This window comes from Oculatella sp. FACHB-28, assembly GCF_014696015.1.
Lineage (GTDB): Bacteria > Cyanobacteriota > Cyanobacteriia > Elainellales > Elainellaceae > JAAUTN01.
In genome coordinates, this window is the sequence record NZ_JACJPJ010000087.1 from 57,672 (window position 1) to 115,342 (window position 57,671).

The 57,671-nt window shown below is 49.8% G+C and carries 53 protein-coding genes (2 of these 53 cut by a window edge); 24 read left to right on the plus strand and 29 right to left on the minus strand.

The window, feature by feature from the left end:
- Window positions 1-430: the start of a cation-translocating P-type ATPase gene (locus tag H6F88_RS21535; protein WP_190644782.1), read on the minus strand. The gene continues 2,399 nt to the left of window position 1, outside the view; the window shows 430 of its 2,829 coding nt (coding positions 1-430); its start codon is at window positions 428-430; the stop codon falls past the left edge of the window.
- 122 nt (window positions 431-552) lie between these two features.
- Complete coding sequence (locus H6F88_RS21540) at window positions 553-909, minus strand: S-layer homology domain-containing protein (protein ID WP_190644783.1); 357 nt, start codon at window positions 907-909, stop codon at window positions 553-555.
- A gap of 373 nt (window positions 910-1,282) precedes the next feature.
- Between H6F88_RS21540 and H6F88_RS21545 the strand changes: the two genes are divergently transcribed.
- Window positions 1,283-2,047: a ferritin-like domain-containing protein gene (locus tag H6F88_RS21545; protein ID WP_190644784.1), complete on the plus strand. Its 765-nt coding sequence runs from the start codon at window positions 1,283-1,285 to the stop codon at window positions 2,045-2,047.
- A gap of 93 nt (window positions 2,048-2,140) precedes the next feature.
- Here the strand turns inward: H6F88_RS21545 and H6F88_RS21550 are convergent, their stop codons facing one another.
- From H6F88_RS21550 to rpaB, 8 genes are all read right to left on the minus strand, one after another.
- Complete coding sequence (locus tag H6F88_RS21550) at window positions 2,141-2,623, minus strand: CYTH domain-containing protein (protein ID WP_190644785.1); 483 nt, start codon at window positions 2,621-2,623, stop codon at window positions 2,141-2,143.
- Window positions 2,624-2,635: 12 nt separating this feature from the next.
- The gene (locus H6F88_RS21555) at window positions 2,636-4,462 is read right to left on the minus strand and encodes an adenylate/guanylate cyclase domain-containing protein (RefSeq protein ID WP_190644786.1); all 1,827 of its coding nucleotides are present in this window, start codon (window positions 4,460-4,462) and stop codon (window positions 2,636-2,638) included.
- 55 nt (window positions 4,463-4,517) lie between these two features.
- Complete coding sequence (locus tag H6F88_RS21560) at window positions 4,518-8,360, minus strand: PAS domain S-box protein (RefSeq protein ID WP_190644787.1); 3,843 nt, start codon at window positions 8,358-8,360, stop codon at window positions 4,518-4,520.
- Complete coding sequence (locus H6F88_RS21565; RefSeq protein ID WP_190644788.1) at window positions 8,357-8,497, minus strand: hypothetical protein; 141 nt, start codon at window positions 8,495-8,497, stop codon at window positions 8,357-8,359. The genes H6F88_RS21560 and H6F88_RS21565 overlap by 4 nt, the downstream gene beginning before the upstream one ends.
- Before the next feature lie 602 nt (window positions 8,498-9,099).
- Window positions 9,100-9,987, minus strand: coding sequence for an ACP S-malonyltransferase (fabD, locus tag H6F88_RS21570; RefSeq protein ID WP_190644789.1), 888 nt, complete (start codon window positions 9,985-9,987; stop codon window positions 9,100-9,102).
- 17 nt (window positions 9,988-10,004) lie between these two features.
- Window positions 10,005-11,006 carry a beta-ketoacyl-ACP synthase 3 gene (locus tag H6F88_RS21575; RefSeq protein WP_190644790.1) on the minus strand — a complete coding sequence of 334 codons (1,002 nt, stop codon included), beginning with the start codon at window positions 11,004-11,006 and terminating at the stop codon, window positions 10,005-10,007.
- A gap of 2 nt (window positions 11,007-11,008) precedes the next feature.
- Window positions 11,009-12,040, minus strand: coding sequence for a phosphate acyltransferase PlsX (gene plsX, locus H6F88_RS21580; RefSeq protein ID WP_190644791.1), 1,032 nt, complete (start codon window positions 12,038-12,040; stop codon window positions 11,009-11,011).
- A 67-nt stretch (window positions 12,041-12,107) separates the two neighbouring features.
- Window positions 12,108-12,839, minus strand: a complete 732-nt coding sequence (gene rpaB, locus H6F88_RS21585; RefSeq protein ID WP_190644792.1) for a response regulator transcription factor RpaB — start codon at window positions 12,837-12,839, stop codon at window positions 12,108-12,110.
- 182 nt (window positions 12,840-13,021) lie between these two features.
- Here rpaB and radA point away from each other — a divergent pair, with 182 nt between their 5' ends.
- Window positions 13,022-14,566, plus strand: coding sequence for a DNA repair protein RadA (gene radA / locus H6F88_RS21590; RefSeq protein WP_190644793.1), 1,545 nt, complete (start codon window positions 13,022-13,024; stop codon window positions 14,564-14,566).
- A gap of 264 nt (window positions 14,567-14,830) precedes the next feature.
- Here the strand turns inward: radA and hisS are convergent, their stop codons facing one another.
- From hisS to H6F88_RS21605, 3 genes are read right to left on the minus strand one after another with little or no spacing between them, the layout of a single operon-like run.
- Entirely contained in the window at window positions 14,831-16,114 is a 1,284-nt protein-coding gene (gene hisS, locus H6F88_RS21595; RefSeq protein ID WP_190644794.1) for a histidine--tRNA ligase, read from the minus strand.
- A gap of 15 nt (window positions 16,115-16,129) precedes the next feature.
- Window positions 16,130-16,447, minus strand: a complete 318-nt coding sequence (locus tag H6F88_RS21600; RefSeq protein WP_242050649.1) for a hypothetical protein — start codon at window positions 16,445-16,447, stop codon at window positions 16,130-16,132.
- An 18-nt stretch (window positions 16,448-16,465) separates the two neighbouring features.
- Window positions 16,466-16,738 carry a helix-turn-helix transcriptional regulator gene (locus H6F88_RS21605; protein ID WP_190644795.1) on the minus strand — a complete coding sequence of 91 codons (273 nt, stop codon included), beginning with the start codon at window positions 16,736-16,738 and terminating at the stop codon, window positions 16,466-16,468.
- A 191-nt stretch (window positions 16,739-16,929) separates the two neighbouring features.
- On the opposite strand from H6F88_RS21605, the gene H6F88_RS21610 reads away from it, so the two are divergent.
- Both H6F88_RS21610 and H6F88_RS21615 read left to right on the plus strand, forming a co-directional pair.
- Window positions 16,930-17,370, plus strand: a complete 441-nt coding sequence (locus H6F88_RS21610; RefSeq protein ID WP_190644796.1) for a DUF4168 domain-containing protein — start codon at window positions 16,930-16,932, stop codon at window positions 17,368-17,370.
- A gap of 90 nt (window positions 17,371-17,460) precedes the next feature.
- Window positions 17,461-18,195, plus strand: a complete 735-nt coding sequence (locus H6F88_RS21615; RefSeq protein WP_190644797.1) for a Uma2 family endonuclease — start codon at window positions 17,461-17,463, stop codon at window positions 18,193-18,195.
- Window positions 18,196-18,393: 198 nt separating this feature from the next.
- On the opposite strand, the gene H6F88_RS21620 is transcribed toward H6F88_RS21615, so the two are convergent.
- On the minus strand, window positions 18,394-19,983 hold the full coding sequence (locus tag H6F88_RS21620) for a B12-binding domain-containing radical SAM protein (protein WP_190644798.1): 1,590 nt from the start codon (window positions 19,981-19,983) through the stop codon (window positions 18,394-18,396).
- Window positions 19,984-20,193: 210 nt separating this feature from the next.
- A complete protein-coding gene (locus H6F88_RS21625; protein ID WP_190644799.1) occupies window positions 20,194-20,379 on the minus strand; it encodes a hypothetical protein in 186 nt (61 codons plus the stop codon).
- A 514-nt stretch (window positions 20,380-20,893) separates the two neighbouring features.
- On the opposite strand from H6F88_RS21625, the gene H6F88_RS21630 reads away from it, so the two are divergent.
- The 3 genes from H6F88_RS21630 (at window position 20,894) to H6F88_RS21640 (ending at window position 22,793) form a co-directional block, all read left to right on the plus strand.
- Window positions 20,894-21,193, plus strand: coding sequence for an RNA-binding protein (locus H6F88_RS21630; protein ID WP_190644800.1), 300 nt, complete (start codon window positions 20,894-20,896; stop codon window positions 21,191-21,193).
- 12 nt (window positions 21,194-21,205) lie between these two features.
- Window positions 21,206-21,574 carry a pentapeptide repeat-containing protein gene (locus tag H6F88_RS21635; protein ID WP_190644801.1) on the plus strand — a complete coding sequence of 123 codons (369 nt, stop codon included), beginning with the start codon at window positions 21,206-21,208 and terminating at the stop codon, window positions 21,572-21,574.
- 286 nt (window positions 21,575-21,860) lie between these two features.
- On the plus strand, window positions 21,861-22,793 hold the full coding sequence (locus tag H6F88_RS21640; protein WP_190644802.1) for an ADP-ribosylglycohydrolase family protein: 933 nt from the start codon (window positions 21,861-21,863) through the stop codon (window positions 22,791-22,793).
- Between the two features lie 32 nt (window positions 22,794-22,825).
- On the opposite strand, the gene H6F88_RS21645 is transcribed toward H6F88_RS21640, so the two are convergent.
- Both H6F88_RS21645 and H6F88_RS21650 read right to left on the minus strand, forming a co-directional pair.
- Window positions 22,826-25,330 (minus strand): HDIG domain-containing metalloprotein, encoded by a 2,505-nt coding sequence (locus H6F88_RS21645; RefSeq protein WP_190644803.1) that lies wholly within the window; start codon window positions 25,328-25,330, stop codon window positions 22,826-22,828.
- A gap of 399 nt (window positions 25,331-25,729) precedes the next feature.
- Complete coding sequence (locus tag H6F88_RS21650) at window positions 25,730-26,890, minus strand: ADP-ribosylglycohydrolase family protein (RefSeq protein WP_190644804.1); 1,161 nt, start codon at window positions 26,888-26,890, stop codon at window positions 25,730-25,732.
- 55 nt (window positions 26,891-26,945) lie between these two features.
- Here H6F88_RS21650 and H6F88_RS21655 point away from each other — a divergent pair, with 55 nt between their 5' ends.
- A complete protein-coding gene (locus H6F88_RS21655; RefSeq protein WP_190644805.1) occupies window positions 26,946-27,842 on the plus strand; it encodes a peptidoglycan-binding domain-containing protein in 897 nt (298 codons plus the stop codon).
- Between the two features lie 418 nt (window positions 27,843-28,260).
- A complete protein-coding gene (locus H6F88_RS21660) occupies window positions 28,261-28,953 on the plus strand; it encodes a hypothetical protein (protein WP_190644806.1) in 693 nt (230 codons plus the stop codon).
- A 138-nt stretch (window positions 28,954-29,091) separates the two neighbouring features.
- Here H6F88_RS21660 and H6F88_RS21665 read toward each other — a convergent pair whose 3' ends face one another.
- Window positions 29,092-29,592, minus strand: coding sequence for a patatin-like phospholipase family protein (locus H6F88_RS21665; RefSeq protein WP_190644807.1), 501 nt, complete (start codon window positions 29,590-29,592; stop codon window positions 29,092-29,094).
- Between the two features lie 300 nt (window positions 29,593-29,892).
- Here H6F88_RS21665 and H6F88_RS21670 point away from each other — a divergent pair, with 300 nt between their 5' ends.
- Window positions 29,893-30,264 (plus strand): hypothetical protein, encoded by a 372-nt coding sequence (locus H6F88_RS21670; RefSeq protein WP_190644808.1) that lies wholly within the window; start codon window positions 29,893-29,895, stop codon window positions 30,262-30,264.
- Window positions 30,265-30,295: 31 nt separating this feature from the next.
- On the opposite strand, the gene hrcA is transcribed toward H6F88_RS21670, so the two are convergent.
- From hrcA to H6F88_RS21685, 3 genes are all read right to left on the minus strand, one after another.
- Window positions 30,296-31,384: a heat-inducible transcriptional repressor HrcA gene (hrcA, locus tag H6F88_RS21675; RefSeq protein ID WP_190644858.1), complete on the minus strand. Its 1,089-nt coding sequence runs from the start codon at window positions 31,382-31,384 to the stop codon at window positions 30,296-30,298.
- Window positions 31,385-31,517: 133 nt separating this feature from the next.
- Window positions 31,518-31,874 carry a rhodanese-like domain-containing protein gene (locus H6F88_RS21680; protein ID WP_190644809.1) on the minus strand — a complete coding sequence of 119 codons (357 nt, stop codon included), beginning with the start codon at window positions 31,872-31,874 and terminating at the stop codon, window positions 31,518-31,520.
- Between the two features lie 68 nt (window positions 31,875-31,942).
- Entirely contained in the window at window positions 31,943-32,941 is a 999-nt protein-coding gene (locus H6F88_RS21685; protein ID WP_190644810.1) for a pentapeptide repeat-containing protein, read from the minus strand.
- A gap of 755 nt (window positions 32,942-33,696) precedes the next feature.
- On the opposite strand from H6F88_RS21685, the gene H6F88_RS21690 reads away from it, so the two are divergent.
- Window positions 33,697-33,894, plus strand: a complete 198-nt coding sequence (locus H6F88_RS21690) for a hypothetical protein (RefSeq protein WP_190644811.1) — start codon at window positions 33,697-33,699, stop codon at window positions 33,892-33,894.
- A 125-nt stretch (window positions 33,895-34,019) separates the two neighbouring features.
- On the opposite strand, the gene H6F88_RS21695 is transcribed toward H6F88_RS21690, so the two are convergent.
- Both H6F88_RS21695 and H6F88_RS21700 read right to left on the minus strand, forming a co-directional pair.
- Window positions 34,020-35,519 (minus strand): glycosyl hydrolase family 57, encoded by a 1,500-nt coding sequence (locus H6F88_RS21695; protein WP_190644812.1) that lies wholly within the window; start codon window positions 35,517-35,519, stop codon window positions 34,020-34,022.
- Window positions 35,520-35,537: 18 nt separating this feature from the next.
- A complete protein-coding gene (locus tag H6F88_RS21700) occupies window positions 35,538-36,515 on the minus strand; it encodes a PfkB family carbohydrate kinase (RefSeq protein WP_190644813.1) in 978 nt (325 codons plus the stop codon).
- 338 nt (window positions 36,516-36,853) lie between these two features.
- Between H6F88_RS21700 and H6F88_RS21705 the strand changes: the two genes are divergently transcribed.
- On the plus strand, window positions 36,854-38,185 hold the full coding sequence (locus tag H6F88_RS21705; RefSeq protein ID WP_190644814.1) for a glycosyltransferase: 1,332 nt from the start codon (window positions 36,854-36,856) through the stop codon (window positions 38,183-38,185).
- On the opposite strand, the gene alr is transcribed toward H6F88_RS21705, so the two are convergent.
- A complete protein-coding gene (gene alr / locus H6F88_RS21710) occupies window positions 38,137-39,402 on the minus strand; it encodes an alanine racemase (RefSeq protein WP_190644815.1) in 1,266 nt (421 codons plus the stop codon). The genes H6F88_RS21705 and alr overlap by 49 nt on opposite strands.
- Window positions 39,403-39,631: 229 nt before the next feature.
- Between alr and H6F88_RS21715 the strand changes: the two genes are divergently transcribed.
- The 3 genes from H6F88_RS21715 to sixA all read left to right on the plus strand — a co-directional run bounded on the left by H6F88_RS21715 (window position 39,632) and on the right by sixA (window position 42,299).
- On the plus strand, window positions 39,632-40,129 hold the full coding sequence (locus H6F88_RS21715) for an HNH endonuclease (protein ID WP_190644816.1): 498 nt from the start codon (window positions 39,632-39,634) through the stop codon (window positions 40,127-40,129).
- Between the two features lie 367 nt (window positions 40,130-40,496).
- Window positions 40,497-41,768, plus strand: a complete 1,272-nt coding sequence (locus H6F88_RS21720; RefSeq protein ID WP_190644817.1) for a bifunctional oligoribonuclease/PAP phosphatase NrnA — start codon at window positions 40,497-40,499, stop codon at window positions 41,766-41,768.
- 21 nt (window positions 41,769-41,789) lie between these two features.
- Window positions 41,790-42,299: a phosphohistidine phosphatase SixA gene (gene sixA, locus H6F88_RS21725; protein WP_347277724.1), complete on the plus strand. Its 510-nt coding sequence runs from the start codon at window positions 41,790-41,792 to the stop codon at window positions 42,297-42,299.
- A 31-nt stretch (window positions 42,300-42,330) separates the two neighbouring features.
- Here sixA and coaBC read toward each other — a convergent pair whose 3' ends face one another.
- Entirely contained in the window at window positions 42,331-43,560 is a 1,230-nt protein-coding gene (gene coaBC / locus H6F88_RS21730; RefSeq protein WP_190644819.1) for a bifunctional phosphopantothenoylcysteine decarboxylase/phosphopantothenate--cysteine ligase CoaBC, read from the minus strand.
- Between the two features lie 169 nt (window positions 43,561-43,729).
- On the opposite strand from coaBC, the gene H6F88_RS21735 reads away from it, so the two are divergent.
- The 3 genes from H6F88_RS21735 (at window position 43,730) to H6F88_RS21745 (ending at window position 45,384) form a co-directional block, all read left to right on the plus strand.
- Window positions 43,730-44,596 (plus strand): Rpn family recombination-promoting nuclease/putative transposase, encoded by an 867-nt coding sequence (locus H6F88_RS21735; protein ID WP_190644820.1) that lies wholly within the window; start codon window positions 43,730-43,732, stop codon window positions 44,594-44,596.
- 112 nt (window positions 44,597-44,708) lie between these two features.
- Window positions 44,709-44,981, plus strand: a complete 273-nt coding sequence (locus H6F88_RS21740) for a 2TM domain-containing protein (protein WP_190644821.1) — start codon at window positions 44,709-44,711, stop codon at window positions 44,979-44,981.
- Window positions 44,982-45,075: 94 nt separating this feature from the next.
- Window positions 45,076-45,384: a DUF3181 family protein gene (locus H6F88_RS21745; protein WP_190644822.1), complete on the plus strand. Its 309-nt coding sequence runs from the start codon at window positions 45,076-45,078 to the stop codon at window positions 45,382-45,384.
- A gap of 61 nt (window positions 45,385-45,445) precedes the next feature.
- Here the strand turns inward: H6F88_RS21745 and recA are convergent, their stop codons facing one another.
- Entirely contained in the window at window positions 45,446-46,522 is a 1,077-nt protein-coding gene (gene recA / locus H6F88_RS21750; RefSeq protein WP_190644823.1) for a recombinase RecA, read from the minus strand.
- Window positions 46,523-47,086: 564 nt separating this feature from the next.
- On the opposite strand from recA, the gene xseA reads away from it, so the two are divergent.
- Both xseA and xseB read left to right on the plus strand, forming a co-directional pair.
- A complete protein-coding gene (xseA, locus tag H6F88_RS21755; protein ID WP_190644824.1) occupies window positions 47,087-48,352 on the plus strand; it encodes an exodeoxyribonuclease VII large subunit in 1,266 nt (421 codons plus the stop codon).
- Window positions 48,349-48,639: an exodeoxyribonuclease VII small subunit gene (gene xseB / locus H6F88_RS21760; protein WP_190644825.1), complete on the plus strand. Its 291-nt coding sequence runs from the start codon at window positions 48,349-48,351 to the stop codon at window positions 48,637-48,639. The genes xseA and xseB overlap by 4 nt, the downstream gene beginning before the upstream one ends.
- Here the strand turns inward: xseB and H6F88_RS21765 are convergent.
- The gene (locus tag H6F88_RS21765) at window positions 48,636-49,877 is read right to left on the minus strand and encodes a DNA double-strand break repair nuclease NurA (RefSeq protein WP_190644826.1); all 1,242 of its coding nucleotides are present in this window, start codon (window positions 49,875-49,877) and stop codon (window positions 48,636-48,638) included. The two genes, xseB and H6F88_RS21765, sit on opposite strands and share 4 nt — an antisense overlap.
- A 167-nt stretch (window positions 49,878-50,044) precedes the next feature.
- Between H6F88_RS21765 and H6F88_RS21770 the strand changes: the two genes are divergently transcribed.
- Window positions 50,045-50,569, plus strand: coding sequence for a dual specificity protein phosphatase family protein (locus tag H6F88_RS21770; RefSeq protein WP_190644827.1), 525 nt, complete (start codon window positions 50,045-50,047; stop codon window positions 50,567-50,569).
- 76 nt (window positions 50,570-50,645) lie between these two features.
- Here the strand turns inward: H6F88_RS21770 and H6F88_RS21775 are convergent, their stop codons facing one another.
- Complete coding sequence (locus H6F88_RS21775) at window positions 50,646-51,191, minus strand: hypothetical protein (RefSeq protein WP_190644828.1); 546 nt, start codon at window positions 51,189-51,191, stop codon at window positions 50,646-50,648.
- A gap of 261 nt (window positions 51,192-51,452) precedes the next feature.
- Window positions 51,453-52,724, minus strand: a complete 1,272-nt coding sequence (locus tag H6F88_RS21780) for a HEAT repeat domain-containing protein (RefSeq protein WP_190644829.1) — start codon at window positions 52,722-52,724, stop codon at window positions 51,453-51,455.
- 1,043 nt (window positions 52,725-53,767) lie between these two features.
- Between H6F88_RS21780 and H6F88_RS21785 the strand changes: the two genes are divergently transcribed.
- The 3 genes from H6F88_RS21785 to ntrB form a co-directional block, all read left to right on the plus strand.
- Window positions 53,768-55,324, plus strand: coding sequence for a ferredoxin--nitrite reductase (locus tag H6F88_RS21785; RefSeq protein WP_190644830.1), 1,557 nt, complete (start codon window positions 53,768-53,770; stop codon window positions 55,322-55,324).
- A gap of 192 nt (window positions 55,325-55,516) precedes the next feature.
- A complete protein-coding gene (locus tag H6F88_RS21790) occupies window positions 55,517-56,824 on the plus strand; it encodes a CmpA/NrtA family ABC transporter substrate-binding protein (protein ID WP_190644831.1) in 1,308 nt (435 codons plus the stop codon).
- 260 nt (window positions 56,825-57,084) lie between these two features.
- Window positions 57,085-57,671: the 5' portion of a nitrate ABC transporter permease gene (gene ntrB, locus H6F88_RS21795; RefSeq protein WP_242050653.1), read on the plus strand. It continues 199 nt past the right edge of the window; only the first 587 of its 786 coding nucleotides appear in the window; its start codon is at window positions 57,085-57,087; the stop codon falls past the right edge of the window.

A 57,671-nucleotide genomic window follows, 5' to 3' on the forward strand; every position in this document is an offset into this window, starting at 1 on the left:
TGTCTCGGATTACCCGAACTTTAGGCGAAGCAAGCTGTTTCAACGCTGCCAAGGCTTTCTCAGCGCGGCTTTCCTGGATATAACCCAACGCTCCATTGAGAATCACAATCGCAAAAATGGAAATCGCGTCTTTGGGAACAGGTGTGACTCCCTCTGCTAATGCGCTGCGAATGTCTATAATGGCTGAGATAATCGCAACTGCGATCAGCATCAGCAGCATGATGTTCTTGAACTGATCGACCAGAATGGCCCAGTTGCTGCGTCCGCCGCGCTCTTCTAGCTCATTTAGACCGTAACGCTGTAGCCGTTCTTGAACTTGCTGAGCGGTTAGACCTGTCTGGCGATCGCTCTGAAGCAACCGCAGCGCTTTCTCAGTTTCAAGATTGTGCCAAACACTGGGAAGCGAATCTGGTGGGGAATCCGAAGCCATAGATGAGTTCATCAACTTTTTACCGTGAAGCAGCAGTAGACTACAGTAGACTACAGTGCCTAAATCCAAGCCGCATTCGTCTAGGAGGATGAGGTTTTGGACTCAGGCTAAGTTTCTAGATTTTACTCAGTCGCATAGCCCGAAACAATGCCACTGTAAAACAAGCGGGTTACAGCCTCGTACGCCCAATGGTCGGTAGACACATCTGCAAAAGCTGGCTCAAACTGCTCAATTGGTGTTTCTAACACCGCACTCAGGGGCAACGGAGCCTGATCGCGGCTAATCGTTGCGCTAGTTGGACTAGTCTGCGCTACCGCAGGAGCAGTGGGGCTAGTAAATCGAGGTTGAGCAGCTTCTATACCCGATTGCCCTGAATCTTTTATGAACTGAGCTTGGGCGGCAATAGGAATGAAGCTAACGCTGGTGGCGATCGCCACTGCCATCCAAAACCGTCCTTGAGCCAAAAATAATTCTTTCATCGCTGTCTTACTGGGAGTACCAATTCAAAACCAATCGAGAGCCAGAGAATGAAATCTGCTAGATCATTTGCCAAATCGGTAGATCGTCAAAGAAGCACATCAGCTTGTAGAGGCAAGTGCAAGCCCGTCACATTGGGTCACATTTCAGCTTCAATGGTAGCGAACAACCATAGCACGAGCTTCAGCATTGCCTGAATGCAGATAGGCTAAGCCAAGACTTCTTATTATTGTGCCTTATAAATTATTGTGCCTTATAGATATTGGCAGGCTCCAGAGGGTGTGAGTGACTGCCTGTCTTATCCTTAGACCTCAACCCCCAAATTTACAAAACTCATTAGGATGAACCATAGACACTCTCCTCTTTGATGGTGCTATGAACTTGTTCACCCAAATTTTTCATCTTGTTGGTTCTGGTGCAGTCGCCTACATCACGGCGCGCAATATGCGGGATTTGCAGACTCGCCCGAACTTGCTAGCAGGTTTTCAACTTGCAGAATCAGGCTCAGTCCCTTTTTTAGAAGCGCTCAGCCAGAGAGCCGCTGCGGAGGGGGATGACTGGTTAGCCGAAAAGCTTAGCCGCCACGCTCAAGACGAGCGCAAACACGGACAGATTTTTGCCCACGCCTTAAAGCAACTCAACAAACAAGTGATTGACTTTAAGCAGGTGCCCCAAACCACAGCAGAAGGTAAACCCGATGAGCGGCGGCGCAGTCCTTTCTTTGATGCTTACTTTGAGGGCTATTCTAGGGAAAATATGAGTCCAGAAAAAATTGACTGGCTTGTATTTTTGGGCAGCACTCATATTTTGGAGCTAGATGCCTGTAAAGATTTTGCGCGAATGGCAAACGCTCTGCCCGACGATCCTCAGAGTGTCAATTTGAAGAAGAGCATTCTCAGCATTGCCCAAGATGAGAAGGGACATGCCGCCTACTTGCTAGAAGCAATGGAGCGTCGTCTGCCTCACAATCAGGTGATAGCCCTGGTAGATGAATGGCGGACTCGCAAAGTTAATGCGCTGCTAGCAATGGTGGGAAATTTGATCCAGCGAAATGGACAGCAGCCTTCTCTCGTACAGGATGGAGTACCCGCTGAAATGTCAGAAGGTGTAGCAGAAGGAAAGGAGTTAGCGGCTGTTTGAAGAGGGGTTAGGGGCTGGGGGCTAGGGGCTAGTGCTTCCTGGTTCCCGAACTGGAGATTAGGAACCAGGAAGCACCAGGAAATAAACCAGTTCCTAGCCCCTAGCCTCTTCCTTCCAATGGCTGAAAGGATTTTTGGCCAACGCGGCGTTGAAATAGCGCGGATCGTGAGAAACTTCTGGTCCAATCCAGGAGGGCAATTCGACGGGCTGATTTTCGTCAGATAGTTCAACTTCTGCCACGATCAGCCCTTGATTTTCTCCGGCAAATTCGTCGATTTCCCAGGTTAAATCACCTTGTCGAAGGACATGTCGGGTTTTCTCGATCAGGGGGCGATCGCACAACGTGTCTAGCATTAGCGTTGCGTCTTCGGTTGGAATTGCGTACTCAAACTCTGGACGCACCAGTCCAACCGCCGTACCCTTGATCGTCAAAAATCCTTTTTCGCCTGCAACCCGCACCCGCACAGTTCGCCGCACGTCTGAGAAGATGTAACCCTGACGGTAGAGCGTTCCAATGGCAGATTTCCGCCATTCGTCTCCAACTACCAGGAATTTTCGTTCGATTTCGGTTGCCATTATTTTCACTTGCTAGCTCTGAGCGCTTTCCCCTTTCTTGCCAAGTAACCAGTAGGTCATCATTTCGCCCCGCCCTTTGATCCGGATACTGCCTCTGGGCTTGAGGATGTATTTCTCTCGTAGGGCGTTGTAAGTTACTTCTGTTACTTGAATTTTATCGGCTACGCCTTCGGACTCCATGCGACTAGCGACGTTAACTGTATCCCCCCAAAGGTCGTAGCTAAATTTTTTGGTGCCAATTACGCCCGCTACGACAGGACCGGTGTTGATACCGATGCGGAGGCAAAAGGAGTCACCTGTATCGCGGTGAAATTGGGCGATCGCCTGCTGCATGGCTAAAGCTAGGTCTGCGATCGCTTCAGCGTGGTCGGGTTTAACCTGAGGCAAGCCACCCACCGCGATGTAAGCATCTCCTACAGTTTTGACTTTTTCCAGGCGATACTGTTCGACGAGCTGATCAAAAGTCGAGAAAATTTGATTCAGTAGTCTCACCAGTTGAACAGGTGGTACCTGGGCTGAATAGGGCGTGAAGTTAACGATATCTGCAAACAAAATGGTGACTTCAGCAAAATTATCAGCAATTACCTGCGCCTGTCCTCGCTTTAGTCGCTCAGCAATTTTTTGGGGCAGAATGTTGAGCAACAACTGTTCTGTGGCTCGACGGGCTTGACGTAATTCTTCTTCGGCTTGTCTGCGCTCAGTAACATCTTTGACGCTGCCTTCGTAGTACAGCAGCGTGTCATTTGCGTCTTTGACCACCCGAGCATCTTCAGAAATCCAGATAACACTGCCATCTTTGCAGTAGACCTGAGACTCAAAATCTGAAACTATGCCGTATTGCTGCATGTAGGCGATGAACTCGGCTCGACGGGTCGGGAGGACGTAAAGCTGACGGCCAATATTGCTGATCTGGGCAACTAGTTCGTCAGGCGATTCGTAGCCGTAGATTTTAGCTAGAGCAGGGTTGGCGCTGAGATAACGCCCATCAGGAGAGGTTTGAAAGATACCATCGATGGCGTTTTCAACGATGCTGCGATATTTGTCCTCGGCGTCCTGGCGATCGCCAATTTCTTGCTGTAGGCGAACGTTTTGCTCTTCTAACCGCTTTTGCAAACTGCGGGTGTTAAGTTGCAGCTCAACGCGAGCTAGCACTTCTTCAATTTGAAAGGGTTTTGTAATGTAATCGACCGCACCAACTTCAAACGCTTTAACCTTATCTAAGGCATCGTCAACGGCGCTGATAAAAATGATTGGAATGTCTTGCAGCAGCGTGTCTGCTTTGATTTGTTCGCAAACTTCGTAGCCGTTGATTCCTGGCATCATAATATCCAGCAAAATCAAGTCGGGCATGATGTTGCGAATTCCAGTCAGGGCAATTGAGCCGCTAATCGCCCCCCGAATGTCATAGCCTTGCTGACTCAACGTAGAAGATAAGAGATGCAAATTTTCGGGTGTATCATCTACGACCAAAATTACTTTTTGGTAGTCTGTTTCTTGCCATTCAAAGCCTAGTAACTCAAAGATTTGTTGCTCTAAGTCCAGCAATTCCTGACGGTGCTTTGACTTTTGCAAACTAAACGTTTGGTGAGATACCGTCAGAGCCTTGAGTTCTAAAACGGCTGTGTTGATTTTTTCAGTTTCCACATAAAGGTCTGCAATTACTGCGTCAAAATCGCTCAAAGCGTTAACGGTAATTGCAGATTCTGGAGCCAGGTTAGACTGGAGCCGATCCAGGTTGCGGCGCAGCAGTCTACGAATGTAGTAAGCGATCGCTGGTGGTAGAGACAGCCTTTCCCCCTCGGACAGATCAACAGCTGATTTAGAATCGGGATTTGACATATAGGCTCCAGCTCTAGTCTTTGTCCGTCCTGGGAAACCATTTTTGTGGCGATCGCTACTCCTGACTCTGAGTAGGTTGAGCTAGCTCAATCAGGGTCGCAAACTGAAAATTATAGACTACCTTCTTCAGTGCGCGGGCAAGTTCTGCATGTTCCGCAGGAATTTGCTTAATCAGCTTTGTGCAAAGGCTAGGGTTGAGTTGAGTCGCGGCGTGCTGTAGCTCCGTGCGCCAGGATAGTGGCATCACCTTCAAATCTGAAGCCTGTAAAGGTCGTTCTGTGGCAGGTGTATCTGTGTTTTGCTGAAGTTCATTAGCTCGTTCAGGGGTTTCAGTATAGGCATAGCGCACGCCTAAACGTTGAGCGATCGCCGTCAACAGTTCATCTGCTCCAATCGGTTTATAGAGGCAATCGTCGCAGCCAGCTTCTAGCATCCGCTGTCGCTGTTCATCAAAGGCACTGGCCGTTAGGGCAATAATTGCAGTGTGGGAATGATAATCGGACGATAGTTGTGCTTCTCGCTCCCGTTTTCGGATTTGCTGAGCTGCCTCATAGCCATCCATTACAGGCATTTGCATGTCCATCAGGATCAGATCAGGCAACCAGCTTTGCCAAAGGGCGATCGCCTCTTTGCCATTCCCCGCCTCTCGCACCTCAAACCCCATCTTAGTCAGTAGCTTCACGATAATCATCCGATTCGTAATCTGATCTTCGACGATCAGCACCCGGCGAGTTGGCTGATGCGGCTCCAGGCGGACAGCCCTCCTGGGTGTAGGAGTATTTCCTTGTCGATTGGCAGAAACAACTGAGTCAACTCGAAGCTCAAACTTAAACGTCGAGCCTTGTCCCACAGTGCTGCTAACCGTGATGTCGCCTCCCATCAGTTGCACAAAGCGGCGGCTAATCGACAGCCCTAGACCGGTTCCCTGTTGAGCTTGTTGTCCGGCTTTTGCCTGCACGAAAGCATCAAACACGGTGTCAAGCTCTTCTGCCGAAATTCCCTGTCCGGTATCTTCAATTTCAAAACAAAGCGTTACCTGCCCTGGTGGACTGGTCATCGGTCTGCTTTCGTAGTCCCTCCCCACAGATTCCTCAATCCTCGTCGCAACGCCAAGCAGAACACTTCCAGTTTGAGTAAACTTAATTGCGTTACTTAGCAGGTTGATGAGAATCTGACGAAGTTTTCCCTCATCTGCTTGAATAAACTGGGGAACCTGAGCAGTGCGATTGAATCGCAATTCCAGTCCCTTAGACTTCGCCTTGAGCCGAAACATTTCCTCCAGGCTATTCAGCAGTTGATAAAGGTCAAAGCAGGTTTGATTGAGCGTGACTCGACCCTCATCAATCTTGGACATTTCCAAAACGTCGTTGATCAGTTCCAGCAAATGCTCACCGCTGTGCAGAATAATGTCTAAATATTCTTGGGCTTCTGGCGCACTGGCAGGAGTTCGCCCTAAAAGCTGAGTGAATCCCAAAATTGCATTAAGGGGCGTTCGCAATTCATGGCTCATGTTTGCCAAAAACTCGCCCTTCGCTTTGTTGGCGGCATCTGCCCGATCTTTGGCTTCTCGCAACTCTGCCGCCTGGTGCTGCACCTGAGCAAATAGTTCTGCTTGTTGAAGGGAAACTCCCATTTGTGCTGCAACGTGAATGACGATGCCTATTTCGGCCTCTTCCCAACGGCGTGGTCCTGAGTTTTGGTTAGCAGAGAGCAGTCCCCACAGTTTGTTGCTCTGCCAAATCGGAACCGTCATGCAGGCTCTAGCTTGCAACCGCTCAAGCAACTCGATGTAGCAAGTACTAAACCCAGCCTGATAGATGTCTTCGACCCAGATTCCCCGATTGCCTCGACTGTAGATACCTCCTTGAGTATTTTGCAGGTGGGTATCTTGGACAAAATTTGTGGGTGGCTCTAGTCGCTTCACCCTGCACTCTTTGCTGCTAGTGAAATTTTGCGTCAGATCAGGCTCAAGTTCCTGTTTTTGAATTAGAGGAATCCAACCGCTTGCAACCGACTCAGAGACAAAGTTGCCGCTCCAGTCCGGGTTAAATCGATAAACGACGACGCGATCGCACTTCAATAGCTGCCGTAGCTCCTGGGTTGTTGCTTTAAAGATCGTCTCTACGTCCAGACTTTGGCGCATCTGCTCAATCACACGGGTGACCGCTCTTTCACGTTCCAGACTGGCTTGGAGCGCTTGCTCTGCCTGTTTGCGATCGGTGCTGTTAATTGAGGTGCCAATGATGCGATGAATCCGAGAGCCATTCCAGATCGGCACCAGGTTGGTAAACCACCACACCTCCTGTCCATTAAAAGGCAAACATTCTTCATAGCCGATGGCTTTGCCCAGATCCACACAGTCCTGATAGTGTCGCCGTACTGCTGTTGCGGACTCTAGTGGAAACACTTGCTCAGGCGTTTTGCCACACAAATCGGTAGACGAAATGCCCGTAAAGCGTTCATGAGAAGGATTCAACCCGGCATAGCAAAATTCGCCATCTTCTAAAACGTCAATCACAAAAATGGACTCTTCAACCCCCTCATAAATGCTGCGGAGGAACTGTTCTTGTTGTTGCAATGTGGCTTCAGTTTGCTTACGGGTGGTCACATCAACAGCAGTACCGAGAATTTGAGTTGGAACCCCATTCTCATCTCGGGTAAAGACGACATCGCGCGATCGCAACCAGCGCCATTCGCCATTGGCACACTTGAGCCGATATTCCCGCTCTACAACCTGACCATCTGCAACCTCTGCCCAAGCATTGACGTATTCCGCTAAAACTTCTTGATCTTCAGGGTGAAATTTATCTAAAAGAAATTGTGAACCTGCTTGCAAAACTTCTTCTGGGTGATAGCCTAACGTTTCATAAATTTGATGATTAACGTAAATGCTTCCCTGCGTTGTCAGGTCAAAAATATATAAAAGCTGTGGTGAATCGTCAGTTACTCGTTCAATAAACCGTTTACTTTGAAACAGTTCTTCTTCGGCTTGTTTGCGATCGGTAATATCGCGCGCAACAATCAAAACAGACTGAATTGAGCCATCTCGTGCAATCTCAGGAACAATGCGAGAAAAATAATAAGCAGTCTTATCCGGCAGCAAGATTTCATACTCCAAGCTTTGTTCTTGCCCAGATTCTAAAACTCGCTGAACTGCATCCTGCCAAAGGGTTGCTAATGGCTCAGGAAACCCTAATTCCTGATTGGTTTTACCAATAAACGCTGAGGCAGGAATTCCTGTTTCTTGCTCCACCTTTGGATTGACATACAAATATCGAACCTGCCGATCAACCCGCATGATTGCGTCTGGTGAATTCTCAACTAGCGCTCTAAATTCTTGCTCTCGTCGGCGCAGTTCAAACTCCATTTGTTGTCGTTCGGAAGCTTCTTGCTCCAAAATCCCAGTTCGTTCCTGAATCCTTTGATCCACCGAAGCATTCAGTTGTTTTAGCTGCTGATTGACTTCCTGTAATGTATGGGTTTGTTTAGACAGTTTTCGGTCTTGCAGATAGCTATGAACTGCGTCCACAACGGCTATCAGATCCTCAGGCTGCCAGCGTTTAGAAATGTAGCGATGCAATCTAGCTTGTCTAAGTGTATTGCCTACTGCCTCTAAGGTTGCTTGCCCAGTTAGTGTGATTTTGAGCATGTTGGGCGATCGCTCATGAATACACCCCAACAATTCATTGCCCTTGATCCCAGGCACCACGTAATCAGCTGAAATTAAGGCGATTTCGGCTTGTTCATCTAACAGTTCCTGGAACAGCTCTAGTACATCTTCACTACCTTCAGCCGTTTCAATAATGCATTCATCTCCTAATGCTTTTTTAAGCTCAATTTTAAGGCTGTCTAATACCGCAGGCTCATCATCAACACAAATAACAACGGGTTTATTCATAGTTTCATTAAACCTGATTTGATGGTTTCAATCAGTTCTTCAGCCTGCCAGGGTTTGTGCAGACAGCGATGCAAATTGGCTTGCTCAGTCGCTCTGGCGATCGCTCGTTTCTTGCTCAATGCGATCGGTGTATTCAACAACAAGCTGCTCCAAAGATTCAGCAATATTTTGCAGTGTGATTAGTCCAGTGACTTGCGGCTGATTACTTGCTGAATCGGAGCACCAGGGGCAAAAATCGGAGGATGACACTGAATCACCTGAGCCAAAGAGATTTGCACCAAAATGTTCAGTGAGGACATAGCTTCTCACTCGGTTGCTATGGTTGGAAGCGATCGCAAAGAAACTCCCTACAGTAATTCAGGAGTTTTTACGGTGCCACTGGCAAGTTTGTGTACGAAGATAGATGTCTAGTACACAAACTAACACACGTTCAAACCACAGACATGATTTGGCGCTCAGTCTACTGAACCCATCGGCTAAGGCTTATAACCTATCTGCTAAGCCTACGCAATCAGTTGGTTGAAATCCGTACAAGCTTTTTTGTGTTGTGTCAACTTAAACAGTCGTCGTAGTAGGTTGGGTGAAGCAAAGCGGAACCCAACAAAGACTAGGTAGACCTTAGGTTTTACCCAATCCACAGCGTGTCTAGTCTCATCTGATGGGTTAGCTTCAATGGCTAAAGTCTTCTGACAGCACAGGTTCTGCGATGCTCCACCCATCCTACGGCTTTAGTTACTACTTAGTTTGCAGCGCTAAGTTCCTCAATCGTGCTGATATTCTGCAGCTTTAATTCAGGGCTAGTCCGCTTAATTAATCCGGTCAGCACTTTGCCTGGGCCAATCTCAATGACCCGCTCCATCCCTTCCTGAGGCAAGCGTAGAGAAATTTCTCGCCAGCGAACTGAGCCAGTCATTTGGCGCACCAGCCGATCCTTCAGTACCTCCCCATCTGTAGCAGGCGTTGGCTCAACATTAGACAAGACAGGTACACGGGCGGTTTGAAAGGCGACGATGTCTAGGACTAACTTAAACTCAGCAGCGGCTTCTGCCATCAGCGGAGAGTGAAACGCACCGCTGACATTGAGCTTAACAGCCCGCTTTGCCTTGACCTGAGAAAGAATCTGTTCTACTGCTTCGGGCGTGCCAGAAATCACGACTTGCCCTGAATTATTGTCGTTTGCTAGCACCACATTTTCAGTTTGCTGGATCTGCTGCTCTAGTTGCTCCCGATCAAAGCCAATCAGCGCAGCCATCATCCCATCTGAAGCGCTATCCATCAGCTCTGCTCGTCGCTTGACTAGACGTAATCCCGTCTCGAAGTCAAACACGCCTGCCACGCAAAGCGCAACGTATTCGCCCAAACTGTGACCTGCAACCAGATCGGGCTGTTGACCCTTTTCGAGCAAAAGCTCCGCCAAAATGCTTTCGATGACGTAGAGGCAGGGCTGAGTGTAAAGCGTTTTCGATACTTTGTCGTCTTCGCTCTGGCAAATCTCAGGGATGGACCAGCCGAGAATTTGCTCAGCCTGATCAATTTTTGCTTGAGCGAGAGACAGATCGAGTAAGTCAGATCCCATGCCGATCGCCTGTGACCCTTGCCCAGGAAACACCCACGCGGTTTTAGTCATATTCATTTGCCCCTACTTCATTTGCCCCAACGAAAAATAGCTGCACCCCAGGTCAGTCCGGCTCCAAAACCAGAGGCGGCAATCACGTCGCCGGGTTGAATTCTGCCATCTCGCACAGCTTCATCCAACGCAATTGGAATCGACGCGGCGGAGGTATTGCCATATTCGCCCATGTTGCTGAGGACTTTCTGACTGGGAATGTTGAGCCGTTCGGCAACTGCGTCGAGAATTCGCTGGTTGGCCTGGTGCAACAGCAGCCAATCGACATCCTCAACGGTGAGGCTGGCATGGAATAGAGCCTTTTCCAAAACTTCGGGAACTCGCTTGACGGCAAAGCGGTACACTTCCCGACCGTCCATCGTAATAGGTTGGTAGGTGCCTTTACCGACACTAACTCCCTCAATCAGTTCTTTAGACTCTGCCTGATAGGAAAGGTTGAGGCAATGGTTTTGGCTGCCGTCACTGTGTAGCTCAAATCCTAACAGGCGATCGCCTCCCTCATGAGCCTGCATCACGACTGCACCCGCTCCATCACCAAACAGGACACAGGTACGGCGATCGGTCCAGTCTGTCCAGCGAGAAAGCAGATCGGCTCCAATCAGCAAGACATTGCGATAGGTACCGGTGCGGATAAATTGAGCCGCTGTCACCATGCCAAACACAAAACCAGAGCAGGCGGCAGTGATATCAAAGGCGGCCGCTTTGATCGCACCCAGTTCTGACTGAATTTTGCTGGCGCTGCCAAACAAATCGTCAGAGGTGGAGGTTGCCAGGATGATCAGATCTATATCGGCGGCAGTGATGCCTGACATAGCGATCGCCGCCTGAGCCGCCTGGGTTGCAATATCTGTCACTGAACCTTGGGCATCAGACAGGTGACGCTGCCGAATTCCGGTGCGAGACGAAATCCATTCATCTGAAGTCTCCACAAACTGGCTCATGCCAGCGTTATCGAGAACAACAGGAGGTGCGGCTGAACCACTTCCTGTAATCGCAATGCCGATTCCTGATTGATGCACAGTTACTCTCCGTCCGGGGCGATCGCCTCGGTCTTCTGGTATTGGGATTGAATCTGATCAAGAACGTTGTGATCGACCGCCTCTTTAGCCAGACGAATGGCATTAAAGATTGAAGGAGCCTGGGAACTGCCATGACTGATGATGCAGATTCCAGCAACGCCCAGTAACAGACCGCCACCATGCTCAGCATGATCCATTCGTTGCTTGATCCGCCGCAAATTGGGCTTCAGCAAAGCTGTACCCACCTGACCATGTAGACCCTGAGGTAATTCTTCACGCAAAATGTGCAGCGCTACTTCACCGACCGCTTCGGCAAACTTCAGCAGCACATTGCCCACAAATCCGTCACAGACGACCACGTCAAAGTTACCCGACAGCACATCTCGTCCTTCGGCATTACCAATAAACGGAATCTTAGGGTTGTCGTGCAGCATTTGGTGCGTCCGAACGGCCAGATCATTTCCCTTAGAAGACTCTTCGCCGATGTTCAGTAGTCCGACTTTAGGTTCTTCAATGCCTAGCACCGAGTGAGAATAAATCGTGCCCATCATCGCAAACTGTTCCAAGAATTTAGGGCGACAGTCTACATTCGCCCCAACATCCAGGATCAGCACTGGTTTACTGGCGATTAGAGTGGGCAGTACTGCACCGATTGCAGGGCGATCGATGCCTTTCAACCGTCCCAAACGCAACAGTGCCGCTGCCATTGCAGCCCCAGAGTGTCCGGCTGAAACCACTCCATCGGCCCGCCCCTGCTTTACCAATTCCATCGCGACATTGATAGAAGCTTTAGGCTTGCGTTTCAAGCCACTAAGCGGCTCTTCATGCATTTCAATCGTGCCTTCTGCCGGAACGACCTCTACCTGAGAAGCGTTGTGATGTTTCATAGACGTTTCAATTTGCTGGGGATCGCCCACCAGCAAAACTTCTACGTCCAGTTCTTCGCGTGCCCTTAACGCCCCAGCGACGATTTCGGCGGGCGCATGATCTCCGCCCATCGCGTCAATTGCAATCCGTGCCCGAGTTGATCCCATTGACCAAAGTTATAGAAACCTAAAAAATTCTATCAGATGGACTCTCTCCTGGGACGGATAGAACGAACTACTCATTTTCTCCAGGCTCAATAATTCTTTGGAACAAGTAGCCTGTGCCCCGTGCGGTCAAAATTAATTCTGGGTTGCTAGGATCGTCCTCTAGCTTGGCGCGTAGGCGTGAAATGTGGACATCTACAACCCGTGTATCAACGTGGCGTTCTGGTGTGTAGCCCCACACTTCTTGTAAAATTTCGGAGCGAGAAAAGGGTTCTCCCGATCGCCCCACGAGCAGTTCTAGCAAGCTAAACTCCATGCCTGTCAGCCGAATTCGCTCGTCGCCTTTGTAAACTTGTCGCTTGTTGGTGTCGATCCGGATATTGTTGATGTGGATCACGCCGGAGCTAGGAATTCCAGTGGTGCCAACTTTTTCGACTCGACGCAACACAGAGCGAATTCGAGCTTCTAGCTCTTTGGGGGAAAAGGGTTTGACAACGTAGTCATCAGCGCCCAGCTCTAAGCCCGTGATGCGATCAGCCACATCACCCAAGGCAGTTAGCATGATGATGGGTACGTCTGACTCTTTGCGTAGCTCTTGACAAACTCCGTAGCCATCTAGCTTGGGCATCATTACGTCCAGCACGACTAGATCGGGGTCAGCATTGCGAAATGTGTCGAGAGCTTCTTCACCGTCCGCAGCTGTTACTACGTCGTAACCAATCATCGACAAACGAGTTTCCAAGATACGACGAATGCTGGCTTCGTCATCCACAACCAATATTTTTTCTTTATGATTTTCCAACTTACTCAACGCTCCTTAAGTGACCTTTTCGATAATTAATTTTTCATCACTTTATCATTAAGATATTACCTCATTAAGATCCCTCTGAGATCGCTGAAAATCGCGCTAGAGCTACATTTCACGGTTTCTTAAGATTCTTGCTGAAAATTAAACAGGGCTGAATAAATCTAACATTAATAAAAATGGCAAAGTCGCGATCGCAATACGTTTGTAACGAATGTGGAGCAGAGTCTCCTCAATATTTTGGTAAGTGTCCCTTTTGTAGCAGTTGGAACTCAATGGTAGAGCAGGTTGTACCTGCTAGTGCAAGTTCTTCAAGGGTGGGGGCGATCGCCGCTAAAACCAGCACAAAATCTAGGCGATCGGGTGAGTCGACTGCGCCTCAAGCAATTGTGTCGCTGACTTTACCGCAGATTTCCGACTATCCTCAATCGCGATTGTCGTCCGGCTATACGGAGTTAGACCGGGTCTTAGGCGGCGGCATTGTTCCGGGTTCCCTGGTGCTGATTGGGGGTGATCCGGGTATCGGTAAATCAACGCTGCTGCTGCAAGTGACCAATCGGCTATCGGCGCAATACCGAATGCTTTATGTCTGTGCAGAAGAGTCGGGGCAGCAGGTAAAACTGCGCTGGCAGCGTTTGTGTGGAGCAGAGAAGGGCAAAGAGGGAGATGTAAATGGAAGCTCTCGTAAGCCCCCAAATATTCGACAAGCTGTGGCAGAGGATGCAGACGGTAGGAATGGAGCAACTGGAGCCGCTGTAATTGCGCCCTCAGAGTCCAATCTTTATCTATTGCCGGAAACGGATTTAGAAACAGTTTTGCTGGAACTAGAATCGTTGCGACCGCAGGTGGCGATTATCGACAGTATTCAGGCGCTTTACTTTGCCACCCTCAATTCGGCTCCCGGTTCAGTCTCTCAGGTGCGGGAATGTACATCGGCGCTGATGCAGCTTGCCAAACGGGAGCATATCACGCTGTTTATTGTGGGGCACGTGACGAAGGAAGGGGCGATCGCTGGTCCTAAAGTGTTGGAACACTTAGTTGATACGGTGCTGTACTTTGAGGGCGATCGCTTTGCCAGTCATCGTTTGCTGCGATCGGTGAAAAACCGCTTTGGCGCAACCCATGAGCTAGGCGTGTTTGAAATGGTCGATCGCGGTTTAGAAGAGGTGACAAATCCCTCAGAGCTATTTTTGGGCAATCGGGATGAAGCCTCTTCAGGAACAGCCACAATCGTCGCTTGTGAAGGTACCCGTCCCTTAGTTGTGGAGTTGCAGGCATTGGTCAGTCCAACCAGCTATGCTTCCCCGCGCCGTTCCACAACGGGAATTGAGTACAACCGTCTGCTGCAAATCCTGGCAGTGCTAGAAAAGCGGGTGGGAATCCCGCTGTCTAAGCTGGATGCTTATGTTGCTTCATCTGGGGGATTGAGTGTAGGAGAACCCGCAGCGGATTTGGGGGTGGCGATCGCTGTTGCTGCCAGTTTCCGCGATCGCATCGTTGATCCGGGTACGGTGCTGATCGGCGAAGTCGGCTTAGGTGGACAGGTGCGTCCCGTCTCGCAAATGGAGCTACGGCTCAAAGAAGCTGCAAAATTAGGGTTTAAGCGGGCGATCGTGCCTCATACCCAAGCCAATTCTGACTCTGGTTTAGAAATCATTCCAGTGGCAAGAGTTGTGGATGCGATCGGAGTCGCGTTGGTGAAAGGGGGGAATGAGGAAGAATGACGTAGGGGCGCGGCATTCAGAAAACTCTTCTCGCGATATACCGATGATTTTCGTCCGAATGCCACGCCCTCCGGATGCCATGCCCAGTTGGACATAACAAACCATTTGTGATTCACCCTTGATTTTCATCCGAACGTCATGTCGGATTTGGCATACTCTTGAACTGAACTCGAACTGGGGTTGAATCCGAACCGGGCGTAGCATTCGGATTCAAGTCTTTGCCTCTAACGCTTTTGTTGCCCGAATGCTGCGTCCCTACACGTTCTATGCGCCCTCTCTGAAATCTGTAATTCGGCGGCGTAGGTCATCGGCTTTGTCTGGTAGATCAGATTGGGCGATCGCCTCCTGTTCTCCTGACTTTAACCACTTGATCTGAACCGTTTCGCTGTCTGCTTCGGCATCACCCAGGATCAGGCAAGCGACTGCACCACTACGATCTGCCCGCTTGAACTGTTTGCCAAAGGCACTGCCGCTGAGATCAAGTTCTGCTGCAAATCCAAGCTGACGGAGGGTTTGGGCAAGTTTCAAGGCTTGGGCTTCAGCGCGATCGCCCCGCGACACGAGGTAAAAATCAACGGCTGCTGTTGCAAGGGATTGCTGTTGCAGCAGCAAAATCAGCCGCTCTAGACCGATCGCCCAACCCACAGCGGGAGTCTCTGGTCCGCCTAATTCTGCAACCAAGCCGTCATAGCGACCGCCACCGCAAACAGTGGACTGGGCACCTAGGTCATCAGAAATAATCTCGAATGCAGTGTGCGTGTAGTAGTCTAGCCCTCGTACTAGGCGAGGATTCAGTTGATAGGAAATGCCTAAATCTTCCAAAAGCTGCCGTACTCGGTCAAAGTGCTTTTGAGAATCAGGGCTGAGATAGTCCAAAATACTCGGTGCGTCTTGAGCGATCGCCTTTGTCCGCTCATCTTTGCTATCCAGAATTCGTAGCGGGTTGCGCGTCAGCCGATCCTGAGAGTCAGCATCTAGTTCCGCTTGGTGAGGCGTGAAATAGGCAACCAAGGCTTCTCGGTAAGTTTGCCGATCAGCGATAGTTCCTACTGAATTCAAGTCCATTCGCAGCGCCTTTAAGCCCAGCGATTGCAGTAGGTCGGTGGCGATCGCAATGACTTCTGCATCAGCACGCGGATCGGGACTGCCGACCAACTCAGCGCCTAACTGGTGAAATTGCCGCTGCCGCCCCGCTTGGGGACGCTCGTAGCGAAACATCGGGCCCGTATACCAGAGCCGCTGCACCCCACCCTGAGCGTGGAGGTGATGCTCAATAAAGGCGCGAATTACGCCAGCAGTATTTTCAGGACGCAGGGTAAGGGAGCGATCGCCCCGATCCTTGAAGGTATACATCTCCTTGCCTACGACATCGGTTGCTTCACCAATGCCTCGCTCGAACAGGTCAGTCTGCTCAAAAATAGGAGTCCGAATTTCTCGATAAGCCGACCTGCCCAGAATACCTCTTGCAGCCGTCTCTACCCGCTGCCAGTAGCTGACCTCCTCTGGCAAAATATCGCGGGTTCCTCTCAAAGCCTGAATCGCGCCCATGAATTACTTCTCAGATTACTTCTCAGTCGGTTTAACCACTTCCCAGTTGCCGTAGCGATCGCCATAGTACGCCAAAATTTGCTCCACCCGTAGATGCGAAGCCTGGTCAGCCGCTGCCGTATATTGAATCCACAGCCCACCCACCTGGCTCTGTAAATAGTCAAACTTTTGAGATGTCTGAGGCAACAGCCCCGCTTCGACCCCCGCAACTTGACGTAAATGGGCTACTACTTCGCGATAGATTGCCAACGGCAACCGATCACATCGGATTTGGTAAGGCTGCTCTACATCTCCAGTTTGGGCACCAGTTTGGGCGATCGGTTGATTCATCATCTCAGCTAAACGCACTCATTAAGAAATAATTTCATCACTAGAAATGGGCAAAGTACAGCAGTTAACTTCATCAATACAAACTTTCCCCCACTGCAAGGCCCACCTGACCAGAGCAACTCGATTGCCGGTTGAAGTTTTGGTCAGGATATTGCTGATATGGTTGTCAACAGTGCGCTTGCTAATTTCTAGCTTTTCTGCAATCTCCTGGTTGGTCAAGCCACCAGCCACCAGTTCCAGGATTTGCAATTCTCGATCTGAGAGTGTCCCAGAGGTCTGATCGCCGCCCGCCATAATGCTTCTCACCGTGTATATTTACTCATCGCCTCCCTCAATTCTAAGGGCTTCACTGCAAAAACCGCTTTTATCTCAAAATCCTGTTCAACTTTTGAAATGTTGCCGGGTGGAGAATCCTGCTCAAACGAGTTTCAGACGATAAAAGAATTGAATTTACAACATCTCAAAATCAACAGCTCAGAATATCGATGTGTTCAACTTTCTGGATTTGGTTAAAACGGATTGTTTTGGTGGTGTCAGCTTGGGCATGGGGACTGTTGGCTATTGCTCCAGTGAGTTGGGCTGCACAACCAAACTCCAACCAGGAGACGACTCCTACTTTGGAGGAAACAACGCCTAACCGCTCCAGCCCAGATGTTAATGATATTTCTTCAGAAAAGGTGAGCCAGTTTGTTCAAGCTTATGTACAGGTGATCAAGTTGGTTGAGCAACGAGAAGGTGAGCTTCAAAGTGCAGAAACCGAATCTGAATCACTACAAGTTCAGCAAGAGATTGAGGCAGAAGCGTTTGAGGCGATCGCTTCCACAGGCTTAACCTGGCAAGAATACTTGCAGCTTTTAGGGTTAGCAAATACCGACCCAGAATTTGGTGAACGCATTGCCACCCAACTTCAGGAAGCAGGAAGTTAAGTTGATATACTTGAGGCGACGACAAATGTACTAATTTTGTTTATTCCTAAGCTTCTTTTGCAATGATTTGTTCAGGTTGAGAGCAATCTGATGGTTTTACACGCTTCACACAATCTATCCGCTCAGTCACCCCCAACTGTTACCTGGGACATTTTGCCTGCCGGCTACAAACTACCTGACGACCCGCTGGAAAATATTCAACAACCGCTCCTAGCAGCAACCCTCACTGATGCATTGGGCGCAAATCAGCGAATTCTGCCTGAAATGCTGATCGTCTCCAACTTTGGGCTGGTTGCCACTGTTAATAAAAAAGTTGTTGTTAAAGCTCCTGATTGGCTCTACGTGCCCCGTGTAAATCCTGTAGCTGAGGGGGTAATTCGCCGCAGCTATACCCCAAATCGAGAAGGCGATCGCGTGGCAGTTGTGATGGAGTTTTTATCCGAAGAAGATGGTGGTGAACTGTCGGTTCGCTCTACGCCACCCTACGGCAAGCTTTACTTTTACGAACACATCTTACAAGTTCCGACCTATGTTACTTACGATCCTTATGAACCCGAACTAGAGGTGCGCTGTCTTCAAGCAGGGCGCTATGTGCTGCAACCTGTCAACTTGGAAGGGCGAATTCATATTCCTGAGTTAGACCTGTGGCTAGGAATTTGGAGAGGAGAACGGTTAGGACATACAATCAACTGGTTGCGCTGGTGGGATGCGTCTGGAAATCTGCTTTTGTGGAGTTCAGAACAGACTGAGCAAGAACGTCAACGTGCTGAGGCGTTAGCAGCAAAGCTACGAGAGCTAGGGATTGATCCTGAACGACTGAGTTAATACGACACTACCTATTGTAATCAAAACGTTTTTTGTCTAGAAGCTCCGTGTACCATGGTCTTCCACAGGTATGAGTGAGTTGGGGCGTTAAGGTATCGCTATAGTCATACAGGCTAGAACAAAGAAGGAAGGCAGGGTGAAGACCTGCCTTCCTTCTTTGTTCTAACTTAAGCGACTAGCACTATAAAAGCGCCCATACTACAGAACGGCGGGTTCTTGCAGTTCGGCAGTTTTCAAATTGGACTCTGCTTTCGCTGCTAGATACTCCGTCAACTGCGCTTCAATTTCATTTCGCACAATTTGACGATATTCAGCAAAATGTTCATTCAAAGCACAATTAACTAGATAGGTTTCAAACACACCTGGGTTGTGCCGAATGATTGAGAAAAGCTGCCGCCAAAACTGAAAGCGTGTATCTCGCTTGATCCCTTGCCGCCAACAAATGGTAAAAAGCGCCCGAATGTCAGAAAATTCTGGCACTTTAAACTTCTTCTTATTAGGGTTTGGTTTCATAGCCAGAAAGTGACGATGAACTCGCGCTAAATAGCGGCTAGGCTCATACAAATCCCAGAAACAACGGACATATTCCCGTGCAATTTCTTCTAGGGGGCGAGTCGGAATAAAGTTGGTTAATGTCGTCTGGTGAATGTTAGCTTCATCGTCGCCATCAAGCAATCGCCCTTCTTTTTCAAGTCGATGCCACAGAGCCGTATTGGGCAAGGCCTGAAGCATACTAAAGAGCGCTTGTGGAATTGCGGTCGCTTCAACAAATTCAACGATGCGATCGCCTGCTCCTGGCTTCTCATCATCAAACCCGATGATGAAACCCGCCATGACTCGCAGACCTACTTCGTTAATCTTTTGCACAGATTCTATTAACGAGTTGCGCGTATTTTGAAACTTTTGAGTTAAAGAAAGGCTTTCTGTATCGGGGGTTTCGATGCCTAAAAACACAGCTGTAAAATTAGCTGCAATCATTAAATCCAATAATTCCTGATCTTGAGCCAAATCTACAGAAGCCTCTGTAGTCAGGCGGAATGGATAACCGTGTTCCTTCATCCAAGGCGCTAGTTCTCGCAGTAGCAGCTTCACATTGCGCTTATTGCCAATGAAGTTGTCATCTACGATAAAAATCGATCGCCGCCAGCCTAAGTCATACAGCGCCTGCAACTCTGCCAAAAGTTGAGCAGGAGCCTTCGTTCGAGGCTTACGACCGTACAGTACGATAATGTCGCAAAACTCACATTGAAACGGACAACCCCGCGAGAACTGAACTGACATATCGTTGTATGCCCGCAAATCCAGTAAGTCAAATCGGGGAACAGGGGTCGTCGTGACATCAGGTTTTTCCCCATTAGCACGGAATACGCCTGAAGTTTCTCCTCGCTCCAGCGCTTCCACCAGCATCGGCAGGGTGATTTCGCCTTCGTCTAACACCAAGAAATCTGCGCCCGCTTCTTGCGCCGCTTCGGGCACAGAGGTAACGTAAGGACCACCAACAGCAACCCGCTTGCCGCGCCGTTTTGCTTCGCTAATCAGGTGCAGCATGTCAGGCTTCTGCACAATCATGCCTGAAATGATGACTAAATCTGCCCAATACCAGTCAGCTTCGCTCTCTAGTCGGACGTTGCGGTCAGCCAGACGAAACTCCCAGGTTTGAGGCAAGATCGCAGCGACCGTAGTTAGGCTCAATGGAGGGAGAGAAACCTTACGACCAACCAGCTCCAAAGCTTTATCAAAAGACCAGAATGACTTTGGGAAAAGGGGATAAAGCAGTAAAACCCGCATTAAGTCGTGCCTCACACTATGAATATTGACCCAGAATATTTACCCAGCATATAGCAGGGCTAAAAAAATTGTGAAATCGGCGATTGTAAGAACCATCAAAAGAAACAAATTGGGGCGCGGGAACCCTGCCCCTACGCCCCAATTTTCGTTCACAATCTGCAACGTCAGTCCTCAAACCAAAGGAAATTGTGTTCCCCGCTACACGACATTTTAACCTAGTAACTCCTGAAGACTATCAGGATCAACATAGTGGCAAGTCGTGTTGTCAAGACAAATCAGTGCCCAACCCGCCTGATCAATTCCAACTAGCTTGTAGGCAGTTTCTTGAACAAAATATCCTTTGTGATTGCGAGTCCCGGGCTGAACTTCAAAGTTATATGTATCTGTGCTCAACATGTCTTTATCCTCTGGTTTCAAAAACGAACTGTCAAAATTTATAAAATATGGGTTTGTCTTCCCCATCAGTTAACTTAACCTTATCTCTAAAATTGTGAATTGGTCGTTAAGTTATCTGAACAATTGAATCCTAACCTTCATTAAGTTATAGAAATCCTGTTCGATCTTGCTTTAGAGAAGGGTTTGAGCGATCGCAAATCAAATCTGCTCGACCGAATGTAAATGTTTAAATATAAACACTCTCAGTTTTAAAATCATCTCTTAAGAAGCCTGATGATTAAAGCCAGATGGCTGTAGAAACTGAATTTCAATCATTACAATTGGTCTACATTCTCTCTTTCCTAACCTTCCTAACCTACAAAATTTGAACGAGCGGTAAAAAACGCTTGCTCCAGCAAAGATTCAGGATATAGTAAATGTGAGGCTTTAATTCGGTGTAAGTTTAGTTTGTATATCATCGGCAGACGGCTATCCGAAATTTGGATCTCAGATATTTTTCTAACCGGAGTAGCTTATGTCAATCTATGTAGGTAATCTGTCCTACGAAGTCACCGAAGCTGATGTCAACACCGTTTTTGCTGAATACGGTACGGTTAAGCGAGTTCAGTTACCAACTGACCGGGAAACGGGTCGTATGAGAGGCTTTGGTTTTGTTGAAATGGGGACAGATGCAGAAGAGGCAGCAGCCATCGAAGCATTGGATGGAGCCGAGTGGATGGGGCGTGATTTGAGAGTTAACAAAGCAAAACCTCGCGAAGATAGAGGCTCTTCGGGTGGCGGCGGTTGGGGCAATAATAACCGTCGTCGCTACTAGAAGAAATAAACCATGAAAACTCCTGAACTTCTGAGCCGGTATGCTGCCGGACAGAGAAACTTTAGCGGCATCAATTTGATTGCAGCGAAACTAAGAAGTGTAAATCTAAGGCGTGTTAACTTTAGTGAAGCAGATTTGACTCAAGTCAACCTGAGCTATTCCTGTCTTAGCGGAGCAGATTTGCGTAACGCTAACTTGTGGAATACAAACCTCACAGGTGCGAACTTGTCAGGTGCAAACCTCACAGGTGCAAATTTGACCGGGACAAATTTCACAGGCGCAAATTTGACCGGAGTTAAACTGGAGCAGTCTAATCTCAAGGACGCATCTCTAGAGGGGGCAACCATGCCCGATGGGGTAGTTCGCGAGCCCGTTAAGTAGCACTGATTCAGACTGCAAGCGCAAGATAGTGCAATGTTATAAACCCAGTTCTTGGAAGGATATCTTCTAAGGGCTGGGTTAATTTATTTTGTGAAGATTCCTGTGAATGTTTCAGATCTAGTGAGCAGCAGCAGTTTTGCAGTCTAATTTGCTTCTACTCGACCGGAAGCATTCTTTCTCATCATTCCATTTCTTGTCTTCCTCATGCCTGGCTTCTGGCTGTTGATGATCTTTGATTGCGTTCGCAATAGCCTAGAGGGAACATTCAGAGTCCTCAATAAAAACTATGTCTAGCTGTTTATCTGGGTTTATGGGTTTGTGTGTTGGAGATGCGCTGGGCGTTCCAGTCGAGTTTACAAGTCGGGCTCAACGGACAATAGCTCCAGTTGCAGGAATGCAGGGCTATGGCACCTGGAACCAACCGCCCGGTACCTGGTCTGATGACAGTTCGCTAACCTTTTGTTTGGCAGAAAGCCTCTGTAGCGGATATTCGCCGAAGGATATCGCTGAAAAATTTTGCTGCTGGTACAGTGAAACGTACTGGACGGCACATGGTGAAACGTTTGATGTGGGAAACACGACTCAAGTGGCGATCGCCAAATTACAGCGCGGCATTTCTCCTTTGGAGTCGGGTGAGAGCAGCGATCGCAGCAATGGCAACGGTTCTCTAATGCGAATTTTGCCGATGGCGTACTGGCACAAGCGGCTAGACTTCCCAGAGTTAATCGATCGCGTCCATCAAGTTGCCAGCATTACCCATGCTCATCCTCGTTCTCAGATCGCGTGTGGCATTTACATCAGTGTTGCCATTGATCTGCTGCAAGGGTCTGACCTGGAAACGTCCTATCGGCAGGGGTGGGAACGAGTTCAGCAAATTTATCAGAAATCACCCTACAGTTTGGAACTGCCGCACTTTGAACGGATCACGAATGGGGCGATCGCTAGCTTACCTGTTGATGCGATTCAATCGAGTGGCTATGTGATTCATACGTTAGAAGCTGCGCTCTGGTGTTTACTCAACACCCATTCTTATGCTGAAGCGGTGTTGAAAGCAGTTAATTTGGGCGACGATACCGATACAACTGCTGCTGTCACAGGAGGTCTAGCCGGAATCTACTATGGGTTAGACAACATTCCTGTGGAGTGGATAAATCAGATTGCTCGAAAAGCAGCAATTGAAGATTTAGCAACTCGATTTGAACAGGTCACTAACGCCTGATGTTTGCTTGATATTTGCTTGGCGTTTGCTGCTTACTTCGCAGCAGGAGCAGGCTGTGTACCGAAGGCTGCTTTGGGGTAGGGGATGCGCTGGTGGTTGAACTGTTGCCAGACGCGCACAAAAATTTCGGCAATTTTAGTCATGTCTGCTCGGGTTAACCCACAATCCACCATCTGGTTATCTTGCCAGCGGGCCCGTAGAATGCGGTTAACCATTGCTAAAGCTTCATCGCGGCTAGCATCTTTGAGCGATCGCAGTGCCGCCTCGCATGAATCTGCCAGCATCACAATCCCCGTTTCGCGAGACTGAGGAATGGGTCCGTCATAGCGGAAATCGGCTTCGTTAATCACCAGGTCGGGGTTTTCTTTCGCTCGCTGTTGCGCTTGATAGTAGAAATAAGTGATTAGCATACTGCCCTGATGTTCCGGGATAAAGGCTTGAATTGCCTTGGGCAAGCGATATTTTCGCGCCATTACGACCCCTTCACTGACGTGCTTTTTGATAATGGTTGCGCTCTTCCAGGGGTCATCGATCAGGTCGTGCTTATTCGGCCCGCCCATCTGATTCTCAATAAAGCCCAGCGCATCATGCATTTTGCCAATATCGTGGTAGAGCGTTCCCGCTCTCACCAGTTCTACGTTACAGCCCAATGCACGGGCCGCAGCTTCAGCCAGGGTTGCGACAAATAGGGTGTGCTGAAATGTGCCCGGAGCATCAGAAGCTAACTTTTTCAACAACGGGCGATTGGGATTAGACAATTCGGCAAGACGAATCGGGGTAACCAGGTCAAAAAGTTGTTCTAAATAAGGACTGATACCCAGTGCGACAATGCTCCAAGCAAGCCCCATCAACCCTTGCAGCACCGATTGGGTTAAAACTGCATACCAAACGGGGTTAGCAGGCGTCGTCAAAATCAGGCTCAGCAGCAGGTAAATAATCCCTTGGGCTAAACCTACTCCGCCACCCAATAGCGCCAGCTCTTCACGCGATCGCAGTCGCCCTGCCATGCCCGCACCCAAAATACTACCGATCGCACAGGCAGTCAGCGTGACCCAGGAAATCTCCATGCCAATTGGCAGGGCGATGCTTAATAAACCCACCACCGTAATGCCCAAAGCAGAACCGTAGAAACTGCCGATCAGCAGTCCTAACGCAGGCAAATTGGTTGCCGGAACGCCCAGCGCGATGAGCAGGGGAGTCGTCAGTGTCAGCAAAACCACCAGGAAGTGATCGCGTCGTCGCAAGCCTGGATGAAACCGCCGCTCAACCAGCAGAAAAATAGTTATCCCACCCGCCACCAAACCGCCAAAGCTAATCACACCCAACCAGTTGACTCCTCGGCGGCTCAAGCCAAAATGGTCAAGTAAGACAAAATCGGACTGGCTGATCGGCTCACCTGCCTGAGTAATCACCTCACCCCGCCTAATCTCCACAACTTCAGGCTCAACTGCCTCGGCTGCCCGCTCGGCAAGTAGACGGGTTTGCTCCGGATCTTGAACCAGGTTAGGGCGCACGGCATTCATCAAAACTTTGCTTGCCAGCGGTTTTGATGCAGCTGGAATTGTCAAATCAAGCTGTGCCCGAACTGCATTTTCTAGTAGCGAATCAGGTAGCCCTGGCGGAATTCCTTGAAGTAGGATGCGTTCCAGAGCTTGGCGAACTCCGGATTTGGTGCTGCTCCACTCAGCATCTGTTAGGTTAAAGAAACTGGGGTCATAAAACTTGCTTTGCTCGTCTTTGAGAGAAGACTCCAGTGTTTCTGCCGTGGTGGTATAGCGTTGGCGAGCACGGACGATGACTTCTCTCAAAGCTGAGAAATCTTCCGCTGAAGCATTTTGTTGATAAGCCTGTAGCTCAATGATCGCAAGCTGCTGAGAAGAACTTGCCTGCACACCTGGCGGTTGAGATGGCGAATCTGGACGAGTGCGAGGAGCTGTTGCTTGGGCTCCTGAATTCACCGATGCCAGGATCGTCCTCCATTCCCATTCTTGCGCCTGTCGCAGATGGCGTTGAGTCCCGGTAGATAATACTGAAGTTTCAATATAGGGCAGGGGTCCTGCTTGCTGACGCAACTCATCGCCTCTAGCAAACAAGCGCTGTAATGTCTGATAAATTTCCTGGTTAACTGCCTGGTTAACCATTAGAACAGGAACTGCTCCGGTGCGGGCATCTTGCCGCTTGGTTTCAGTTGTTTCACTATCTACAACGCTAGCTGACTCAGGCGCTCGAATGGTTTGAGGGGCAATTGTGTTTACGTCAAGCTTGGGTTCGTTATAAAATCGATGCCCAATTGCACTGGTGAGAGAAACAACCACCAAAATCAAAGCGACAGGTGAAGGGGAGCCACCCCGCTCAGACGACTTTCGCCGCAGAGGATTAGGGCGGAGAGCGATCGCTGCAATCTGTTTAGACTTGAGTTTTGAAACCTTGGACAGAAATCGGCGAGTTTGATCAGCCTCGGTATAGCGCTTTGCTTTCCCAAACAGCCGCCTTACAAGCCGGTTAAAGCGCCTTTGAGAAATATCTAAGAGATGCATCTACCACCACCGAATTGATTTGCTAGATCAAGCTGTGCTAACTCAAGCTGTGTTAGCAAAAACAATGGAACTTTTGGAGCTACCAACGCCACACTAAAGGCGGGAGTTTTGGTAGATGGACATGAACAGTGGCGACTTCACGTTGTCTGATTTACAGCAAAAAAGCTAACCCTGAGTAATAGTATATCCAAGCTAGATTTTAGGCATGTAAATTTGTAAAGCCAGGCGAAAGATACAGTAAAGAGTGCTGAGCATTTGTAGTTGAAAGTATGAACTCATTGCTGTAGCTAAACAGGTTGCTGCACAAGAGGCTACAGATGGAAGGGCACCCCGGGGAGCGGGGTGCCCTTCCATCTACTTACAATTAACGCTAAACGCTATGGGTCTGCTGAGTGGGGTTTAGTGGGGACGAATGACCTTTGGGGCCGCGATCGCAAAAGTCTGTCCGGGGTAATTGAGTAGGTGAACCAGGTCATAGGCTCCAGACCAGGCGGCTAAAAGTTGATCAGACAGCTGTTGCAGTTCCGCTTCGGTAGCGACGCCCCACAGGTGGTTTAGGGGTGAGTGTTCAGAACTGCCGCGGCTCAGAGCACTCCGCCAGCTTAAGGGAATGCTGCTAATCCCGTTGTAAGCTCCAGATAGGGCGGCTGTAAGGCAGGTGGTTTGCGGGTTTCGGTGAAGTTGGGCAGCACGAATAACGGAAAGGCAAAAGTCTTCTGGTGTGTTGAGAAAACAGTGAAAGGCGATCGCAATGGTCAGCGCATCTAATCCAGTTTGTGATTTGCTAAGCTGGTCGCGAATCTGAGCTGTCGCTCTATCAAGGCTAGTCTGGTTTAAGGATTGCGTGAATCGAAGCTGCTCAACAAAATTAGCAGAATTAGATGGAGCGGATGGGTCTGTCGTTGTGGGACGATCGCGGTTCAGCTCCAGTTCTTCAACGATTTCAGCAATGAGTTGGGTTGGGTCAAGCTGTTCTCTCAGCGCTAGGGAAAGGGCATAACTGATGGCAAGAACTCCATCACTTAACTCTGGTCGATGTCGCCAAACTTTGTCTGCCTGTTGAAGCTCCTGTTCTAGCTGATGAGGGTCAGCATGAAAAAACAGAGCAATCGGAAGGGCAGCGATCGCCAACCCCGCGTCAATCTGTGGAAAGTCTGGAAGGGGGCTGCCCTCATCTTGTTCAGATGAATTTCGTTCAGAATTCGGTTCTCTGTTCGACTGTTCAAACGGAATTTCTAAGACATCCAATACCTCATTAATCCAGCTTGTTTCGCCACCGCCGCCTCGAATCAGTCCTTTTATCAGCTGGACAGCTACGCGACCCCAAGCTGGTGCGATCGCAATCCTGTTTGCAAGCGTTGAGTCGCTAAACCCCCAACGGCTTAGACTCGTCCACTGAGAGGGCTGTTTGACTTGCGGCTGTTGGCTTTGCATAACCTGACACTGAGTGCCTAAAATTTCTCCCAGAGCGGCTCCCAGTAAAACAGCTTGAAATCGGCTGGAAAGTGAATAGCGCATTGACTGTATCTGTGGATTTCTGGCGATCGCCTCATTCATCATGACAAGAATTTGGGATAAACTCAGAAGGATTTTGATCCGCAGTCGTGGTCTCTCAATGCAAACAGGACTCCAGCCCAGCCGCACTCACTTGATGCAAAATCCGGGGACCGCCACCCCATTCCCTCGATGCCTGCAAATTGGGCAGGTAGCACTGATTGGCTGCTTTATGCTGCTTGGCTTAAGCGCTTCACCCGGCAGTAGCCAGGAAGCTCAAGCGCCTGCACCGAATGCTGAGATTTTGCCACTGGAAAGTAGCCGCATCACGTTGCGAGTGGGTAGCCAGGGTACACAGGTTGCAGAGTTGCAGGCAATGCTCAAGCTTTTGGGCTACTATAGCGGCGTAGTGGACGGTGTGTATCAGGAGAGTACTGCGATCGCCGTTACCGCCTTTCAACAAGCAGCAGGGTTAACCGCAGATGGGGTTGTTGGACCCGGAACATGGGAACGATTGCTACCTGCGTCTCCTTCAGTAAGCGGAATGTCCTCTGCGACTGGGGCGATCGCTCCTTCTGCAAGTAGTCCAGCTACACCTGATACCGCTGAAACAACGGCTGCGACCCTTGCTTTCCCAACGCCTTCTTCCGTTGAGCCGACTGCGACCCCATCGGCTGCCGCGGCTAACGCAACCGAGACAGGCAGTACAGCGCCCAACCCTACACCTGCTGCTGGTGCAGGCAATATGGAAGCCGGAACATCTGCTCAAGCAGCCAACTCCAGCGCTCAAGCAACGGCTCAGTCCAGCGTAGATCTGCCTATCCTCAGAGTGGGAATGCGCGGACCAGCCGTCACTCAACTACAAGAACGGCTACGAGCCACAGGATTTTTTAATGGACCCGTAGATGGCGTTTTTGGCACAGAAACTCAGAACGCAGTCAGAGCTGCTCAGCGTAATTCTGGGCTTGAGTCAGACGGAGTAGTTGGACCCGCAACTTGGGACGCTTTGCTGCGTTAAAGGGCATTCAATTCAACCTATTTGTAGCAGTCCTATTGTGACCTCCAACTTCTTCAAGAAGTTGGAGGTCTTGATGTTTATACCCTATTGCAGACCGCTCCATCTTACGGAAGCCATTCTTTCAAAGGGGATAATTTTTTGCTGCTTTTTGAGGTGAATTCAGTCCAAAGATAGATCACAACATCCATTTCCTCAGAAGGAGTTCTTTCTGGATGGTTCTTGTTAACTTGTATTTGTTCGCTCCTTTCATAGATGTCTGCATTGCTCAGTTAAAAGTGCATCTCCTGATGTAGTTCTCATAGCTCTAAAGCTCTGCCAGAAGAAGCTTTGACCTTGATTTAACAATAGTAAATTAAAGGCTATTGAGAACGGTCAGATTAATATAAATGTCTTTTTGATTGAATTCTGTTGGTGTAATATGACTCACTCAAATAATAACGATCGAACTCGCATTCAGAGCGATCGCCCTACCTCTATCCAAAACGATCATCATCAGGTTTATCATACTTCTGGTAATCAAGTCTCTGACCGTCGCCGCATCTTGAACGACCGCGAGGTAGAGCTAGTAAATCAGGATTTAGTAAACCCCAATCTATCCATCGGCAACGGTAACCGAACTGCTTCTCCCGCCTCCTATCAGAATGGATATACGCAGGGACGTGTTGTCGAGCGTCAGGCATACGAAGAGAACTTGCGAGTTAGAGACGACAATAGCGCTTCACGAGGTTTATTGCTTGGCATTCTGCTGACTTCTCTTCTGGGCTTAACTGTAGGTGCTCTGTATTTTGTCAATCAGCAGAGCCAAACTCCGGTTGTGCCCGTACCTGTAGAACCCCAAGAGGAAACCGAGACAAACAACACAGAAGTTCGTGAGCGAATTATTGAGCGGACTCGTGAAATAGTACCTGTACCGCAGCCTCAAGCTCCTGCACCTCAGCAACCTGCTGCTGAACCTGCACCCGCTGTTCCTCCAGCCAGCACGACGCAGCCAGAAGCCGTGCTGCCAGAAATAGCACAACCAGAGGCAGCACAACCAGAAGCCGTGCAGCCCGATCCAGCACAACCAGAAGTATCTGAGCCGGCACCTCCTGCTGCTAATCCTGTGCAATAGAGCAGATAATATCTACTCCTAAACTGGATTGTTGGACTTGAACCTGCTTCCTACCTCCTTCCAGCAGGGATACGTTTGAAAACTCTTCCCTCCAGGAAGAGTAGAGTCATATTAGTTGAGATAGAAAATGGGGCAAGGCTAGACCTTGCCCCATTTTCTGTTTTGGCTTGAGTGATTAGTTTGGTTAAGAGAATTCTCATTGCTAAGGAAATTGTACTCTCCCAGGCGACGGGCTATTAATAAGTTAAGAATGAGACGGACGGGCGATCGCAAATCATCAGCTGGGTTGCCATTCCGAATCAGCCAACTTGTCTTTTGAGTTAAGAACTCCATGTAATTCAGTCCGCCTACAATTTGTTCCAACTCATCAATCTGAAAATTAGCCGCTACCAGTGCCGCTGTAATTGCTCCAGCCGAAGTGCCTGCCAGTTTGCGCCAGCGAAAGCCCAAGTCATCGCAGCAGCGCAACGCACCTAGAAAAGCGATTCCCCGTACACCGCCTCCTTCAAACACGCCGTCTACGTAAATTTGACCATCTATCGAAGCAGGAGGAGGCATTCGACTTAAGATGTCTGCCTTCTCTTCAGATGTCAGCCGCAGTCCCGGTTCTGCCAGAATGTGGTCGGATTTCCACGCCATCGACAATGCCTCCCTGAAAGATTAGACCAGTGATATTGACGGGATACAAAGGCTAACTTTGCATTAACGGAAACCACGAATCATCAGGTTGAAACGGGCTAGAACACTGTCGCTAGAACATCGCCACTAAAACGCTATCAGTACCCTCTAGGGTAATGCTGCCATTTAGCTTGCTTGCTTAGGATAAAAACGTGAATTTGACAGGTAAAAAAAGTTGCAATTCCTATTCATAGAGGCAGCTTTTTATGACCTGTTCAATACACTTGCAACAACAAAACGTAGAACAGGAGAAGTAAAGCTATGGCAACTTTGGATGTCACTATTAAGACAGGTGGGGATGATCTACGCAGCGGCAGCCACGCAAACTTTTACGTCAAACTGCAAAATTCGCCGGTCAAAGAGTTTATGAGACTGGTTGGAGGATTGGGGGGAGGTTCGGAGACCATTACTCAAGTGGAGGTTCCTGAATTGACAGACCCTAATCAGGTGGAGTTTTTCCAATTGCAGCATGTTTCTCAGGAGAAAGGCACAGAAACAGCAGACAACTGGGATTTGGAATCAATCCAGGTGATTCTGCGGGCAGGACGGTTTCCTGCCGTTGTTGGCGAACATGGGGCGCATCGATTTGCGGGAGATAGCCGCTTGATTACTTTTGGCGGTACGGATACTTAATAGTGAGGCAGTTGTTTTCATTGTCTAGACTTTATTGTCCAGACTGGCTAAGAGCTTCCGAGAGGTAATCGGCGGTAGCCTCGACGAGGGCGATCGCATTTTCGTACACCATTCGCGTTGGCCCTAGCATTCCCACACTGCCAACCTGGGTATTTCCCCGTTGATAGGTTGCAGAAACCAGGGTGCATGTGCGAATCGGCTCCAGCGGATTTTCAGAGCCGATTCTAACGGTGACTCGCTTGCCAGGGTTTTCAGGTTCAGTAGACTCGCAGATTAGCGACCAAAGCTGGTCTTGCTCTTCTTCTAGAAGTTGAATGATCGTTTGAACCTGCTGTAACTCTGAAAACTCTGGCTGACGGCGCAACACTTCAGCAACGCCGCTAATCAAAATTTGGGTAGAAACGGGCACCTGACTGCGGCTTGCTAATTCTTGGAGAGATACGCGCAACAGGTCTGCGTAGCGCTCGAATTCTCGTCCAAGGTCGCTCCAGTCGAGTGTGGAGATCTCACTGAGCGATCGCCCCCGTAGATGGCTATTGAGGAAATTGGAGAGAATTTGCAGTTCCCGGTCGAGCAGTTCGGCGTCGGGTTGCGTATCGCTGCTCAGTTTGGGCAAGTTGACCAGGGTGGATTGAGTTTCGTATGAATCTAGCACCACAATCAGCATCACCCGTCCGGGGTCAATTTGCACCAGTTGCAGGTGACGCAGTTGCACCGTGCTGGCTTGGGGCATAGTGATTAGCGCAATGTACCCACTCAAGGTTGAGAGAATTTGAGCTGCACCGCGCATCAGTGCCTCAAAGCTGCAATTGTCCCAGTTCAACTGGTCTGAGAGCATTTGGTCGGCTCGACGAGCCAGCGCTTCTGAGGGCGTAATTAGCTGATCGACATAGATGCGATAGCCAGAGTCCGAGGGAACTCGTCCTGCTGAGGTGTGAGGCTGATAGAGCAAGCCTGCCTTTTCCAGGTAGCCCATTGCGTTGCGAATCGTAGCGGGGCTGACCCTGGGATTAAATCCTTCCACCAGCGCTTCAGAGCCGACGGGCTTAGCAGTAGCGATGTAGTGACGCACCGTTGCCCAGAGAACTTGCTGCTGGCGATCGCTAAGCTTGAGTTGTATTGACATTTGAGCCAGAGCTAAAGTGCTGTTTACTGATGTAATTTAGCTGACCTGTCGTTGCCTAGCTAGTAGGGGCTAATACTGAACCGAGCAGCGCAGGGAGAACAGGGTTAAATCGAGTTAAACCGTAAGGTTAATAACGAGGAACAGTTGGATCAACAGCGGTTGAGTAGGCATCAATGCCACCCGTCAGGTTTTTGACATGAGTGAAGCCTTGATTGAGCAACCAGTGACACATCTGGGCAGAGCGCACCCCGTGGTGACACATGACGACGGTTTCTGCGTGAGGGTCAAATTGCGTCTGCACCTGCCCTGACCACTGAGCAAACTGGCTCAACGGCAGGCTGTGAAACGGGTCTAAACTGGCGATCGTCAGCTCTTCAGGCTCTCTGACGTCAATCAGTTGCAGGTGATCGCCAGCAGCCAAGCGCTCAGCTAATTCCTCAACGCTGATGTGGGCGAGCGGTAGATTCGAAGCTTGAGCAGTCATCGGGTTAACTTAAAACAGTTCTAAGTTGTATATAGTTATGCATACAAACTTAGCACGTTGTCTTCCCTTCATCCCCCGTTCTTCGTGCCATACAAACTGCCATCGGGCATGCGAGTCCCAGTCAAGATTGCCCCTGTCATTTTGACCATGATGCGATCGCTAAATCCAATTCGAGCACCACTCAAGTCAGCGCCGCTCAAGTCAGCGCCACTCAAATCAGCCCCAATCAAATTTGCCTCTCTTAAATCGGCGTTACTCAAATCAGCCTGAAGCAGATTCGCTCGAAACAGGTTTGCTTTCTGGAGATTCGCACCGTTTAAGTTGACATTGTGTAGAAATGCGTCGGTCAGGTTAGCCCCGCTCAGGTCGGAGTTGCTCAAGTTTCTACCAGATAGGTCTTTTTCTCGCAGGTCTGACCCACTCAGGTTTGACCCACTCAGGTCAGGAGCTTGTGGTTTGGGCTGACGTGGAGCGGGCTGATAGGTGTGGTGAACCGAAGACGAATGAGCTTGCGCCGAGCTAGGAGGCTGAGCTTGGGAGTGAGTTGGGGATGACTGTGACTGACGATAAGTTGACTGATTGGTACGGGATGGACTGTGACGAGACTGCTGCGACTCAGAAGCGGGCTGCTGGTCGCGAGGCTGCTGGTAAGCATCTTGTCTATAAGTAGAAGCAGTCTGGTTGTTAGAAGCAGTCTGGTTATTGGATTGGGAACTGGTTGGGGGCGGCTGATAGTAAGGTCGGGGCGGTGGCTGGTAGTAATAGCGAGGATGGATAGGTTCGCGTCGAGCTTGCGTCTGGGTGGTTTGAGATGAATTGGACGAGCTGGACGATTTGGATTGACTGGGTTGGGTACTGTGGTGCGATCGCAACCGATCGCGCGCCTGGTTAATTTCCTTCAGCTTTTCCTGTGCCTTTTGCAGCAAACGTGGGTTGTCTTGCGGAATGCGATCGGGATGCCAGATAAAAACCAAATCCTTGTAAGCCTGGTTCACTTCTTCCAGTGAGGCTCCAGGCTCCAGGTCTAGCACTCGATAGCAACGCTCCAAGTCGTTCTTTCTTAACAAGATATCACCACCTTTCGCAAGCCATTGGACTTACATTAATCCGAAGTAGCCAAACATGAGTTAAATAGAATACTTCCTTTAGAAGTCGGACAGGATTATGTCCCTTACAAGCAATTTTGGCTCTGATTGCCAGTTGAGCAACAGCCCTGTCTTACTGTTGCAAGCAATGTCTTGATTTTAGTATGGCTGGCTTATCGATCGCCTTTTCCACTCTTCCCTATTACAGCAACTTTCGTCAAAACGAGCCTCATTCTATGGAAATTGAGCATAGCTGTGTAAGCCTACTTCCATAGTCGTGCATTCTCCTAAACCTCTGGTCCTAGATTCGTAGGTTGGGTGAAGCAAAGCAGAACCCAACAGTCCCTTGAATGCGACGGGTCTGACTGCGACTAGTCCTCACGCCCCCAACTCACCTGCATCTAAAACTAAACTGACTCTCTCTACAAAATGATGTGCCTCTAGGCTCTAATCAAAGCTGACCTCGCTGAATAAGAGGTCAGCCTAGCTAGCCATGAAGCCAGCCTAGTTAACTGCGAAGCCAGCTTAGCTAGCCACTAAGCCAGCTTAGCTAGCCACTAAGCCAGCCTAGCTAGCCATAAAGCCAGCTTCACTTACCGGGAAGTTAGCCTAGCCAGCCGTGAAGTTCGCTTAGACGACCATGAAGCTGGCTCACCTGACATGTTGAATCAAGTTCACAGCAGTTAGAGATCAAGCGTCTAACGAATCTAATTCGTAGCCGCAGGAATCAACCTGCCTTGCAGGCTACTGAAGACCCAGAACTTATATGGAATCCGTTTCGTAAAGAAGCACTATTGGGTGTACGGGCGAAGCATTCGGTCATAATCCTTGCCACTGAAGCACAATTCTTTTGCCGAACGCTTCGCCCGTACCGCTACCGCTACTCTACAGATGGTATTTGGTCTTACAGCCACTTTCGGATGGGTGAGCCCTAGCGTAGGGGTAGTTCGCGAACTGCCCTACAGGGATGTGTGGTCTATCCAAGTGGTGCTGTAACGAACCGAAGCAGGTTGGTTTGGTTTCAACAGCGGCAGTTCCAACCGCCAAAGCTTGGTGCGATTCAAAAGTCGGCTTGCAAAATAGCTTCTCCGCGCCGATACAGTTCTCGCGCATACTCCGTCCAGGTGCCCTGACCCCAATAGCGAAAGCAACTAGTCTGCAACAGCAGATTGTGCAGCAGCGCGTTACGGTAGCGGGGTTGCCGGGTGAGCGACGGATCGTCTGCCAGCAGCGGATCAATCGTCTGGTGAAATAGGGCACTGAGTTGATTCATTGGCGTGAGGACGTTTTCGTAGCCTTTCACCCAGCTCAGGTCGTTTGTCCAGGAGCTACCATCCATGTGAAAGTTGGGGTTAGCTTGCTTGAGGCGGGCGATCGCCCCACTCACTGCCTCTGGACTAACCGCGTCTCCAATCTGCTGCCAGATCTGGTGCTGACCCACTGCCTGACAGGCAGGATAGTCTGCTGGTTGAACCCCTGCCGCCTCAATTAGCTCCAGATATTCAGTCCCGTTTAGCCCCACTACGCCCGTTTTGCCGCCGCCTGACTGCCTCATGTCATACCAGGCATTCTTAAACCCAGAGGGAAACTCGTTCATCATTACGCCACCATTCTCGCCATCGCCAATCTGCGACACCAGTGGTGGAATCGTCACCCCGCCCAACTGCTGCCGAGACAGCGTTTTTGCCTCATAGTATGGCTGCATCTGCGCCACCAGCTTCGTGTCTGAGCCCTGGGTCTTAATCAGAGCCGTGATACTGATTGTCTCGCCATGAGAGTTACAGGCAGCCAAACGGTGAGGCAAGTGTTTGTTAGACAGCGGTTGCCCCTCTAGCGTTTCTACGGCGTGTTCCTGCACCAGCAGCCAGCAGTAGCCACATTCCTTTAACGCTTTGACAAACTCATACAGGGTGTCGGGATGGTTGGGTAGGTGCATCTCTGGCGGTGAGAAGCCCTTCACACGAGCCAGCGCATCCCAGCCAAAAATCGCGGCAAAGTGATGCTGCCACGCCTGGATGTGCAGCTTCAGGTCAGGAATCGGGGTAGAAGGCGCAACGGCGTGGCTCCACATGGTTCCCAGCCATTCCACATAGGGTTGATAGGTCGGATCACAGGCGACACGCTTCAGGTTTTCTAAAATGTCGCCCCTGCCCATCTGCCGCAGTCCCCACAGCAAGTTGCCGGAGTAGTCGAGCATGACGCGAGGGTTGCAGCCCTGAGACACCAGTTCGGGAATAAAGTCGGCAATGCGGGAATAACACCAGGAAAACGGTCCAGCATTGTGGTTGTCGCCTTCGTGGGTGTGTTCAAACATGTATTGCAGATGCCCGATCAGCTCACCATTTGCGCCAGCGGGAACGGTGGGTTGGTGCATGTGCAGGGCGATCGCAAACGCCGCTGAGACATCTTCTAGCCGAATATTGGTGCGGGGCAGGAAAACAGGTTGGTTCTGCTGGGTCACCTCCTGCACCTGGGACTCCCAGCCGCAGATGTTGGGCAAGCCCTCAATCAGCTCTGGAAAATCGGCTGAGATGGATGGAGCAGTCTGGATAGAAGCCATAAGGATAAACCTGTTGAGTTATTGCTGATTCAGATAGAGAAAAGCTTCCACCTCGGCAGCCGTGGGTTGAGCGGCGATCGCCCCCGCCCGCACTGTGGTCAATGCCCCTACCGCACTAGCATAGGTGACGGTTCGCTTTGCCTCATCAGGGTCACTGAGCGAATGAACTCCGTTTTGACAAACCTGATGCAAGAAACCCGCTACAAAGCTGTCTCCTGCTCCGGTGGTGTCTTCTGCCTCGATTGAGAAAGCGGGCAATTTCCCCTCGTTTTCACTCAGGCAATAGGCGCTGCCTTGGCTACCTGCCGTCACTAACACGCCTTCCACATCATCCAGTCGGTGAGCGATGATGCCTGGATCTTGCGTATCAAACAGCCATTCGGCTTCCTCGTCAGAGAGTTTGAGGAAGTCAACCCGCTTGATCAGGTCTTGAATGATTGATCGGGCGGCTTCTGGGTCTTGCCAAAACATCGGTCGCCAATTTACATCAACCATAATCTTGACGTAATGCTGCTCTGCCAACTCTAATGCCTGCTCGATCGCCTGCCGCGTTTCAGGATAGGCGAGCTCTAGTGTCCCTAACACCAAAAAATCGGCAGCATCAAATAAGGAAACGGGTAAGGAATTTGCCTGGAGGCGAGTATCTGCAAACTCAGCCGTATCGCGATCGCCAAACCCAGCAAAGATGCGATCGTTGGTATCAGTCCGAACTACATAGATCTCACGAGTTGGGGCGGTCGGGTGACGCTGAATCCCAGTTCCGTCTACGCCAATCTCGTTTAGCAAATCGACCAGCGTTTGCCCTGGCTCGTCTTCACCCACACAGCCAATAAATCCAGCACTGGTGCCTAGTTTCACCAGTGAGCAAGCAACATTTGCAGGTGCGCCGCCGGGATAGGGAGTCCAGGAGGTAACTTGTTCGAGCGGTCGTCCAGGTTGATCAGACAATAAGTCAAATAGAATTTCGCCGAGACAGAGGACACGGGGGTTAGTCACAGCTATCAATCTCTCTTAAACCTCATCCCAGCCTATCAGACCGATTCTCGTCGCGCTTTAGGTGAATCATATTTACGGAAAGTTTTTCGGTTTTGGGTTTTGGTTTTGTCAGAGGAATTTAGCTAATCCCCTGCTATACAAAGGTACTAAGCAATGTTAAGATAATCTCCGAAGCAGAGACGTACTTCCTTTCAAAGTGTGTTTTTAACTCAGATTCAGACTTTGAATTTGCGGCTTTCATCAGCTTCTAAGCTGGGTTTCCAAACTTTAGTTTCTAAGTGGTGAAAGCTAGGTACTTAACCGCTTGAGGGCGATCGTAGAATTCAACAAAACGAATCATGTTTTCTCCAAACAAGCAATGCATCGCCCTGATCTCGGTTCATGGCGACCCCGCGATTGATATTGGCCGGGAAGGGGCTGGAGGGCAGAACGTTTACGTTCGTCAAGTTGGCGAAGCTCTATCGCGATTGGGGTGGCAGGTTGATATGTTTACCCGACGGGTTAGCCCCGATCAGCCTGCAATTGTTGAACACACTCCCAACTGCCGCACGATTCGCCTGACTGCTGGAGCGGCTGAGTTTGTTCCTAGAGACGAACTGTTTGAATATCTGCCAGCCTTTGTGCAGGAGTTTCTCAACTTTCAGCAGCAGGCGAAGACCTACTATCCCCTTGTTCACACCAACTATTGGCTGTCATCCTGGGTTGGAATGGAGCTGAAGAAGTTTCAGAAAATTCAGCAGGTGCATACTTACCACTCAGTTGGAGCGGTAAAGTATCAGGCAGTTGACCAGATTCCGCCGATCGCCTCTACTCGCTTAGCTACCGAAAAAGCGTGCCTGGAAACGGTGGAGCGTGTCGTGTCAACCAGTCCCCAGGAACAAGAGCATTTGCGATCGCTCGTTTCCATCGAGGGTAACATCGAGATCATTCCCTGCGGCACAGATATTTGCAAATTTGGCTCCGTTTCTCGCGCTGAAGCACGGCAGCAACTAGGAATCGATCCTGATACAAAGGTCATTTTCTATGTAGGACGCTTCGATCGCCGCAAGGGAATTGAGACACTTGTGCGGGCAGTCGGACGTTCTCAACTGCGCGGTAAGGAGAAACTAAAGCTAATTATCGGCGGTGGCAGTCGTCCCGGACACAGCGATGGTATTGAGCGCGATCGCATTGAAGGAATCGTCGCCGAGTTGGGCATGACTGAGTTTACCCATTTTCCTGGTCGAGTCGGTGAGGTTGAACTACCGATCTACTACGCTGCATCGGATGTTTGCGTCACGCCAAGCCACTACGAACCGTTTGGGCTAGTGGCGATCGAGGCGATGGCTTCCGGTATTCCGGTAGTAGCTAGCGATGTGGGCGGGTTTCAGTTCACAGTGATCCCAGAAGAAACGGGGCTGTTGGCTCCGGTGAAAGATGACGCAGCGTTTGCAGCAGCAATCGATCGCGTTCTGTCCGAACCCGGACTAGGCGATCGCCTGGGTCGAGCTGCTCGCACTCGCGTCGAGCAATACTTCAGTTGGGATGGGGTTGCCTCCCAACTGAGTGGTTTATACAGTCGCTTACTGATCAATCAAATGGCTGGCGAAAAAACCAGCTCATCTGCTAATTCGGTTGCCAATCAGCTATCTAAAGAGTTAGATCGAGCCACAGTTTCCGGTTCAAAGTGAGCCTCAAAACCTTCCCGCTCCTCGATTTGAGGCAAAGCAGGCTGATTTACCGTCAGTCGAGGGAGGCGATGCTTAAAGCTGCACAGGATTTCCCAGGAAATTGTATTCAGTAGGGTCGCCCAGTCGTCTGCTGAAATTTGTTCTTTGCCATCTTGCCCTAACAGGGTGACAATCTCCCCTTCCTGTATATCAGGTAGGTTCGTTACGTCCAGCATGAGTTGATCCATCGTAATCGCTCCCACCTGCCGAACCCGCTGTCCTCGAATCAGTACGTTCATTCGGTTAGACAGGTTGCGAGGAATGCCATCGGCATACCCAATCCCAATGACTGCGAGTGGCATTTGGCGATCGGTAATGAACTGATGTCCATAACTAACGCCTGTTCCAGGTTGAAGCGCTTTTACTTGAGTCACCCGCGCCTTCACTTGCAGTACAGGTTTCAGGTCAACTTTAGGCTGAAGGTGAGGGGCTGGGTGAAGTCCGTAGGTCGCCAGTCCAACCCGCACCAAATCGTAGTGCAACCTTGTGTCAGCCAAAGTCGCAGCAGAGTTTGCCAGATGCAGCCGGGGTAAGGAAATGCCGGTGGCATGGATTTGGGCGATCGCCTGCTGATACCGGGCTTGCTGCTGCCGCATCACTGTTTCATCAGGATCATCTGCCGTTGCCAGGTGAGAGTAAACGCTGGCAATCTGCAACTGGGGCAACCGCTGCACCAACTGTGCAAACTCAGCCGCTTGCTGCCAGGGTGCGCCCAGCCGAGACATCCCTGTATCTAGCTTCAAGTGAACTGGAAGTGGAGAGCGTTGAGCAGATTGGTTCTGAGAACGACTTAAGGTTTCAGCACAAACCAAAGCTTGTTTGGGCGTAGCGAGGGTGGGCTGAAGCTGCCAGCGAGCGATCGCCCGTACCTGTTCTGGCGTATTTGTTGCCCCTAGTAGCAAAATTGGAGCCGTGATCCCAGCCTCTCGCAGTTCAATTCCTTCTGGAATCGTCGCCACTCCCAGCCAAGTTGCGCCATGTTGCAGAGCGGTTTGGGCGATCGTTACGGCTCCATGTCCATAGGCATCAGCCTTCACTACCGTCATCAGCTCGGTTCCAGGTGATAGCAGCCGCTTTAACTGCTGCACATTATGAGCCAGCGCAGCCAAGTCAATTTCTACCCAGGCTCGCTCTCGCTTCATCGAAGCAACACTCGAAGATTGCTCCCAACTCAACATCTCAATTTCCTCCTCTGTCACTCACACCAATCACCACTCACACAAAATGTAAGAGGTCTGAAGAATTTCTTCTACAACCCGGACAGGGTTGCTATATTTACCTACGAATGTCAAAGATTGTAAACACCTGGAAATTTCGTATTTCCTTCGGTTGAGATGATCCCAGCATCCCCCCAGAATTTGGCCGTCCGTGTTACCATCTGTGAAACCCTCTTCTCACTGAGCCATAATGGGCAAGGTATTGGTGCTGAATGCCTCCTATGAGCCGCTCAACATCACGAGCTGGCGACGGGCGGTTGTGCTGTTGATTAAGGGAAAAGCAGAGCAGGTCGAGCATAATGGCAAGATAGTTTATGCTGAGTTGCCTCTGCCAACGGTGATCCGGCTTCGTCATTATGTGCGGGTACCCTACAAGGAAATTCCTTTAACCCGTCGAAATCTCCTCCACCGAGACAGTCATTCCTGTCAATATTGTGGGTACACCGGAGACGACCTGACGCTAGATCATGTGATCCCGCGGTCGCGAGGCGGGGGCGATTCCTGGGAAAACATTGTCACTGCTTGTGTGCGTTGCAATGTCAAGAAGGGCAGTCGCACCCCCAAAGAAGCGAATATGCCGCTGCGGCACCCTCCACACAAGCCCTACAGCGGACTTTACTTTGAAGTCACCAAGCACATCAAGAGTGGCGTACATCAGGAATGGCAGAAGTACGTCATCGGCATCTGACGGGAGTTTAATTAGGCTAGTCTACAGCATAGGTACACAGCGCTACTTTAACCGCATCAGGGTTGACTAAGTTGCTCTTGCACCCCTTTAACTGCCGGAACACTCAATCAAATTGGAGATTAAGTTGTGGTTAAGTTGCAAGGCGGTAGAAAAGGATAGTTTCAAACCTGCGATAGATGCGGTTTCAGTCATAGGATACGGGATTTATTCACAAAAGCTGCCATTGATATGCTCCTAAAGATGAGGTGTCAGATTTCTTTTTTTTTGCGAAGATCGTAAATGCAACTAAAAATATTAACTGGGCTGTTGCTAAGCTGAAACATCACCTTGCTGAAAGCGCCAGCCCGCTTTTTTTACACCTGTACTTATGCAATCCAACTCGCTCATCTCTAGTGATGGATTATCCACAGTGACAGAACCTAACTTGAAAGGTTCTAAGTCAGTGAGCCGGGTAGTTGATTATGAAGACGTAGAATATTCGGGAGTAGAGATCAGTCAGGCACCTCTAAACTCTCCAGGACGACGGTTCTCTGAACAGAAAGTAGAAGCATTACGACAAGTTCTGGAAAAGCGTCGGGGCGATCGCCACTTGGTAATTCTGCAAGACTTTCCAGATCCTGATGCGCTTTCCTGTGCTTGGGCATACAAGCTGATTGCACAGCAATTTGGCATTCGCTGCGATATCGTCTATGCAGGTACTTTGAGCCATCAGGAAAACATTGCCCTGGTCAAGCTCACGGCCTTACCTGTACAGCGTTGGTCAGTGCAAGCTGCTCGCGAGAAAGACTTTTCGGTTTACCAGGGATCTGTTTTTATCGACAACCAGGGCACCACGACTCAATTGATGCCTCTGGTGCAGCAAGCCCATATTCCTGTGACCGTTGTGATTGATCACCACAGTTCCCAGGGAGATTTGGAGGCGGAGTTTTCGGATATTCGTTCTCAAACTCGCGCCACCGCAACAATCCTGACCCAATATCTGCAAGTTGGTCTACTTAAGTTAGACAACAACAACGGGGAACACATCAAGTGTGCAACTGCACTGATGCACGGTTTGCGGTCTGATACAAATCGGTTGATGCAGGCTCAGGAAGAAGATTTTCTGGCAGCAGGTTATCTCAGTCGATTTTATGACAGCCAGTTGCTCAACTCTGTGCTGCAGGCTTCTCGCTCCAAGCGAGTGATGGATGTAATTGAGCGATCGCTCAGAAACCGCATTTTGCAAAACAGCTTTTCAATTGCTGGGGTTGGCTATTTGCGCTACGACGACCGAGACGCGATTCCGCAGGCAGCAGACTTCTTGGTGACGGAAGAAAACGTGCATACGGCTGTCGTCTATGGCATTGTCCATGATGAAGATGAAGATCTGGAAGTTGTGATTGGCTCTCTCCGCACCAGCAAGATTACCCTTGACCCTGACGAATTCATTAAAGAAGCGTTTGGACAAGACACGCAGGGTCGCTTTTTTGGTGGTGGACGAGCGATGGCGGGTGGCTTTGAGATTCCGATGGGCTTTCTTTCGGGCTTCAACGAAAATTCTGAATACACCCGGATCAAGTGGGAAGTGTTTGATGCTCAGGTCAAGCAAAAACTGCTGAGGCTGGTTGACCCAGAAGAGGGCGTAATCCGTACGGCTTAATGTTTAGGCGGTTTGATGAGCGTGACTGAATCAACTGAGCTGACCGAACTTTACCTGATTCGCCACGGCATTGCGGCAGAGCGAGGCACCTATCAGGAAGATGGCGATCGCCCCCTGACTGAAGTGGGGCAACACAAAACCACAAAGGTCGCAGAACGACTGTACGAATTAGGGGTGCGCTTCGACCTGATTTTGACCAGCCCATTGGTGCGGGCAAAGCAAACTGCCGAAATTTTGCAGTCTGTGGGATTGAGCGACCGCCTGGAAAAATCAGATGATCTTGCTCCAGAAGGAGACTTTGATCACTGGCTAACCTGGCTCAACCAATGGCAAGCAGGCGGGACGCAGTTGGCATTAGTTGGTCATCAGCCTGATTTAGGGGATTGGGCAGAAACTTTGATTTGGGGTGAGTCCAAACAGCAAATTGTTCTCAAAAAAGCAGGAGTGATTGGCTTGCTTCTACCCCAAGCAAAACCTCCAGTGGGACAAAGTCAGCTCTTTTGGCTCACGCCTCCCAAATTTTTGCTTTGATTGAGCAACTGGCACTATGACCAATAGCCTATCAAGACATCCTCTGCACAAAATCTAGCAGGTGGTGCGCCATTTCTAGCTTGCTGCACGGAGCGATCGCCTGCTTATTGCCTGATTTGTCCAAAAAGATTGCCTGATTTTGGTTGCTACCAAAGCCGCTATCGGGTTGGTCAACTGGATTGGCAGCGATCGCATCTAACTTCTTGCGCTGCAATTTTTCTAAGGCAGGGGGGAGAATGTCGCCCGTCTGGGCCGCGAAGCCAATCAAGCGTTGATGAGGACGTTTGCGATCGCCTAAATCTGCTGCAATGTCAGGTACGGACGATAGCGGCAAAGTAGTGGGGAGCGATCGCTTCGGCAACTTTATAGAGCTATAGTCAGTTGGCTTCACATCTGCCACTGCTGCCGCCAAAATCGTCCAGTCAGCAGCCGTAAAGTAATTCAGCATCATCTGGTGCATCTCTGCGGCACTGGTAACCGGAATCAGCCGCACCCCTGACAGATCAGCTTGCAACTCAGCCTCTATTGGCGCGTGCACTAACGTCACCGCCGCGCCCCGATGCAGCGCGGCTTGTGCCAGGGCCACTCCCATCTTTCCGGTTGAGGGGTTGCCAATAAACCGCACAGGGTCGAAATGTTCACGGGTGCCGCCTGCATTAATCAAAATTTGCTTTCCAGTCAAATCTCGTTTGCCACCAGTATGTAGGAGCGATCGCAACTGCGCCAAAATTTCACTGGGTTCTGCCATGCGACCGTTGCCGATGCGATCGCACGCTAAAATTCCTGCAGACGGACCAACCGTGTGATAACGTTTGTCCGTCTGCACTTGCTGCCAATTTCGCTGAACAGACTGCTGCTGCCACATCTCCGTATTCATAGCTGGAGCCAGCAGCACCGGACAGGCAGAAGCCAGGACAGTATTGGTCAACAGATTGTCTGCCAGACCATAGGTGAGTTTTGCCAGGGTGTTTGCAGTGAGGGGGGCGATCGCAAATATCTCTGTCCACTCGCCCAGTTCAATGTGTAGGGGACGGTGGTGAGTAGGCTGCCAAAAGCTTTGATCCGTATAGGCTGGGTGGCGGCAAAGGGTGGCGATCGTCAACGGTGTAATAAATTCCTGTGCCGAGTTGGTCAAAATTGCTCTAACTTCGGCCCCAGCCTTTGCCAGCGTCGAAATCACTTCACAAATTTTGTATGCAGCAATGCCGCCGCCTACCCCGATTAGAATTCGCCTGCCCTTGATTCCCTGGATGATTGTCATTTGTCATGTGTCACTGGTCATCGATTAGTTGTAACAGCAGCCTTGAATGGTAGAGGTAAACGGTCTCAACTCAACCTACAATTCAAAGATCTGTCAGTCAATTAGAAGCCAAACTGAATGTGCTTCAAGCTTAGAACAGGGCTAACCGCGACACTCAAAAGACTGCTTCATGAGACGCGATTCAATCTTCTACAAGCTGTTCCAGCAATCCCCCACCCTTCTATTTGAGCTTTTGTCTCACCCTCCCACCAATGCTGAAGCTTATCGATTTGACTCCGTGGCAGTCAAAGAACCGAAATTTGAAATTGATGGCGTATTTCTGCTATCCGAGGATCAGGACATAGGAGCCGTTTACTTTTGCGAAGTTCATTTTCAGAAGGATGAACAGCTTTACGAACGCATCTTTGCTGAATCTGCGCTATATTTCTACCGCAACCGTGCCCGATTTAACGACTGGCAAGCGGTAGTCATTTATCCCTCACGTAATGTTGAACAAAGCGACTTGCATCCCCATCGAGGGCTGTTAAACAGCGATCAGGTGCGTCGGGTGTATTTGAATGAGCTAGGCAATATTCGTCAGTTGCCGCTCTGGGTAGCAGTAATGGTATTAACAACGGTAGAGGAAGCTCAAGCTCCAGAGGAAGCCCGACATCTACTGAGTCGAACCCGTGCTGAGTTATCTCAATTAAGCAGCCATGCAATAATTGAGATAGTCACAACCATCATGTCCTACCGGTTTGAGCACCTAAGTCGAGTAGAGATAGAAGCAATGCTGGACATCACGCTGAAGGAAACTAGGGTTTACCGAGAAATTAAGGAAGAAGGACGGCAAGAAGGGCGACAAGAAGGACGGCAGAAAGAAGCTGCCAACTTAGTTAATCGACTGCTAAAGAAGCGGTTTGGAGAATTTCCTGATGAATTACGCTCAAGTGTCAGCAACTTGCCGCTACTAACCTTAGAAATGTTGAGTGAAGCATTATTAGACTTTACGAGTGTAGTTGAGTTACAGGCTTGGTTGGAGGAGCGATCGCACTAGCTGCAAGCATGTGCTGATTGATTTCTGGGTAAACAGCTTGTACTACTACAATGAAGAGGCGAGTTTGTCTAAGACCTCGACTGTTTAGTCCTTTCTATACCTGATTTAGCTCATGCCTCCTCGTTGGCCCCGTGAACCCGATCGCAACGATCCTGCCTACCGTAAGCTCGATGATCGGATGAACTTTGCAATCCACGTTGCAATCTTTGCCGCCACAAATTCTGGACTTTGGTTCGTTCGTACGCTCCAATCTCAAAACTGGCCTTGGACGGTTTGGGTGACGGGTGGGTGGCTGTTGCTGTTAGTCGTCCATGCGGTGTACATTTTTGCGCTCGCCGACTATTCCAACTCAACTGCCTCAGACAAACTACCCAAATCCTCCTAGAGCAAGGCGATCGCCCTTCTAGAGTGCGTTAGGTTAAAGCTATGACTGAGTAGAGTATTGTCTCTGCCCAGGCAGACGAATTAGGTAAACTGCAATGGCTTACTCCGGCACAACAGAGGCGATCGAATCGCTAGCAGCAGAAATTGGTGAAAATATCTACATTGATGTTGCAAAATGGCACCTCTATCTCAGAGATGCCCATTTACACACACTTCTGGCAGAGCGGTTTTATCCGATGCTGACAGACAGCAAAATTGATGAAAGCAAGGTGACAGAAACGCTGAGAAATATCCCCGTAAAGTTAGGCGGCGGTAAGCGTGAACTTCCCTTATCTGATCTGCTGCCTTCCTCGGTTCAAAGCAACTTAGTCGAGCTTCTAGAAGAGTATCAGCGCAAGCTTTAGAAAACTTTAGTAGGTGAGCTTAAAAAATATAGGGGCTTGGCATTGCCAAGCCCCTATATTTTTATTCTTCTTCCACGTATTCTTCCTCTTCCTCGTCTTCACTCATCGGAGCCACAGAAGTTGCCGAAACTGCAACGCCCATCTCTAGCTTTTCACGCACCTTTTGCTCAATTTCTTTAGCAAATTCAGGTTTTTCCTTCGTGTACTTAATTGCATTGTCGCGACCCTGGCTAATATTTTCGCCGTTATAGCTATACCAGGCTCCCCGACGTGCAATGACTCCAGTTTCTTCTGCCAGGTCAACTAAGCAACCGTAAGTAGAAATGCCTTCACCAAAGATGATGTCAAACTCCGCAATGCGGAAGGGGGGAGCAACCTTGTTTTTGGCAACTTTGACTTTGGCACGAATACCAAATTCTTCCGTCCCTTTCTTCAGAGTTTGAATGCGGCGGATGTCTAGCCTGACCGAGGCGTAGAATTTGAGCGCATTCCCCCCCGTTGTGGTTTCGGGGTTGCCGTAAGAAATGCCGATTTTCTGGCGCAACTGGTTCAAAAAGATGACGCTACAGCCAGTCTTGCCGATGTTGCCTGTGATCTTGCGGAGCGCTTGGCTCATCAGCCTGGCCTGCAAGCCTACGTGAGCGTCACCCATTTCCCCTTCAATCTCAGCTCTGGGTACGAGCGCCGCAACAGAGTCTACTACGACCACATCGACAGCAGTAGAGCGCACGAGCTGATCAACGATTTCTAGGGCAGCTTCACCTGTGTCAGGCTGAGATACCAGCAAGTTCTCAATGTCTACTCCTAGCGCCTTGGAATAGGTAGGGTCGAGGGCGTGTTCTGCATCGACGAAAGCAGCGATGCCTCCTGCTTTTTGGACTTCGGCGATCGCATGAAGTGCCAAAGTCGTCTTACCCGAGCTTTCTGGACCATAGATTTCGATCACTCGTCCCTTCGGCAGCCCACCACCCAACGCCAAATCGAGCGTCAAGGCACCACTAGGAATTGTTTCTACCTTCATACGGGTAGCGTCACCCAACCGCACAATAGTTCCCTTGCCAAAGGTGCGGTCGATCTGGTTAAGTACCAGATTTAGAGCTTTAGTTTTTTCAGAATCTTCACTGCTGGTTTTAGCCATTAGCGCCTCAAAACGGATGTGTGGAGAGTACAGGGGTCAATAAAATTTACAGGGAAGCAGATTTATATTCTAGGCTTCCGTTCCGCCAGCAAGATGCAATAAGCGGATGTAAATTGAAGTTGGATATAAAGTTGAATGCGTTGGGGTGTGAGGTTGGAGCAGCAATGTAACGGCTTAGAGTTGCACTATGCAATCCAGCTTACTGTCTGATCTGTCTGAATCTGGTTACGCTGTAAACAGTTGCATCTTGTCCATTGTAAGGCATTTGAGCTTTAATTGCATACAAATGTACTAACCAATGTCCAGAGTGAAATGCAGTGAAAAGGGCTGCATTGCCGTTAAACGGGTGCCCAACTCAAACCAATGTCTAGATATTTCTGGGTTCTGCAAGGCGGAGAGACCCCACTAGCTACCTTTTTATTTCTAGTGCCTGATTTCGGGTAAAAAGTTCAGCAAAAATTTAGTATTGAGTTGTCTTAGATTTTTCAGAACCACATGCGTTAGAAGGATTGTTCCCTCAAGATCCAGACTTCACCCATTGCAGATTTCAATCTTTTACACAGAATGACAACTAATCTTCCCAATCTGCTTGTTCCTGATACAGCCCTGTCAGTGGCAGGGCTGACTGCCTACATTCAGGAATTGCTGGAACAGGATAACCAGTTGCGTCAGGTTTGGGTCACTGGGGAGGTATCGAGTGCCAGTCGCTATCGCAGCGGGTTGTTTTTTACGCTGCAAGACCCGGATGCAAAAGCAGCGATTAGCTGTGTGATATGGAATAGTCAGCTAACCAAGTTAGCAACTGTGCCTGTTCAGGGGGAGCAGTTCATCATTTTGGGTCGCATTCATGTGCATCCCCAACGGGGCAACTATCAGCTCATTGTTTGGCAAGCGCTTCCAGCGGGTGAGGGGTTGCGGGCATTGCGCTATCGGCAACTGCGGCTGCGGTTGGAAGCGGAAGGGCTATTTGACGCTGAGCGGAAACGTCCTTTGCCGGCTCATCCGCAAACGATCGCCGTCGTCACTTCACCGCAAGCGGCTGCTTGGGGCGACATTAAACGGACTTTGAAGCGTCGCTATCCAGGACTGTGTGTGTTATTTTCTCCAGCATTGGTTCAGGGGGATCAAGCTCCAGCTTCGATTGTGAATGCGATTCAACGAGTTGAGCAGGATGGGCGAGCAGAGGTGCTGATTCTATCGCGAGGCGGTGGAGCAATTGAGGATATGGCTTGCTTTAACGATGAGCGAGTGGTGCGGGCGATCGCCACCTGTCCGATTCCTGTTGTTGCCGGGATTGGGCATCAGCGAGATGAATCGCTGGCTGACTTAGTTGCAGATGTCTGCGCTCATACGCCGACTGCTGCCGCAGAGCAGGCTGTGCCGGAGCTAGCAGATTTGCTGAGTGAGCATCAAGAGCGGGTCAATGCACTCGCTCAGGCAATTGAGCATCGGCTCACTGCCAGCTATGACCATCTGCATCGGCTGCGAGAACGGTTGCGACGACTTCAGCCCGATCGCCAGATTCAGCGGGAAACCCAGGCTATTGCCTGGATGCGTCAACGCTTGCTGCACGGAACGGCCCAACAGCTTCAGCAGGCAAACCAGCATTGCCAGCTTTTGCGCCAAAAGCTGATTACCCTGGACCCTAAGGCGGTCTTGCGGCGCGGTTATGCTGTTGTGCGAGAGACAAATGGGAGCGTCGTACGGTCCTCCGCTGAGCTCACTCCGGGACAAGACCTGACGGTACAGCTTGCTCAGGGGCAGATTGAAGTTAAAGTTTCAGAAATTCCTAGTTCAACCCATGACCCACAGCATCAGGACTCTCTATGAGCGATTCAACTTCCCCTGGAACTGCCTATTCCAAATCCAGCCTAAGTTCTAAAGCGATCGCCTCCGATTCTCAGACTGCTCAAAGCTGGAGTTACGAGCAAACGGTCGCCCAGATTGAAGCAATTATCACGCGGATTGAGTTAGGTGACCTGGAGTTGGCCGACGTATTTGAGCAGTTTGCCACCGCCGTTGAGCATCTGCGCGAGTGCGAAATTTTCCTCTCGCATCAGCAGCGGCAGATGGATGTGTTAGTTGAAACGTTGATGGACGAGCCAGAAGGGTTCTAGGCAATGCTGCCTCGCTTCCTGGCTTCTTTATAGGAAGTGCCGATGCCGCGCAATCCGGCACGGATCATTTGCTGTTCGAGTAGGGCAAAGAAACGGGCGCGATCGCCTCCCCTAACTACAGCTTGATTATGTGCTTCAGCTAGCGCTACAGGATAACCGTACCCTTTTTGTACTTGAGTCAGCGTCAGGCTGAGGGCAATGTTGAGCAGTTCTGCATCTTCTGCAACCCAGGCAGGAAATTCTATTCGGGCGACTTCTGAGCCAACGTGGGCGTAGCAGAAGTAGATAGCGTGATCTCCGTAGAGATCCAGGATTTTAGCAGAGCTGCGCCAGAGAGGACTGCGCTGACCGGGGCTGAGTAACAGTGACCACAGCGCAGTGTCGCGCAACGGTGCAAACACTTGGCAGGGAGCCTGTTCTGTTTGTCCGGGGCAGTGGGTAGCACAGTCGGGTGTGTCGTAGGGGCAGGTGTGCAGCCGCAAAAAGTTGAGTGCCTCACCGCTGCGAGAGGCGCTGAGATAGCCAACCAGGGGAATCTTTGCAGCCTTTAACTGATCCCAGGCGTGAAGAATGGGCGGTAGGATGCGCGCGCGGGCATCCGCAGGCAGCGGCTCCAGAAACCAGTGAATCAGCGAACCGTCTACCATTGCCAGAGTCGGTGGAGGTTCATTTGACAGCATTGACAGTTGCAGGTGTGGCGAAGCAACTTTGCTGACTAATTCCCGACTTTGAATTTCTGTTCCAGTAGCCAATTCTGCCAGCACTGTGGCTTCTGAGACGGTTCGCCGATAGCCCATCCATTCCTCAGTCCGAATTCCCCATTGGCGGGAAATGTACAGGTCTTCAGGACGGTAAAACACTTCCGGCAAACTGTCTAGCAGCGGATGGCGATTTTGGGCATAGTGCAGCACAACCCGACCGACGTTGATCAGATAGCAGTAGGCAATTTCATGGTGGCTGGGGGCAATCTGCGACCCGTCAGTCGCTAAAACGGTGTGGATATTAGGTGCAGCGGTTAGATCAATTCGCGTGTCGAGGGGTTCAATCGGTTCCGCAGCTGCAAAACCAAGGCGATCGCCCCAGGTTTCTTGTAGCGTCACTAGTTCTGCCTGGTGACTTCGCGCCTGCTCTAGCAACTGCTGCGCCAACTCTAACCGCTGTCGTGTTGCAGCCGCTTCATGGGAGAGATGCTGGCTAATGTCCTGCATCTGTCGCGCTAGTTTGATCAAGTCGAGCATGAAGGGATCAGTTGAAGGGCAATGAGCATTATTTGGGGATCACTGAAAACGCTGGAGAATGGCGATCGCCCTGTCTGGGTAGAATCGTAGCCCAACTTGAATTAAATTAGTACAAATGTCTTTAATTAATTTGCTTTAATTAATTGGATGGTTTCCACCCAGATCCGATGTACAGATTTGCAGCAGCTTCTGAATCTGAACTGATTGTGTTTGGCGCAGCGAAACCCGGAGCTTCTGAACAGCAGGTCTTGCAATGGGTTCAGTTTATGCAGCAGCAAGGGATTCAACGAGTTTGCTGTTTACTTCCACAAAAGCAACTCACTCCGTATCCAGACTTGCTAGACACCTACCGACAAGCATTTGGGGACGGTAAAATCCTGTGGGCACCTGTGAAGGATTTTCATCTGGTCGAACCAGAAATGCTCACCCAGAGAATTCTGCCGTTTTTAGCTGAAGCTGATTGGCAGCGTGAAAAGGTGGTCGTTCACTGCTCTGGTGGAGTGGGACGCACGGGGCACATTCTCGCAGCCTGGTTAGTGTTTAGACGAGGATTATTAAATAAGGATGCGATCGCTGCTGTCAAAAGAACCGGGCGCAATCCCTACGAAGCGGCGATCGCTGGAACGCTAATGGGCACAAATCCTTGGAAGGGAATCTCTCAGTTGAACGCTCTTTTGGATTCTTGCCGTTAACCCAACACTTAAAAAAGCGGAAGAAGGGTTGAACCTTACTCCCGCTTGAAGTTTGAATCGCAATGATCTGTGATCTCTAGTCGAGGAAGCCCATGAGTCCTTCGGGCTGGTCGATCTCGTTAGAGGCGACCGGGCGATTGCCGGGGAGGTGGCTACCTCTCATTAGATCGGCGCTGCTGGCGACAATGGGGCGATGTCCAGGCAGCGTATCGACATCCAGTACTTCAAAGTCATTGGCGAAAACGGGGCGATGACCCGGAAGGCTGTCAACGTCCACAACCCGCAGGTGGCTAGCAGAAATTGGGCGGTTGCCTAGCAGATACCCTGAAATCTCCAGCTTGCTAGCAGCGATCGGGCGATAGCCTGACATGCTAAGGGCATTTTCAACTTCGATGTCACTGGGACCAATAGGGCGGTTAGCCAACTCACCCGATGGACGAAACTGGATCTGACTTGAAGATTTGTTTGATTCAGACTGTCCAGATTTAGTAGCATGGTCAGCCCCCTGTGAATCATTGTTAGATTCAACCGCCGTAGTTTGAGATTCGTTTTCGCTGCTCATCGCTCCCTCCTTTAGTTCCCCACCGTGTCCATTTTTTGTATCGGTTTCAGTAATACTCATCAATCAAATCCTTGGGTGCCTTATTTCAACGGGCGATCGCCCGTTGCATAGCTGCTTGATTAGACTTTTTGGAACGTATTTCTACCGATTTAAACCTTTTAACGCTTTTATTGGCGGCAAAGCTGCACTGCGATCGCAAAGATCCCACTGACTTGTCCTGAAGTTATTCTATGAAAGTTTTCGTAATAATTTAATAATTCAATCTAATTTGTTGATTTGAAGTTATTTACTGACAAATAACTTAATCCAATCACACAAGACTTACCATTCCCTGAGAGCGTTTGCTACTCCGCACTGTAGCGCTTCTGGCAAATTTGTGTCTTTCGCCATCATCTTTAGCTGCTCATGAGCAGCATCCGGGGCAAGTTGCTTGAGGGCGGCGATCGCGTGTAGCTGTACTCCTGGATCTGACTCTGACAGCAGCCCGATCAATGGGTCTAGAGCCTTAATTTCGCCTAAATGTCCTAAGCTAAGGGCGATCGCTTGTTTTCCTGGTGACTGCGGCGAGGACTCAGAATCAAGCAAAGTGATCAAAATTTCCGCTGCTTGAGGCTTTAGCGCTGGATCTTCCACTTTTCCGAGAGCGGCAATCATTTCACGATAGACCTCTGCCGAAACGCAAGGCAGAATGGACTGAATTTTTTTGAGAACGGTTGCGGTCATGCCCCAGCTTAGCGATCGCACAATTTCGATCTGCAAAGCTGAAGGGGTATGAGGGGAGTGCAGCATGTCAGCGAGAGCTTGGGCTGCGGCAGGGTTGCTCAGTCGCCCTAGGGCGATCGCCGCTTGCTGACAAACCTGCAAATTTAAGTCTGTTAAATGAGGAATCAGCAGATTGACCAGGTCGATCTCGGCTTGCAGGTTGGCTCTCAAACCCACAGCAATTACTGCCTCTCGCCGAACTGCCGCTGCCGGATCTTGAAGCGCATTGACCAACACCGGAAAGACACGCGGGTCGTGAAAGCTGCTCAATGCCTCAATTGCTGCTGCACGAATTTCGGGCTGCGCATCGTTTGTAATGCTGAGCAAAGGGGCGATCGTTTGAGAATGGCGAATGCGGGAGAGCGATCGCACTGCCAAAAGCCGAAACTGCTCCATCGACAGCAGTTCTGTTAGCGGAGCAATCGCCTGATTGCCCAAATTTGCTAGAGCTTCTGCAGCAACCGCACTGAGTTCTCCTTCAGCGGTTTTTAGCAAACTGATTAAAACCTGAACTACGACAGGATGGTCAAACTCGCCTAGGGTTCGCACAGTAAACCAGAGCAATTCCCAGTCAGTGTCCTCGTGCTCAAGAATCGCAATCAGGGGAGCGATCGCCTTTGTCCCAAAGCGAGGCAAGAGTTTCGCAACATCCCATCGCGTCTGAAAATCCCCTTCTATAAATAGGTCTAACGCCAGATCAAGCCATAGCTCTGGATTGATGCCGTCTTCTGGAGTTGCCCAGCCATACTGGTTTGCCAGAGCAGACAAAGGCGGAGAACAGTTGCTCCAAGAGTGACTAAACTGCGTGTCGTTTTCAGCTGTATCTAGCAAACTTAGTATTCCTTAAAATCTACAAGACCATCCTGTCAATCGAGCATCAGGCTAATGTAGTCACTACATATTGAAATAGGTTTTGTAACTGAGTATACGGTTCTACCGTGCCAATCTAAATACCCTGTCACTCAAAGAATTAGAAGTCTAGTATTCACACTCGATTTTTTGCTTTTAGTTAACTTTCGCACATTGTGGTTTGAATTGCTCCCCGCATTAAAGTAGGAACCCTTTTGAGAAAATTTGGTTGCTTTTAATACTAATTTGTTCTTCAAGCGTTCTAGTTGTTACTTACGTAACACCCCTATTTAAGAATATCTTGGCTTGCTGTGGTGTGTGACCTTACTAAAGGTTGATTCAGACCTTGAACACTTTTCCTACAATGCAGCCAAATTGATATTGAAAGAAGCAAACGCACATCTGACTGATCTGTGCATTTTGTGTAGTTTTGGTAAAGCAAACTACAGAATTAAGCAAAAGAACAGCGAAAATTTTGCTCTCTATCCCTTGGAATCAGATCAATGTTAGTTAAACAGGTCGGAAAAAGCTTGATTTGAGAGGGTTTTCAGCCGTTGATGTAAGACATGCATGAGCATTATGCAAAAACTTCATCTTAGAAAATATTTTGTAACTAAAGATACGAAAATTCTGCTTGAATCCGGATAAATTATTGAGAAATCGGGCATAGACGGACGCAATAAAGTTTGAGTTTAGGAGCTTAAAGTGTTAGCTAAGCTGCATTTGAATCGTACATTCTTTAATAAAGTTGAATGAGCTTGGCGATCGCTACTTTTACCTTCTGTGTGCTGTTAAAAATTTTCTTTTTTTCAAATCTAGTCGTCAACTTGACTTTTCAGATTCTCCTAAAGGCTTATTGAGAATTCTCACGGTGAATTCATTTTAGGTTTGACCTTATACAGGTCATTTCAAAGTACTCAACTTCTCACAACTAAGTTTCTTCAGATTTAACTAGAACTATTTGATAGTTCCTCATTACTCATGCAGGACTACATTTCAGGCACAAGCATCAAGAGGACAGTTCCGTGACTCAAGCAGCAACAAACCCTACTGCAACACTGAATAAATTTGAAAAATTTAAAGCTGAGAAAGATGGCTTGGCAGTCAAGCAGGAAATTGATCGCTTTGCCCAAATCGGTTGGGAGGCAATGGATGAAACTGACCGGGATCATCGGCTGAAATGGCTGGGAGTTTTCTTTCGCCCTGTGACTCCAGGTAAGTTTATGCTGCGGATGCGAATTCCTAGTGGAATTCTCACCAGTGGGCAAATGCGAACGCTAGCGGAAGTCGTGCAGCGCTATGGCGAGGACGGCAACGCCGACATCACGACTCGCCAAAACCTTCAGCTTCGTGGCATTCGGCTTGAGGACATTCCCGATATTTTTCAACGATTCGAGCAGGTAGGCTTAACCAGCGTTCAGTCGGGCATGGACAACGTTCGCAATATCACGGGTTCCCCCGTTGCTGGAATTGATGCCGACGAACTGATCGACACCCGCGACCTGGTGCAGCAGGTGCAGGACATGATCACGAACAGTGGCGAGGGAAATCCAGCATTTACCAACTTGCCGCGCAAGTTTAACATTGCGATCGCCGGATGCCGCGACAACTCCGTCCATGCTGAAATTAACGACATTGCCTTTGTTCCAGCCTTTAAGGACGGCGCGTTAGGTTTCAACGTTTTGGTCGGTGGCTTCTTTTCTGCGAAGCGTTGCGAAGCGGCGATCCCGATGGATGTCTGGGTTGATCCCAGCCAAGTGGTGGCGCTGTGCGAGGCGATTTTGATCGTTTACCGCGATCACGGGCTGCGGGCAAATCGGCAAAAAGCACGACTAATGTGGCTGATTGACGAGTGGGGTGTTGAAAAATTCCGCGCAGCAGTCGAGCAGCAATTAGGGACCTCCCTACAAACAGCAGCAGAGAAAGACGAGATCGCTTGGGACAAGCGGGATCACATCGGGGTTTATGCTCAAAAGCAATCTGGCTTGAACTATGTCGGTCTACATGTGCCTGTCGGTCGGTTGTTTGCCCAAGACATGGTTGAACTGGCGCGAATCGCCGACGTCTATGGCAGCGGCGAGTTACGGCTGACCGTCGAGCAAAACGTGATCATTCCTAATGTGTCGGACTCACGGCTGGAATTGCTGCTGAAGGAGCCATTGCTGGAACGGTTTTCGGTCAGTCCGGCAATGTTAGAGCGATCGCTTGTTTCCTGCACAGGCAGCCAGTTCTGCAACTTTGCCCTGATTGAAACTAAAAATCGTGCCCTGGGGCTAATTCGGGAACTGGAAGCAGAGGTTTCTTGCTCACAGCCCGTGCGAGTTCACTGGACGGGTTGCCCCAATTCTTGCGGACAGCCGCAGGTTGCTGATATCGGTCTGATGGGCACTAAAGCTCGCAAGGATGGCAAAACGGTGGAAGCCGTTGACATCTACATGGGCGGCAAGGTGGGCAAAAATGCTCACTTGGGTACCTGTGTGATGAAATCTGTGCCCTGTGATGACCTCAAACCCGTGCTGCGGAATTTACTGGTTGAACACTTCGGCGCACAACTGAAGGAGGAAGCCGTGACTTCAACTTAGATTTAGTTGGATGATTTCTCCTGATTGCTGGAGGGTGGCACTTTTTCTGGTACGGGCTACCTTCTATCGTCAGCCTCCTCAAAGCTGCACTCCTTTTGGAATGGAGGACTGTCTGTGCAGCCCAATTGCTCCACAAACCCTAAATCTTTTAACCCTCAACGACTACTTACCGAAAGGACTTGGTGAACGTAAATGGCAAGATTTTCTAGACGGCAATTCATCATCACCGCAGGCGCAACCGCAGCAGGTAGTCTCTGGCTGCATGGCTGTAGCAGCAACGAAACAGCCAGTTCCGATCCCGTTCCTGCTGCCGAAATTGCCCCAGAAGATGCTCCAGAGGTTACAGCCGCAAGGCTAGGCTTCATTGCCTTAACCGACTCCGCACCGTTAATCATTGCTCAGGAAAAAGGTTTCTTTGCCAAGTACGGTATGACCGAGGTAGAGGTCATCAAGCAAGCCTCCTGGGGAACCACCCGCGACAACCTGGTTCTGGGTTCTGGAGGAGACGGCATTGACGGCGCTCACATTCTCACTCCCATGCCTTACCTGATCTCTGAGGGCACGGTTACGGATGGCAGAAAGATTCCCATGTACATCCTGGCGCGACTGAATGTGGATGGTCAGGCTATTTCGGTTGCGAATAAGTACAAAGAGCTAAATGTTCAGCTAGACAGTTCTTTACTCAGACCCAGCATCGATGAGGCAAAGGCGGCTGGCAATCCACTGAAATTTGCCGTTACTTTCCCTGGTGGTACCCATGACCTGTGGATGCGTTACTGGTTAGCCGCAGGCGGAATCGACCCAGACAATGACGCTTCAACGATTGTGGTTCCCCCGCCGCAGATGGTCGCCAACATGAAAACTGGAACGATGGATGCTTTCTGCGTGGGTGAACCCTGGAACGCGCAGTTGATCAACCAAAACATTGGTTACTCCGCTCTCACAACAGGACAGCTTTGGAATAATCACCCTGAAAAAGCATTCGCAATGCGGGCAGATTGGGTAGACCAAAACCCGAAAGCAACGCAGGCACTGCTGAAAGGAGTGCTGGAGGCGCAGATCTGGTGTGATCAGGCAGAAAACAAAGAGGAAATGGTAGACATTATTTCCAAGCGAGCCTGGTTTAATGTCCCTGCCAAGGACATCATAGAGCGGACTAAGGGCAACTACGACTTCGGCGATGGTCGCGTTGAAAGTGAGAGCGATCACATGATGAAGTACTGGAATGAGGATGCGTCCTATCCCTTTAAGAGTCATGATCTCTGGTTCTTGACCGAAGATGTGCGCTGGGGCTATTTGCCATCTGACACCGACCTTCAGGCACTCGTCGATGCCGTCAACCGGGAAGACTTATGGCGGGAAGCGGCAAAGGCGATCGGTCAGGAGGCAGCAATTCCAGCTAGCACCTCTCGCGGCGTTGAAACCTTCTTTGACGGCAAGCAGTTTGACCCCGAAAATCCAACGGCTTACCTGGACAGCCTGGAAATCAAGAAAATTTAATTCCTCACTTGGTAGAGACGCGATTAGCAGAGACGCAATGAATCACGTCTCTACAAGCCAGGAAGGTTAAGGAATGGAAATTCAATAAACTGCACTGCTTCGAGGATGAGCATTTTGCTTATCCAGATAGGGGAGAAACCTACCCCATAGATAATTGAGTTCACAATCCCAAGTTATTACCCCGCCACCAGGAGATCATTGAGATGACCGCAAGACTGGACGCAAGACCGAAACGTTTTAGCAGCGAAAACTTAGTTTCGATGCTGGGGAAACAGGCTAAAGTGCTGTATCCACCGGCGATCGCCCTGCTCATTTTCCTGGTCATCTGGCAAGCTCTCACCTCCCTGCCATCAGCAACCCTACCCAGCCCAATCCAGACCGTTGAGGAAACCTGGGAACTAATCATCAACCCCTTCTTTGATAACGGTGGTAATGACAAAGGACTGTTTTGGCAAGTCTTAACCAGTTTGCAACGAGTCGCCCTGGGTTACGCTCTAGCCGCCATCGCTGGAATTGGGTTGGGCATTTTGATTGGCACCAGCACCTTCATGTTTCGGGCTCTCGACCCTATCTTTCAGGTTCTGCGAACCGTGCCGCCGCTAGCCTGGTTGCCGATTTCCCTGGCTGCTTTTCAACAAGCAAATCCGTCTGCCATCTTCGTGATTTTCATTACGGCAATTTGGCCAATCATCATCAACACGGCTGAAGGGGTGCGCCAAATTCCCCAAGACTACAACAACGTGGCTAAAGTGCTGCGCCTGTCTCGCACCGAGTACTTCTTCAAAATTCTCATGCCTGCTACTGTGCCCTACATCTTCACAGGACTGAAGATCGGCATTGGACTCTC

Coding starts and splice junctions, on each gene's coding strand:
- H6F88_RS21695 (WP_190644812.1), bottom strand. CDS start 35,519: ATGGCTTCTATCCAGACTGCTCCATCCATCTCAGCCGATTTTCCAGAG.
- recA (WP_190644823.1), bottom strand. CDS start 46,522: ATGGCTAAAACCAGCAGTGAAGATTCTGAAAAAACTAAAGCTCTAAAT.
- H6F88_RS21720 (WP_190644817.1), top strand. CDS start 40,497: ATGCAATCCAACTCGCTCATCTCTAGTGATGGATTATCCACAGTGACA.
- H6F88_RS21600 (WP_242050649.1), bottom strand. CDS start 16,447: ATGATGAATCAACCGATCGCCCAAACTGGTGCCCAAACTGGAGATGTA.
- plsX (WP_190644791.1), bottom strand. CDS start 12,040: ATGGGATCAACTCGGGCACGGATTGCAATTGACGCGATGGGCGGAGAT.
- H6F88_RS21630 (WP_190644800.1), top strand. CDS start 20,894: ATGTCAATCTATGTAGGTAATCTGTCCTACGAAGTCACCGAAGCTGAT.
- H6F88_RS21605 (WP_190644795.1), bottom strand. CDS start 16,738: ATGGCGGGCGGCGATCAGACCTCTGGGACACTCTCAGATCGAGAATTG.
- coaBC (WP_190644819.1), bottom strand. CDS start 43,560: ATGACAATCATCCAGGGAATCAAGGGCAGGCGAATTCTAATCGGGGTA.
- H6F88_RS21770 (WP_190644827.1), top strand. CDS start 50,045: ATGTACAGATTTGCAGCAGCTTCTGAATCTGAACTGATTGTGTTTGGC.
- H6F88_RS21645 (WP_190644803.1), bottom strand. CDS start 25,330: ATGCATCTCTTAGATATTTCTCAAAGGCGCTTTAACCGGCTTGTAAGG.
- hisS (WP_190644794.1), bottom strand. CDS start 16,114: ATGGGCGCGATTCAGGCTTTGAGAGGAACCCGCGATATTTTGCCAGAG.
- H6F88_RS21560 (WP_190644787.1), bottom strand. CDS start 8,360: ATGAATAAACCCGTTGTTATTTGTGTTGATGATGAGCCTGCGGTATTA.
- fabD (WP_190644789.1), bottom strand. CDS start 9,987: ATGACTAAAACCGCGTGGGTGTTTCCTGGGCAAGGGTCACAGGCGATC.
- H6F88_RS21640 (WP_190644802.1), top strand. CDS start 21,861: ATGTCTAGCTGTTTATCTGGGTTTATGGGTTTGTGTGTTGGAGATGCG.
- alr (WP_190644815.1), bottom strand. CDS start 39,402: ATGTTGAGTTGGGAGCAATCTTCGAGTGTTGCTTCGATGAAGCGAGAG.
- xseB (WP_190644825.1), top strand. CDS start 48,349: ATGAGCGATTCAACTTCCCCTGGAACTGCCTATTCCAAATCCAGCCTA.
- H6F88_RS21670 (WP_190644808.1), top strand. CDS start 29,893: ATGGCAACTTTGGATGTCACTATTAAGACAGGTGGGGATGATCTACGC.
- H6F88_RS21790 (WP_190644831.1), top strand. CDS start 55,517: ATGGCAAGATTTTCTAGACGGCAATTCATCATCACCGCAGGCGCAACC.
- H6F88_RS21550 (WP_190644785.1), bottom strand. CDS start 2,623: ATGGCAACCGAAATCGAACGAAAATTCCTGGTAGTTGGAGACGAATGG.
- H6F88_RS21740 (WP_190644821.1), top strand. CDS start 44,709: ATGCCTCCTCGTTGGCCCCGTGAACCCGATCGCAACGATCCTGCCTAC.
- H6F88_RS21735 (WP_190644820.1), top strand. CDS start 43,730: ATGAGACGCGATTCAATCTTCTACAAGCTGTTCCAGCAATCCCCCACC.
- H6F88_RS21655 (WP_190644805.1), top strand. CDS start 26,946: ATGCAAACAGGACTCCAGCCCAGCCGCACTCACTTGATGCAAAATCCG.
- H6F88_RS21540 (WP_190644783.1), bottom strand. CDS start 909: ATGAAAGAATTATTTTTGGCTCAAGGACGGTTTTGGATGGCAGTGGCG.
- H6F88_RS21665 (WP_190644807.1), bottom strand. CDS start 29,592: ATGGCGTGGAAATCCGACCACATTCTGGCAGAACCGGGACTGCGGCTG.
- H6F88_RS21705 (WP_190644814.1), top strand. CDS start 36,854: ATGTTTTCTCCAAACAAGCAATGCATCGCCCTGATCTCGGTTCATGGC.
- H6F88_RS21545 (WP_190644784.1), top strand. CDS start 1,283: ATGAACTTGTTCACCCAAATTTTTCATCTTGTTGGTTCTGGTGCAGTC.
- radA (WP_190644793.1), top strand. CDS start 13,022: ATGGCAAAGTCGCGATCGCAATACGTTTGTAACGAATGTGGAGCAGAG.
- H6F88_RS21680 (WP_190644809.1), bottom strand. CDS start 31,874: ATGACTGCTCAAGCTTCGAATCTACCGCTCGCCCACATCAGCGTTGAG.
- H6F88_RS21610 (WP_190644796.1), top strand. CDS start 16,930: ATGTGTTCAACTTTCTGGATTTGGTTAAAACGGATTGTTTTGGTGGTG.
- H6F88_RS21615 (WP_190644797.1), top strand. CDS start 17,461: ATGGTTTTACACGCTTCACACAATCTATCCGCTCAGTCACCCCCAACT.
- H6F88_RS21765 (WP_190644826.1), bottom strand. CDS start 49,877: ATGCTCGACTTGATCAAACTAGCGCGACAGATGCAGGACATTAGCCAG.
- H6F88_RS21660 (WP_190644806.1), top strand. CDS start 28,261: ATGACTCACTCAAATAATAACGATCGAACTCGCATTCAGAGCGATCGC.
- H6F88_RS21745 (WP_190644822.1), top strand. CDS start 45,076: ATGGCTTACTCCGGCACAACAGAGGCGATCGAATCGCTAGCAGCAGAA.
- xseA (WP_190644824.1), top strand. CDS start 47,087: ATGACAACTAATCTTCCCAATCTGCTTGTTCCTGATACAGCCCTGTCA.
- H6F88_RS21635 (WP_190644801.1), top strand. CDS start 21,206: ATGAAAACTCCTGAACTTCTGAGCCGGTATGCTGCCGGACAGAGAAAC.
- H6F88_RS21625 (WP_190644799.1), bottom strand. CDS start 20,379: ATGTTGAGCACAGATACATATAACTTTGAAGTTCAGCCCGGGACTCGC.
- H6F88_RS21715 (WP_190644816.1), top strand. CDS start 39,632: ATGGGCAAGGTATTGGTGCTGAATGCCTCCTATGAGCCGCTCAACATC.
- H6F88_RS21620 (WP_190644798.1), bottom strand. CDS start 19,983: ATGCGGGTTTTACTGCTTTATCCCCTTTTCCCAAAGTCATTCTGGTCT.
- H6F88_RS21555 (WP_190644786.1), bottom strand. CDS start 4,462: ATGTCAAATCCCGATTCTAAATCAGCTGTTGATCTGTCCGAGGGGGAA.
- H6F88_RS21650 (WP_190644804.1), bottom strand. CDS start 26,890: ATGATGAATGAGGCGATCGCCAGAAATCCACAGATACAGTCAATGCGC.
- H6F88_RS21775 (WP_190644828.1), bottom strand. CDS start 51,191: ATGAGTATTACTGAAACCGATACAAAAAATGGACACGGTGGGGAACTA.